50 protein-coding genes and 1 tRNA gene (1 of these 51 only partly in view) are annotated in these 57,192 nt (G+C 63.9%); 29 read left to right on the top strand and 22 right to left on the bottom strand.

The window, feature by feature from the left end; genetic code table 11:
* On the top strand, window positions 1-741 hold the 3' portion of the coding sequence (locus AB2B41_RS09660) for a M16 family metallopeptidase (RefSeq protein ID WP_367877575.1). It extends 576 nt beyond the left edge of the window; 741 of the gene's 1,317 nt are visible here — the last part of the coding sequence; its start codon lies off the left edge, out of view; the stop codon is at window positions 739-741.
* Window positions 742-900: 159 nt separating this feature from the next.
* On the opposite strand, the gene AB2B41_RS09655 is transcribed toward AB2B41_RS09660, so the two are convergent.
* The 3 genes from AB2B41_RS09655 to uraH form a co-directional block, all read right to left on the bottom strand.
* The gene (locus AB2B41_RS09655; protein ID WP_367877574.1) at window positions 901-3,243 is read right to left on the bottom strand and encodes an aldehyde dehydrogenase family protein; all 2,343 of its coding nucleotides are present in this window, start codon (window positions 3,241-3,243) and stop codon (window positions 901-903) included.
* Between the two features lie 51 nt (window positions 3,244-3,294).
* The gene (gene deoC, locus AB2B41_RS09650) at window positions 3,295-4,308 is read right to left on the bottom strand and encodes a deoxyribose-phosphate aldolase (RefSeq protein WP_367877573.1); all 1,014 of its coding nucleotides are present in this window, start codon (window positions 4,306-4,308) and stop codon (window positions 3,295-3,297) included.
* 78 nt (window positions 4,309-4,386) lie between these two features.
* A complete protein-coding gene (uraH, locus tag AB2B41_RS09645; RefSeq protein WP_367877572.1) occupies window positions 4,387-4,746 on the bottom strand; it encodes a hydroxyisourate hydrolase in 360 nt (119 codons plus the stop codon).
* Between the two features lie 241 nt (window positions 4,747-4,987).
* Here uraH and AB2B41_RS09640 point away from each other — a divergent pair, with 241 nt between their 5' ends.
* The 10 genes from AB2B41_RS09640 to AB2B41_RS09595 all read left to right on the top strand — a co-directional run bounded on the left by AB2B41_RS09640 (window position 4,988) and on the right by AB2B41_RS09595 (window position 16,039).
* Entirely contained in the window at window positions 4,988-5,608 is a 621-nt protein-coding gene (locus AB2B41_RS09640) for a rhodanese-like domain-containing protein (protein ID WP_367877571.1), read from the top strand.
* Window positions 5,605-6,591: a LysM peptidoglycan-binding domain-containing protein gene (locus AB2B41_RS09635; protein WP_367877570.1), complete on the top strand. Its 987-nt coding sequence runs from the start codon at window positions 5,605-5,607 to the stop codon at window positions 6,589-6,591. Before AB2B41_RS09640 ends, AB2B41_RS09635 begins: the two co-directional genes overlap by 4 nt.
* 194 nt (window positions 6,592-6,785) lie before the next feature.
* Window positions 6,786-7,388 (top strand): HD domain-containing protein, encoded by a 603-nt coding sequence (locus tag AB2B41_RS09630; RefSeq protein ID WP_367877569.1) that lies wholly within the window; start codon window positions 6,786-6,788, stop codon window positions 7,386-7,388.
* A 40-nt stretch (window positions 7,389-7,428) separates the two neighbouring features.
* A complete protein-coding gene (gene puuE, locus AB2B41_RS09625; RefSeq protein WP_367877568.1) occupies window positions 7,429-8,844 on the top strand; it encodes an allantoinase PuuE in 1,416 nt (471 codons plus the stop codon).
* Entirely contained in the window at window positions 8,841-9,650 is an 810-nt protein-coding gene (locus tag AB2B41_RS09620) for a bifunctional allantoicase/(S)-ureidoglycine aminohydrolase (protein WP_367877567.1), read from the top strand. Before puuE ends, AB2B41_RS09620 begins: the two co-directional genes overlap by 4 nt.
* Window positions 9,647-10,135, top strand: coding sequence for an ureidoglycolate lyase (locus tag AB2B41_RS09615; protein ID WP_367877566.1), 489 nt, complete (start codon window positions 9,647-9,649; stop codon window positions 10,133-10,135). Before AB2B41_RS09620 ends, AB2B41_RS09615 begins: the two co-directional genes overlap by 4 nt.
* A gap of 46 nt (window positions 10,136-10,181) precedes the next feature.
* On the top strand, window positions 10,182-11,501 hold the full coding sequence (locus tag AB2B41_RS09610; protein ID WP_367877565.1) for a uracil-xanthine permease family protein: 1,320 nt from the start codon (window positions 10,182-10,184) through the stop codon (window positions 11,499-11,501).
* 109 nt (window positions 11,502-11,610) lie between these two features.
* Window positions 11,611-12,834 carry a urate hydroxylase PuuD gene (locus AB2B41_RS09605; protein ID WP_367877564.1) on the top strand — a complete coding sequence of 408 codons (1,224 nt, stop codon included), beginning with the start codon at window positions 11,611-11,613 and terminating at the stop codon, window positions 12,832-12,834.
* A 122-nt stretch (window positions 12,835-12,956) separates the two neighbouring features.
* Window positions 12,957-14,801 (top strand): DNA mismatch repair endonuclease MutL, encoded by a 1,845-nt coding sequence (gene mutL, locus AB2B41_RS09600; RefSeq protein ID WP_367877563.1) that lies wholly within the window; start codon window positions 12,957-12,959, stop codon window positions 14,799-14,801.
* Window positions 14,798-16,039 (top strand): DNA recombination protein RmuC, encoded by a 1,242-nt coding sequence (locus tag AB2B41_RS09595; RefSeq protein ID WP_367877562.1) that lies wholly within the window; start codon window positions 14,798-14,800, stop codon window positions 16,037-16,039. The genes mutL and AB2B41_RS09595 overlap by 4 nt, the downstream gene beginning before the upstream one ends.
* A 20-nt stretch (window positions 16,040-16,059) precedes the next feature.
* On the opposite strand, the gene AB2B41_RS09590 is transcribed toward AB2B41_RS09595, so the two are convergent.
* The 3 genes from AB2B41_RS09590 to AB2B41_RS09580 form a co-directional block, all read right to left on the bottom strand.
* Window positions 16,060-17,019 (bottom strand): nuclear transport factor 2 family protein, encoded by a 960-nt coding sequence (locus AB2B41_RS09590; protein ID WP_367877561.1) that lies wholly within the window; start codon window positions 17,017-17,019, stop codon window positions 16,060-16,062.
* A 157-nt stretch (window positions 17,020-17,176) separates the two neighbouring features.
* On the bottom strand, window positions 17,177-17,815 hold the full coding sequence (locus AB2B41_RS09585; protein ID WP_367877560.1) for a ChrR family anti-sigma-E factor: 639 nt from the start codon (window positions 17,813-17,815) through the stop codon (window positions 17,177-17,179).
* Window positions 17,816-17,823: 8 nt separating this feature from the next.
* Window positions 17,824-18,354, bottom strand: coding sequence for a sigma-70 family RNA polymerase sigma factor (locus AB2B41_RS09580; protein ID WP_367877793.1), 531 nt, complete (start codon window positions 18,352-18,354; stop codon window positions 17,824-17,826).
* 249 nt (window positions 18,355-18,603) lie between these two features.
* Between AB2B41_RS09580 and AB2B41_RS09575 the strand changes: the two genes are divergently transcribed.
* Genes AB2B41_RS09575 through AB2B41_RS09555 form a run of 5 tightly spaced genes read left to right on the top strand, consistent with a single transcriptional unit; the run spans window position 18,604 to window position 23,201 of the window.
* A complete protein-coding gene (locus AB2B41_RS09575) occupies window positions 18,604-19,920 on the top strand; it encodes an NAD(P)/FAD-dependent oxidoreductase (RefSeq protein ID WP_420014285.1) in 1,317 nt (438 codons plus the stop codon).
* Window positions 19,917-20,675: a DUF1365 domain-containing protein gene (locus AB2B41_RS09570; protein WP_367877558.1), complete on the top strand. Its 759-nt coding sequence runs from the start codon at window positions 19,917-19,919 to the stop codon at window positions 20,673-20,675. Before AB2B41_RS09575 ends, AB2B41_RS09570 begins: the two co-directional genes overlap by 4 nt.
* A complete protein-coding gene (locus tag AB2B41_RS09565) occupies window positions 20,672-21,910 on the top strand; it encodes an MFS transporter (protein WP_367877557.1) in 1,239 nt (412 codons plus the stop codon). The genes AB2B41_RS09570 and AB2B41_RS09565 overlap by 4 nt, the downstream gene beginning before the upstream one ends.
* Entirely contained in the window at window positions 21,910-22,473 is a 564-nt protein-coding gene (locus tag AB2B41_RS09560) for a DUF3833 family protein (protein WP_367877556.1), read from the top strand. The genes AB2B41_RS09565 and AB2B41_RS09560 overlap by 1 nt, the downstream gene beginning before the upstream one ends.
* Complete coding sequence (locus AB2B41_RS09555) at window positions 22,470-23,201, top strand: SDR family NAD(P)-dependent oxidoreductase (RefSeq protein ID WP_367877555.1); 732 nt, start codon at window positions 22,470-22,472, stop codon at window positions 23,199-23,201. Before AB2B41_RS09560 ends, AB2B41_RS09555 begins: the two co-directional genes overlap by 4 nt.
* Before the next feature lie 221 nt (window positions 23,202-23,422).
* Here AB2B41_RS09555 and AB2B41_RS09550 read toward each other — a convergent pair whose 3' ends face one another.
* Genes AB2B41_RS09550 through AB2B41_RS09540 form a run of 3 tightly spaced genes read right to left on the bottom strand, consistent with a single transcriptional unit; the run spans window position 23,423 to window position 25,761 of the window.
* Window positions 23,423-24,478 carry a saccharopine dehydrogenase gene (locus AB2B41_RS09550; RefSeq protein ID WP_367877554.1) on the bottom strand — a complete coding sequence of 352 codons (1,056 nt, stop codon included), beginning with the start codon at window positions 24,476-24,478 and terminating at the stop codon, window positions 23,423-23,425.
* Entirely contained in the window at window positions 24,475-25,092 is a 618-nt protein-coding gene (locus AB2B41_RS09545; RefSeq protein ID WP_367877792.1) for a glutathione S-transferase family protein, read from the bottom strand. Before AB2B41_RS09545 ends, AB2B41_RS09550 begins: the two co-directional genes overlap by 4 nt.
* Before the next feature lie 15 nt (window positions 25,093-25,107).
* On the bottom strand, window positions 25,108-25,761 hold the full coding sequence (locus AB2B41_RS09540) for a histidine phosphatase family protein (protein WP_367877553.1): 654 nt from the start codon (window positions 25,759-25,761) through the stop codon (window positions 25,108-25,110).
* A gap of 204 nt (window positions 25,762-25,965) precedes the next feature.
* Between AB2B41_RS09540 and fdhF the strand changes: the two genes are divergently transcribed.
* A complete protein-coding gene (gene fdhF, locus AB2B41_RS09535) occupies window positions 25,966-28,734 on the top strand; it encodes a formate dehydrogenase subunit alpha (RefSeq protein ID WP_367877552.1) in 2,769 nt (922 codons plus the stop codon).
* A 90-nt stretch (window positions 28,735-28,824) separates the two neighbouring features.
* Window positions 28,825-30,018, top strand: a complete 1,194-nt coding sequence (locus AB2B41_RS09530) for a hydantoinase/carbamoylase family amidase (protein WP_367877551.1) — start codon at window positions 28,825-28,827, stop codon at window positions 30,016-30,018.
* On the opposite strand, the gene AB2B41_RS09525 is transcribed toward AB2B41_RS09530, so the two are convergent.
* The 4 genes from AB2B41_RS09525 to AB2B41_RS09510 are packed head-to-tail and all read right to left on the bottom strand — an operon-like array spanning window position 30,015 to window position 34,737.
* Complete coding sequence (locus tag AB2B41_RS09525; RefSeq protein WP_367877550.1) at window positions 30,015-31,589, bottom strand: DUF4214 domain-containing protein; 1,575 nt, start codon at window positions 31,587-31,589, stop codon at window positions 30,015-30,017. The two genes, AB2B41_RS09530 and AB2B41_RS09525, sit on opposite strands and share 4 nt — an antisense overlap.
* A gap of 54 nt (window positions 31,590-31,643) precedes the next feature.
* Window positions 31,644-32,138: a GNAT family N-acetyltransferase gene (locus AB2B41_RS09520; protein WP_367877549.1), complete on the bottom strand. Its 495-nt coding sequence runs from the start codon at window positions 32,136-32,138 to the stop codon at window positions 31,644-31,646.
* A complete protein-coding gene (locus AB2B41_RS09515) occupies window positions 32,129-32,830 on the bottom strand; it encodes a response regulator transcription factor (protein ID WP_367877548.1) in 702 nt (233 codons plus the stop codon). The genes AB2B41_RS09520 and AB2B41_RS09515 overlap by 10 nt, the downstream gene beginning before the upstream one ends.
* Entirely contained in the window at window positions 32,827-34,737 is a 1,911-nt protein-coding gene (locus tag AB2B41_RS09510; RefSeq protein ID WP_367877547.1) for a PAS-domain containing protein, read from the bottom strand. The genes AB2B41_RS09515 and AB2B41_RS09510 overlap by 4 nt, the downstream gene beginning before the upstream one ends.
* A 198-nt stretch (window positions 34,738-34,935) precedes the next feature.
* Here AB2B41_RS09510 and AB2B41_RS09505 point away from each other — a divergent pair, with 198 nt between their 5' ends.
* The 7 genes from AB2B41_RS09505 (at window position 34,936) to AB2B41_RS09475 (ending at window position 43,652) form a co-directional block, all read left to right on the top strand.
* Entirely contained in the window at window positions 34,936-36,909 is a 1,974-nt protein-coding gene (locus AB2B41_RS09505; RefSeq protein WP_367877546.1) for an AMP-binding protein, read from the top strand.
* Between the two features lie 73 nt (window positions 36,910-36,982).
* Window positions 36,983-37,801: an ABC transporter ATP-binding protein gene (locus tag AB2B41_RS09500; RefSeq protein ID WP_367877545.1), complete on the top strand. Its 819-nt coding sequence runs from the start codon at window positions 36,983-36,985 to the stop codon at window positions 37,799-37,801.
* A 92-nt stretch (window positions 37,802-37,893) separates the two neighbouring features.
* The gene (locus AB2B41_RS09495) at window positions 37,894-38,901 is read left to right on the top strand and encodes a branched-chain amino acid ABC transporter permease (protein WP_367877544.1); all 1,008 of its coding nucleotides are present in this window, start codon (window positions 37,894-37,896) and stop codon (window positions 38,899-38,901) included.
* A gap of 81 nt (window positions 38,902-38,982) precedes the next feature.
* Window positions 38,983-40,095: a branched-chain amino acid ABC transporter permease gene (locus AB2B41_RS09490; protein WP_367877543.1), complete on the top strand. Its 1,113-nt coding sequence runs from the start codon at window positions 38,983-38,985 to the stop codon at window positions 40,093-40,095.
* A 105-nt stretch (window positions 40,096-40,200) separates the two neighbouring features.
* A complete protein-coding gene (locus tag AB2B41_RS09485; RefSeq protein WP_367877542.1) occupies window positions 40,201-41,484 on the top strand; it encodes an ABC transporter substrate-binding protein in 1,284 nt (427 codons plus the stop codon).
* A gap of 67 nt (window positions 41,485-41,551) precedes the next feature.
* Window positions 41,552-42,388 carry an ABC transporter ATP-binding protein gene (locus AB2B41_RS09480; RefSeq protein WP_367877541.1) on the top strand — a complete coding sequence of 279 codons (837 nt, stop codon included), beginning with the start codon at window positions 41,552-41,554 and terminating at the stop codon, window positions 42,386-42,388.
* An 88-nt stretch (window positions 42,389-42,476) separates the two neighbouring features.
* Window positions 42,477-43,652, top strand: a complete 1,176-nt coding sequence (locus AB2B41_RS09475) for a phenylacetate--CoA ligase family protein (RefSeq protein WP_367877540.1) — start codon at window positions 42,477-42,479, stop codon at window positions 43,650-43,652.
* A gap of 387 nt (window positions 43,653-44,039) precedes the next feature.
* On the opposite strand, the gene AB2B41_RS09470 is transcribed toward AB2B41_RS09475, so the two are convergent.
* Entirely contained in the window at window positions 44,040-44,804 is a 765-nt protein-coding gene (locus AB2B41_RS09470) for a glutaredoxin family protein (protein ID WP_367877539.1), read from the bottom strand.
* An 18-nt stretch (window positions 44,805-44,822) separates the two neighbouring features.
* Complete coding sequence (locus tag AB2B41_RS09465; RefSeq protein ID WP_367877538.1) at window positions 44,823-45,275, bottom strand: DUF305 domain-containing protein; 453 nt, start codon at window positions 45,273-45,275, stop codon at window positions 44,823-44,825.
* A 120-nt stretch (window positions 45,276-45,395) separates the two neighbouring features.
* Here AB2B41_RS09465 and AB2B41_RS09460 point away from each other — a divergent pair, with 120 nt between their 5' ends.
* Entirely contained in the window at window positions 45,396-47,060 is a 1,665-nt protein-coding gene (locus tag AB2B41_RS09460) for an ABC transporter permease (RefSeq protein ID WP_367877537.1), read from the top strand.
* 160 nt (window positions 47,061-47,220) lie between these two features.
* Here AB2B41_RS09460 and yghU read toward each other — a convergent pair whose 3' ends face one another.
* The gene (gene yghU / locus AB2B41_RS09455) at window positions 47,221-48,105 is read right to left on the bottom strand and encodes a glutathione-dependent disulfide-bond oxidoreductase (protein ID WP_367877536.1); all 885 of its coding nucleotides are present in this window, start codon (window positions 48,103-48,105) and stop codon (window positions 47,221-47,223) included.
* A gap of 190 nt (window positions 48,106-48,295) precedes the next feature.
* Between yghU and AB2B41_RS09450 the strand changes: the two genes are divergently transcribed.
* The gene (locus tag AB2B41_RS09450; RefSeq protein ID WP_367877535.1) at window positions 48,296-49,036 is read left to right on the top strand and encodes a hypothetical protein; all 741 of its coding nucleotides are present in this window, start codon (window positions 48,296-48,298) and stop codon (window positions 49,034-49,036) included.
* A gap of 46 nt (window positions 49,037-49,082) precedes the next feature.
* On the opposite strand, the gene ykgO is transcribed toward AB2B41_RS09450, so the two are convergent.
* On the bottom strand, window positions 49,083-49,208 hold the full coding sequence (gene ykgO / locus AB2B41_RS09445) for a type B 50S ribosomal protein L36 (RefSeq protein WP_005850168.1): 126 nt from the start codon (window positions 49,206-49,208) through the stop codon (window positions 49,083-49,085).
* A gap of 98 nt (window positions 49,209-49,306) precedes the next feature.
* Window positions 49,307-49,381: transfer RNA gene (locus AB2B41_RS09440), tRNA-Val, on the bottom strand.
* Between the two features lie 149 nt (window positions 49,382-49,530).
* Between AB2B41_RS09440 and AB2B41_RS09435 the strand changes: the two genes are divergently transcribed.
* On the top strand, window positions 49,531-50,391 hold the full coding sequence (locus tag AB2B41_RS09435) for an N-formylglutamate amidohydrolase (RefSeq protein WP_367877534.1): 861 nt from the start codon (window positions 49,531-49,533) through the stop codon (window positions 50,389-50,391).
* A gap of 427 nt (window positions 50,392-50,818) precedes the next feature.
* Here AB2B41_RS09435 and AB2B41_RS09430 read toward each other — a convergent pair whose 3' ends face one another.
* The 3 genes from AB2B41_RS09430 to AB2B41_RS09420 all read right to left on the bottom strand — a co-directional run bounded on the left by AB2B41_RS09430 (window position 50,819) and on the right by AB2B41_RS09420 (window position 53,428).
* Entirely contained in the window at window positions 50,819-52,072 is a 1,254-nt protein-coding gene (locus AB2B41_RS09430; RefSeq protein WP_367877533.1) for a DNA polymerase IV, read from the bottom strand.
* 283 nt (window positions 52,073-52,355) lie between these two features.
* Entirely contained in the window at window positions 52,356-53,048 is a 693-nt protein-coding gene (gene pyrF, locus AB2B41_RS09425; RefSeq protein ID WP_367877532.1) for an orotidine-5'-phosphate decarboxylase, read from the bottom strand.
* A 65-nt stretch (window positions 53,049-53,113) separates the two neighbouring features.
* Window positions 53,114-53,428 carry an orotidine 5-phosphate decarboxylase gene (locus AB2B41_RS09420; protein ID WP_367877531.1) on the bottom strand — a complete coding sequence of 105 codons (315 nt, stop codon included), beginning with the start codon at window positions 53,426-53,428 and terminating at the stop codon, window positions 53,114-53,116.
* A gap of 339 nt (window positions 53,429-53,767) precedes the next feature.
* Between AB2B41_RS09420 and clpB the strand changes: the two genes are divergently transcribed.
* Window positions 53,768-56,383 (top strand): ATP-dependent chaperone ClpB, encoded by a 2,616-nt coding sequence (gene clpB, locus AB2B41_RS09415; RefSeq protein ID WP_367877530.1) that lies wholly within the window; start codon window positions 53,768-53,770, stop codon window positions 56,381-56,383.
* Between the two features lie 116 nt (window positions 56,384-56,499).
* Here clpB and AB2B41_RS09410 read toward each other — a convergent pair whose 3' ends face one another.
* Complete coding sequence (locus AB2B41_RS09410) at window positions 56,500-56,952, bottom strand: DUF2267 domain-containing protein (protein WP_367877529.1); 453 nt, start codon at window positions 56,950-56,952, stop codon at window positions 56,500-56,502.
* Window positions 56,953-57,192: the final 240 nt, after the last annotated feature.

Genomic DNA, 57,192 nt, shown 5'->3' with positions numbered 1-57,192 from the left:
ATCGCTGCCCATCGCGCGGTGCTGGCCCGTGACCGCATCTATATCGGTGCCGTGGGGGACATCACGGCCGATGAGCTTGGGCCGTTGCTTGACGAGCTTCTCGGCGACCTGCCCGAGACAGGTGCGCCGATGCCGCCAAAGGCGAACGTGACCATTCCGGGCGGAATCACGGTGGTCGATTTCCCGGTGCCGCAGTCCGTGGCACTTTTCGGCCAGCCGGGCATCGCCCAGAGCGATCCTGATTTCTTTGCCGCGCTGGTCCTCAACCAGGTGTTGGGCGGTGGCGGTTTCGAGAGCCGCCTGATGAACGAGGTCCGCGAAAAGCGCGGCCTCACCTATGGCGTCTATTCCTACCTTGCCAGCCGCGATCTCGCGAATGTCTACATGGGCTCGGTCAGTTCTGCCAACGACCGCATTGCCGAGGCCATCGCGGTGATCCGCGACGAATGGACCAAGGCAGCGGAGAACGGTCTGACCGAGGAAGAGCTGCAGGACGCCAAGACCTACATCACCGGGGCTTACCCGCTTCGGTTCGACGGCAATGCGACCATCGCGAATATCCTCGTCGGCATGCAGATGTTGGGCCTGCCCATCGACTATATCGCCACGCGTAATGACAAGGTCGAGGCGGTAACACTGGCGGATGTTCAGCGTGTCGCCCGCGAATTGCTGAAGCCCGAGGGGCTGCATTTCGTGGTCGTGGGACAGCCTGTCGGGCTGGAAACCACCGTTGGTGAATAAGGGGTAAACGGGTGGTCCAGCACCCTGATGCGTAACAAGTTTCGAGGGCTGTCCCCGCGGGGACAGCCCTTTCTCTTGGTCCGATTGAAGATGATGCAACAAAATCCTTCAAAGGATTTTGCCCGGAGCTTTGAAGACTCCGCAGGCTAGCTTGAGCCGTTACTCTCCGTACGGCACCCAGATGTTCTTCACCTCGGTCGCCGCGCGCAGGAAATCATGCCCCTCGCCCCCGGCCCCCATCCAGTCGCGCGCCATACCGTTGTTCACCCAGGTCCGCTTGAGGTTCGTGGCCGACCCTTTCTCGACCACCTTGCTCAAGGCCTTCGCCCCGAAAGACCAGGCCGCATCCACATCCATATGCCGCGCCAGCGGATCGGCCAGATCGGCCTGCGGCCCCGTCAGGATGTTGACGACACCCGCAGGCACATCCGACGTCTCCAGCACCTGAATGAAATCCGTCGCCGCCAGCGGGAAAGGTTCCGAGGCCGACAGGATCACCCGGTTCCCCATGGCAATCGCCGGTGCCATGCAAGAGATCAGCCCCAAGAGCGGCGCCTCCGCCGGACAAAGCGCCCCGATCACGCCCACGGGCTCCTTCATCGCGATGGCGACCCCCCGGATCGGCACACCATGTACTTGCCCGTCGTATTTGTCCGCCCAGGCCGCATAGGTGAAAAGCCGCTTCACGCTCGCCTCGACTTCCTTCGCCCCGCTTTTGCCGCCCTGCATCGCATCGAGCCGCGCGGCGAACTCATCCGCCCGCGCCTGCAGGTTCTCGGCGATGTAGTAAAGGATCTGCGCCCGCAGATGTCCCGTGGTCTTCGACCACCCTTTCGCCGCCTGCGCCGCCTCAACCGCGTTCCGCACGTCCTTGCGGTTCGCAATGCTGGCATGCCCCAAGAGCTTGCCACTCTTCCCATACACCGGCGCGGAATACCCCCCGTCAGGCCGCGCCTGTTTGCCCCCGATATAAAGCTTCGCGGTTCGGTCGATCCCATCGACAGTGCTGCCCTCGCCGGTGAAAGCCTCGATCTCCTTCAACGCCTTCGCACTGCCTTTGCGCCGGGTATAGGCCGCCAGCCCCTCCCAGCCGCCTTCGCGTCCGAACCCGCTTTCGCGCACCCCGCCGAACCCGGCGGCGGCGTCCATCATGTTGGTCCCGTTGACCCAGACCACCCCCACCGCCAGTTTGGGTGCCACATCAAGCGCGAGGTTCACGTTCTCCGACCAAACGCTCGCTGCCAGCCCGTAGCGCGAGTTATTGGCCAGCTCCACTGCCTCAGCAGGCGTGCGGAATGTGGTGGAGACCAGCACGGGCCCAAAGATTTCCTCCTGCATCAGCGTATCGGCAGGATTGAGCCCGGTAATCAGCGTCGGCGGATAGAAACACCCCTGATCCGGCAGCGGCGTGTCCGCCACATGAACATGCCCCGCCGTATTCGCCGCGACCATCCCCGACACCGTCTGCAACTGCACCGGATCGACCAGCGTGCCCACGTCGATGCTCTTGTCCAAGGGCGAGCCCATGCGCAGCTTGTCCATCCGGTGCCGCAGCTTGGCGTAGAAGAGATCGGCCGCCGGCTCCTGCACCAGCAGGCGCGAGCCCGCGCAACAGACCTGCCCCTGGTTGAACCAGATCGCGTCCACGAGCCCCTCGACCGCTGAGTCGAGATCCGCATCGTCAAAGACGATATAGGGAGACTTGCCGCCAAGCTCCAAAGTCAGCGCCTTGCCTGACCCTGCCGTCGCCTCCCTGATCTTGCGCCCCACCTCGGTCGAGCCGGTAAAGGCGATCTTATCGACGTCCGCCGCCACGATCATCTCGCCCACCGCCCCGTCACCGGTGACGATGTTCACGACGCCTTTCGGCACCCCCGCCTGCACGCAGATATCCGCAAACAACATCGCCGTCAGCGACGTATACTCCGCAGGCTTCAACACCACCGTGTTGCCCATCGCCAGCGCGGGTGCCACCTTCCACGCCAGCATCAGCAGCGGAAAGTTCCACGGAATGATCTGCCCGCACACCCCCAGCGCCTCAGCGTCAGGCAATTCGCTCTCCATCAGCTGCGCCATCCCGGCGTGATAATAGAAATGCCGCTGCGCCAGCGGCACGTCGATGTCCCGCGCCTCGCGAATGGGCTTGCCGTTGTCCAGTACCTCGAGCACCGCGAACAACCGGCTGTGCTTCTGCAAAAGCCGCGCAATGGCATAAAGCACCCGCGCCCGACCGTGACTGCCCAGCTTCTCCCACGCAGGCTGCGCCTTGCGCGCCGCCTTCACCGCCGCATCCACATCTGCCTCGCTCGCCTGCGTCAGCGTTGCCAGCACCTCGCCCGTCGCCGGATTGCGCGATTCGAACCCGTCCCCCGGCTTGGTAAAGGCCCCGTCGATGAAATGCCCGAATCGGCTGCCTTGATCGACCAGCCACGCCAGCGCCTCGGCAAGAGACTCCGGCGCCTCCCCGTAATCCATCGTTTCAAGAATATCCGCGACGCTCATGTCTTCATCTTTCCAATACAACTCACATTCCGACGACAGCCACCAAGCCGCTCAATTGGCCGCATGGCGATACCCCGCCGAATAGGCCCCGGTCACGTAGTGCTCCAACTGCCGCTCGATATCGCCCAGCAGCGAAGACGCGCCAAAACGGAAAAGGTCCGGCTGCAACCAGCGGTCGCCCAGCTCCTCCTTGATCAGCGCGAGATACGTCAGCGCATCCTTGGCCTTCGATATACCGCCCGCAGGCTTGTAGCCCACGCGAATGCCTGTGCGCTCATAGAAATCCCGGATCGCCCGGATCATCACCAACGATACCGGCAGCGTCGCATTCACGCTCTCTTTGCCGGTCGAGGTCTTGATGAAATCCGCCCCCGCCATCATGCAGACGAGCGAGGCGCGGGCCACGTTGCGCAAGCTGCCCAACTCTCCCGTCGCAAGGATCGCCTTCACATGCGCCTCACCGCAGGCCGCACGCATCTGCGCCATCTCGTCATAGAGCGCCTGCCAATTGCCCGACAGCACGTGGCGGCGCGAAATCACGATGTCGATCTCGGTCGCTCCCGCCGCGACGCTCATCTCGATCTCCCGCAGGCGCAACTCGAACGGAGACAGCCCCGCAGGGAAACCGGTTGAGACGGCGGCTATGGGGATATTCGTCCCCTTCAACGCCGCGACCGCCGCCGGGATCATCTCGTGATAGACACAGACCGCGCCCGTGGTGACCGGACCCACGCCCATCGCCTCCAGCAGTGCCGGGGCAACCGGCTGCCGAGCCTTCGCGCACAGCCGCTCCACCCGCCGTGCGGTATCATCGCCCGACAGCGTCGTCAGATCGATACAGGTCACCGCCTTCACCAGCCACGCCGCCTGATAGGCCTTCTTGACCGACCGCCGCGCCCCGATGCTGCCCGCGCGCCGCTCTATCGCCGATGTATTGGCCTGCGCGCTCAGCACCCAGTTCAGGTCAAGCGGCATCCCCGGATTGCGCGGTTCCGTCACCTGCGGCAACTGCGCCCCGGCGGTCTGCGGCGTCTGTGTGTGAAGATGGGGCGAGGGGGCGGACATGGGCATCTCCGGTTCGGGCAGAGACGCCAAGGTGCCATGCCCGCCGCCCCCTTGGCAAGCGGGGCTGACGCAGCGTGATCAGCTGCCGCGATAGGTGGAATAACCGAAAGGCGACAGCAGCAGCGGCACATGGTAATGTGCATCCGGGTCCGAGATGCCGAAACGGATCGGGATGCGGTCGAGAAAGCGGGGCTCTTCGGCCGGTGTCCCCGCGGCTTCGAGATAGGCTCCGGCCTCGAATTCCAGCTCGTAGGTGCCGGTTGCAAAGGTGGACGCGGGCAGGATCGGGCTGTCGGTACGTCCATCCGCGTTGGTGACCATCTGCGCCAGCTCTTCACGGGCCGTTCCCGCGATACGGAAGAGCGTGATCCTCAGACCGCTCGCCGGCACGCCCCGCCCGGTGTCGAGCACATGTGTCGTCAGATATCCGCTGGCCATGAGGTTCCCTTTCTGGTTGCGCTTGCACCGCGTTTTCCGGTCCATTTGCCGGCCAAGCGCGGAAGAAAACAAGGGCAAACCCGGTAAATCGAATCATTGCCGCACCGATTCGCATGTTTTTGGCAAAGTGATTCGTTTTTGCTTTGACAGTGACGAATCATCCTCTGCATATAGGGCTCACACCAAAAAGATGTAGGGCCTGCCAGTTCTGCACCCAATATCGAGTGGTTGTGGGGGAAAGATGCACGGGTGGACCACGGGCGTTTCGGCGCTTCTGATCCTTGTGGCGGGCGCAAGTGCTGCCGAAGAGAAGATGACCGAGGCAAAGGCCTCCTTCATCTTCAACGGCGAGCGTATCAGGATCGCGCGCGACAACGCCGACGCCGCGCGTTTCGTGACGGCCTTCGCGTCGCTGCGCGACGCTTGCGGCGCGGCCTGCGTGGCCCCCATGCAGGTGGCGCAGGGCGTCGCGACCCTGGGCGAGGTCGAGGTGCTCAATTTCCTGGTGAACGAAGTGGCGGGCAACGCGGGGCTCATGGTAGATGCACGCTTGCAGCAGGATCGCGCGATGGGCTTCATTCCCGGCAGCGTCAGCCTCCCCCACAGTGCCGTTGACCCGGACAACGGATTTCGCGACGACGTACTGCGCGCGCTCGGGGCGGTAGACGCGGACGGCGGTTTCGATTTCACGCAGGCGCGGCAGCTTCTGATCTATGACCTTGGCCCCGGCAGCGACGATGCGGGCAGCCTCGTGCGCAACCTGCTGACCGTAGGCTATCCGGCTGGGATGCTGCGTTATTATCGCGGCGGGATGCAGATGTGGTCGTTACTCGGCTTCAGTATCGAGGAGGGTCAGTCGTGACGGCACCCTCGCGGATGGACCCGGTCAAGCCCTTCATTGGCTTCGACAGCTATGTCATTCCCGAGACCGTCAAGTCGGTTGACCGCAGCACCTTCCCCCTTCCCAAAAGCGGCGGCATCCTTGCCACCGGAGCAATCGCGGTCCTGACATTCACCCTTGGCGTGCTTGCCACGCTGAAGTTCGCCGGGCCGACCCAAACAGAAACGTCTCAGGCCACGGCAAAGCCGCCTTTCGCGGCCGGCACCCCAGACGCGCTCGAAGCCGCTGTCGCCGCAGCGACGCAGGACGCGGTCATGCGGCAGCTCTCGGCCGACCTTCTGACCCCCTCCACCACGACTTCCACGAATACCGATCTCTCCGCGACCCAGCGCGATGTCGTCCTTGAAGGTCTGCGGCCCAAGCCTTCCTTCGCTCATCTCACCGAGGAGGAACGCGCGGCGAAAGTCCGCGAGGCGCGCGAAATCGTCGGTCGCGCTGACATGAGCACCCTGCGGGAGGCTGTACTGACCGGCAACTACGAAGTCACGGCCAGGGAAGAGGGCAACATCACGCGGCTGGTGCTCGAGATCGAGGACGGCGCGCTGACCCGCGAAAGCATCGCCGAGCTGCTCTTTGCTGCTGCCGAACGGGGTGAGATCACCTTGCCCGCCGGTCTGAGCACCGCAGAGGGCGATATCGACCTCGACACCCTGTTTTTCGGGCTGGTCCAGACCTCCTTTGCCAGCGACGGCACGGAGGATGGTGCCACGGCGGCGCGCGAGATGAGCCGCCGCGCCCTTGCGGTCGCTACCGCCCCCACAGGCAATGTCGAAGGCAGACAGATCTACCTCGTCGAGCCGGGCGACAGCCTGGCCTTCCTCTCACTCCAGTTCTACGGCCGACCGGATGACTACATGCGCATCTTCGAGGCCAACCGGGAGATCCTTTCATCCCCGGACCTCATCAAGATTGGCCAGCGGCTAACAATTCCAATATACCAATAAACACAGCTGCTGCAGCCAATCTGGCAACGGGCCGTCACCTCAAGGACGGCCCGTTCGCATTTTCCCCTTCGCTACGTCGCGAACGGTGCATTTCGCGTCCGATTGTTGCTTTGTCAGTCTGCCACTCGTCGCTAACGTAGACCCATCTACGAAAACACAACGCGGCTGCCGATCCGGCAGGCAAGGAGGTTTGAATGGCTCAGACGGTCAGTTTCACAGCGATGAAGGACGGCACGCGCGAGGATTACGAACTGCTGGAACGGCTGGAAAAGCCGTTTCTCGCCCTCACCGCCGACCGCGTCCTCGACGAGTTGCGCCGCGCGGGCGAGGTCACACTCGAAGGCTACAAGATCACCCGTCTGCACCACGGCCTGCAGTCGGGCACCCGCGCGCTGCGCGAAGGTGCGGACATCGACTGGGTCGTCGGTGCGCTCCTGCATGACGTGGGCGACGGCCTTGCTCCCCAGAACCACGACCGCATGTCTGCCGAAGTGATCCGCCCCTTCGTCCGCTGGGAGGTTTCATGGGTGGTCGAACATCACGGCATCTTCCAGACCCTCTATTACGGCCACCATTACGGCTGGGACCGAAACGCGCGCGACCGCTACCGCGATCATCCGCTTTTCGACACCTGTGCGAATTTCTGCGAACGCTGGGACCAGTCCAGCTTCGACCCCGACTATCCCACCGAGCCGCTGGAAACCTTCGAGCCGATGGTGCGCGAGGTCTTCGGTCGCAAAGCCTACGACCCGGGCGTGATCCGCGAGGGCGAAGTGACGGGCCTGCCGCCGCTCTAAGCCGATTGTACCGCCCCGCGAATTCCTGCAACGTGACGGCATGAACAGATATCCCAGAGATTTCCGTGGCTACGGCGCGCATCCGCCCGATGCCGCATGGCCCAGTGGCGCGCGGATCGCGGTGCAATTCGTGGTGAACTACGAGGAGGGCGGCGAAAACTGCCTCCTCCATGGCGATGCCGCCTCCGAGGCTTTCCTCTCCGAAATCGTCGGTGCCCAGCCCTGGCCCGGCCAGCGCCACTGGAACATGGAATCGATCTACGACTACGGCGCCCGCGCCGGATTCTGGCGGCTGCACCGCCTCTTCACGCAGGCTCGCATCCCGGTCACCGTCTACGGCGTGGCAAGCGCACTCGCCCGCGCGCCCGAACAGGTCGAGGCCATGAATACCGCAGGCTGGGAAATCGCGAGCCACGGTCTGAAATGGATCGATTACCGCGACCACACCGAGGACGCAGAACGCGCCGACATCGCCGAGGCGATCCGCTTGCATACGGAAGTCGTGGGCGAGGCCCCGCGCGGCTGGTATTGCGGACGCACCTCCGTCAACACCGTGGCCCTTGCCGCGCGCACCGGCCAGTTCGACTATATCTCCGACACCTACGACGACGATCTGCCCTACTGGATGGATGTCGACGGGCGCGCGCAACTGATCATCCCCTACACGCTCGACTGCAACGACATGCGCTTTGCCACCGCACAGGGCTTCAACTCGGGCGACCAGTTCTTCGCCTATCTGCGCGACACCTTCGACGCGCTCTATGAGGAGGGCAGGGCAGGGGCCGCCAAGATGATGTCCGTGGGCCTCCACTGCCGCCTTGTCGGACGCCCTGGCCGCGTGCAGGCGCTGAAACGCTTCGTCGATTACATCCAGCAGCACGAAGGCGTCTGGACCCCCCGCCGCATCGACATCGCGGCCCACTGGCGCAAAACCCACCCTACGCCCGAACGCACGCTTCGCCCGAGCCGCATGACCCTCGAGGATTTCATCGCCCGCTTCGGCTCTGTCTTCGAACATTCGCCATGGATCGCCGAACGCGCCTTCGCCCTCGAACTCGGCCCCGCCCACGACTGCCCTGCCGGTCTGCACAACGCGCTGGCCCGCATGTTCCGCTCCGCCAACCGCGATGAGCGCCTCGGCGTGCTGCGCGCGCACCCTGATCTCGCAGGCAAGCTCGCCGCCGCCAAACGCCTCACGGCAGAAAGCACCGCGGAACAAGCCAGCGCAGGTCTCGACGCCCTGACGGATGCGGAACGCGCCCGCTTCACCGAACTCAACACAGCCTACACCGACAAACACGGCTTCCCCTTCATCATCGCGGTCAAGGACTATGACAAGGCGGGCATCCTGCGCGCCTTCGAACGCCGCATCGCCAACGACACCGAAACCGAATTCGCCACCGCCTGCGCGCAGGTCGAGCGCATCGCGCGGATCAGGCTGGAGGACATGTTTTGACCTACGCCTTCCCCCCCGGCGGCCTGCCGGACCAATCCGTCAACCCCGAAGGCACGGCGGTTTTCACCGAGGCCTACGCCGTCCTCCCCGCCGTCACCCAGCGCGATATCGTCACCAGCTACCTGCCCGGATGGACGGGCATGCGCATGTGGGTCCTCGCCCGCCCACTTTCGGGCTTTGCCGAAACCTTCTCCCAATACGCCGTCGAACTCGCCCCCGGCGGCGGCTCCGACAAACCCGAGGTCGACCCCGAGGCGCAATCGGTGATCTTCGTCGTGGGCGGCACCCTCACTCTCAACATCGACGGCGCGCGCCACGCGCTCGCACCCGGCGGCTACGCCTACGTCCCGCCCGATACGGTCTGGACCCTATGGAACGATGGAGAGAGCCCCGCGAAATTCCACTGGATCAGGAAACGCTACGTCGAGGCCGAAGGCGTCGATACCCCCGAAGCCTTCGTGACCTCCGACCAGGACGTCGCCCCCACCGAAATGCCGGACTGCAACGGCGTCTGGGCCACCACCCGTTTCGTCGATCCCACCGACCTGCGCCACGACATGCACGTCAACATCGTCACCTTCCAGCCCGGCGGCCGCATCCCGTTCGCCGAAACCCACGTGATGGAGCACGGCCTCTACGTGCTTGAAGGCACCGCCGACTACCTTCTGAACAAGGACTGGGTCCCGGTCGGCCCCGGCGACTTCATGTGGCTGCGCGCCTTCTGCCCGCAGGCCTGCATCACCACCGGCGACGGCCGCTTCCGCTATCTTCTCTACAAGGACGTGAACCGTCACATGCCCCTGTGACCCGCGAAATCAGAACCGAACCGCTGACGCCCGAGGCCTTCGCCCCCTTCGGCGACGTCCTGCAACTGCGCCCCAAGCCCGACAAGCTGATCAATGCAGGCCTCTGCGGCCGCCACCACGACCTCGCCCAACTCGACTTCGGCCCCGAGGGTCGCGCCGGCATCAGCCTCTTTGACGCCACCCCGCGCAGCCTGCCCTACACGCTCGACCTCCTCGAACGGCATCCCGAAGGCAGCCAGGCCTTCATCCCCATGTCGGAACACCCCTTCCTCGTCATCGCCGCCCCGGACGACCACGGCAAACCCGGCACCCCCCGCGCGTTCCTCACCGCTCCCCATCAGGGCGTGAACTTTCGCAGGGGCACCTGGCACGGCGTCCTCACGCCACTTTTTTCACCGGGCCTCTTCGCCGTGGTCGACCGGATCGGGAATTCCGCCAACCTCGAAGAGGTTTTTCTTGATCCGCCTTGGGTCGTGGTCTCATAAACAGAACAGCCTAAAAAATAGGCACTGAAAAAGACAGGGACGGAACATGACACAAATGGACACGGGCGTGTATAGCGACCCGAACGAGACGCCACCGTTGGCGCAGGCGGTGCCCCTCGGCCTGCAGCACGTGCTGGCGATGTTCGCCTCCAACGTCACCCCCTCGATCATCGTGGCGGGCGCCGCTGGCCTCGCCTTCGGCGGACCCGAGCAGGTCTACCTCATCCAGATGGCGATGCTCTTTGCCGGCGTGGCAACGCTCTTCCAGACCGTGGGCTTCGGCCCTGTCGGCTCGCGGCTCCCGATCATGCAGGGCACCAGCTTTGCCTTCGTCGGCGTCCTCGCGGGCGTCGCGGCGACGCAAGGCCTCAGCGTGGCGCTCTCGGCATGTATCATCGGCGGCACGATCCATTTCCTGCTCGGTTCGGTCATCCGCCATCTGCGCTGGCTCTTCCCACCGCTTGTCACGGGGCTGGTGATCCTCGCCATCGGACTCTACCTCATCCCCGTGGCGATCAAATATGCCGCAGGCGGCGCCGCCCCATTCCAGATGGAGGCGGAAAGCTTCGGGTCGCTCATGCACTGGGCGGTGGCCCTTTCGGTCGTCGTCGTGGCCCTCGCGCTCAAGTTCTTCACCTCCGGCACCACCAGCAGCGCCGCCATCCTCATCGGCCTGATCGTGGGCTATATCCTCGCCTATCTCTTCGGCATGGTCAGCTTCGCTCCGGTGGCCAATGCCGCCTGGCTCACCGGCATCACACCCTTGCCCTATGGCTTCGAGTTCTCGCTCGGGGCCACGATCGCCGTCACACTGGTTTCCGTCGTCTCAGCCATCGAGACAGTGGGCGACACCTCCGCCACCACCAAGGCCGGCGCGGGCCGCGAGGCGACGGACGAGGAAATCGCCGGCGCCACCTACGCCGACGGCCTCGGCACGGCGGTGGCGGCGGTCTTCGGTGGCCTGCCAAACACATCCTTCAGCCAGAACGTCGGCATCGTCGGGATGACCGGCATCATGTCCCGCCACGTGGTCACCATCGGCGCGCTGGTCCTGATCCTCTGCGGCCTCGTGCCCAAGATCGGGGCCGTCATCGCCTCCATGCCGCTCCCGGTGCTGGGCGGCGGTGTGATCGTGATGTTCGGCATGGTCGCCGCAGCAGGCCTGAACGTGCTGACCGAAGTCACCATGAACCGCCGCAACATGGTGATCATCGCCGTCAGCCTTTCGGCGGGCCTTGGCCTCAACCTCGTGCCCACGGCAGTGCAATACCTCCCCGGCGTGGTGCAGACCTTGGCCACCTCCGCCGTCGCGCCCACCGCCCTCGTGGCAATCCTCCTGAACCTTCTCCTGCCCGACGAGGTCTGAACCCGGACGGGGCGGACGGCGCACCTCCGCCGCCCCTCTTTCTGGCCAAATAAAGTCCCCGCCGGAGGCCCCCGCCCGCAACCCGCGCCACGCCTGAAAAGGAGCACAGATGTACGACCTCGCCGTCATGGCCGCCTGGATCGAATTCGCGGTCCGCTGGACCCACGTCATCGTGGCCATCGCCTGGATCGGCTCATCCTTCTACTTCATCGCACTCGACCTCGGTCTGCACCGTGACCGCAACCTCGCCAGCGGCGCGGACGGCGAGGAATGGCAGGTCCACGGCGGCGGGTTCTACCACGTGCAGAAATACCTCGTGGCACCGGACAAGATGCCCGACGACCTCGTCTGGTTCAAATGGGAGAGCTATTCGACCTGGCTCTCCGGCTTCGCACTCCTGGTCCTCGTCTACTACTTCGGCGCCGACTTCTACCTTGTCGACCCCGCCGTCGCCGACATCGGCACGCCGCTGGCGATCCTGATCTCGCTCGCCTCCCTGGCCTTCGGCTGGCTCGCCTACGACCAGATCTGCAAGAGCAAATTCGGCGACGACAACACCCGCCTGATGCTCCTCCTTTACGTGATCCTCGTCGGCATGGCGTATTTCTACACCTCCGTCTTCTCGGGCCGCGCGGCGATGCTGCATCTCGGCGCCTTCACCGCCACGATCATGACGGCGAATGTCTTTTTCATCATCATGCCAAACCAGCGCATCGTGGTCGCGGACCTCAAGGCAGGGCGTGTGCCCGATGCCAAATACGGCAAGATCGCCAAGCAGCGCAGTACGCATAATAATTACCTGACGCTGCCCGTCCTCTTCCTGATGCTGTCGAACCACTACCCGCTGGCCTTCGCGTCCGAAGCCAACTGGATCATCGCCAGCCTGGTCTTCCTCATGGGCGTGACGATCCGGCAATATTTCAACACGATCCACGCGCGCAAGGGCGACCCGATCTGGACCTGGCTCGTGACCGCGATCCTCTTCATCGTGATCATGTGGCTCTCCACCGCGCCGATGTTCCGCGCCGAGGAACCGCAGGAAGCACGGGGCGCTGCCCTCAAATTCGCGCAGGCCGAGGGCTTCGACGAGGTCAAGAACATCGTCACCGGCCGCTGCTCCATGTGCCACGCGACAGAGCCCTTCTGGGAGGGCGTCCTCTGGCCCCCCAAGGGCGTGCGGCTCGAGACCGAGCACCAGATCGCCGCGGCGGCCACGCAAATCTACCTGCAATCGGGCCTCACCCACGCGATGCCTCCCGCGAACCTCAGCCTGATGCAACAGGAAGAACGCGACAAGATCGTCGCCTGGTACCGCGCGGCGACATCCGATTGAGGGAGGGTGGACGACACGTCCACCTTACGTTCCAGCCGTAGCACCCCCCGTAAGGTGGACGCCCCGTCCACCCTTACCGAATCGGGTTCAGTCCGACCCCACACCATGCTAGGTTTAGCGCCATGAGCGCCCCGAACCCCAATATAAGCGACATCCGCCCGGTGATCCGGCAACTCGACGAGGCCGCGATCAACCGCATCGCCGCCGGTGAAGTGGTCGAACGCCCCGCGTCGGCGGTCAAGGAACTGGTGGAAAACGCCATCGACGCGGGCGCGCGGCGGATCACCGTCGAAATCGCCGACGGCGGCAAGACCCTGATCCGCGTGACCGACGACGGCTGCGGCATCTCGGGCCCCGATCTGCCGCTCGCCCTCTCCCGCCACGCCACCTCCAAGATCGACGGAAGCGATCTTCTTAACATCCACACCTTCGGCTTCCGGGGCGAAGCACTCCCCTCCCTCGGCGCAGTGGGCCGTCTGACCATCCAGAGCCGCCCCCAAGGCGAGGAGGGCGCGGAAATCGCCGTCGCAGGCGGCCGCATGGATCCGGTCAAACCCGCAGCACTCAATGGCGGCACCGTCGTCACCCTGCGCGATCTCTTCTACGCCACACCCGCGCGGCTCAAGTTCCTGCGCACCGACCGGGCCGAGGGGCAGGCGATCACGGACGTGATCAAACGCCTCGCCATGGCCGAACCCTTCATCGCCTTCACCCTGCGCGATGCCTCGGGCGACGGCGCGGGCCGCGACGTCTTCCGCGTCCAAGCCGAACAGGGCGACCTCTTCGACGCCCTCCACGGACGCCTGAGCGAAGTTCTCGGTCGCGAGTTCGCCGAAAACGCCCTGCCCATCGACGCCACCCGCGAGGGCCTGCACCTCACAGGCTTCGCCGCCCTCCCCACTTACTCGCGCGGCTCGCCGGTCGCCCAATATCTCTTTGTCAACGGCCGCCCCGTCCGCGACAAGCTGCTGATCGGTGCCCTGCGCGGAGCCTACCACGACTTCCTCAGCCGTGACCGCCACCCCGCCGCCGCGCTCTTCATCGACTGCGACCCCACGCTCGTCGACGTCAACGTCCACCCCGCCAAGTCCGAAGTCCGCTTCCGCGACCCCGGCCTCGCGCGCGGGCTCATCGTCTCGGCCCTCCGCCACGCGCTGGCAGAGGCAGGCCACCGCGCCTCCACAACCGTCGCCGGGGCGACACTCGGGGCGATGCAGCCCGAACCCGTCGGCGCGCGCGTCTACCAGATGGACCGCCCCTCGCTGGGCGCGCGGCACGCCGCGCATCAGGCGCAATCACCGGGTTTCGCCGAAACAACAACCCCTTGGGGACGGGTGACGCCCCCTGCCGAGGAGGTCTCGCCAGAGGTCGAGGAAACCCCGCAGGACTTCCCCCTCGGCACCGCGCGCGGACAGGTGCACGAGAATTACATCATCGCCCAGACCGCCACCGGTATGGTGATCGTCGACCAGCACGCCGCCCACGAACGCCTCGTCTACGAAAAGCTGAAACGCCAGATGTCCGAGAACGGCGTCGCCGCCCAGGCGCTTCTGATCCCAGAGATCGTGGAGCTTTCGGCAGGCGATTGCGCGCGCCTGCTCGACATGGCCCCAGACCTCGCCCGCTTTGGCCTGGGCATCGAAGCCTTCGGCGGCAGCGCAATCGCCGTGCGCGAAACCCCCGCGATCCTCGGCGAGGTCAACGCCCGCGGACTCCTCCTCGATATCCTCGACGAACTTGCCGACCAGAATGACAGCACCCTGCTGCAATCCAGGCTCGAGGCCATCCTCAGCCGCATCGCCTGCCACGGCTCCATCCGCTCGGGCCGCTGGATGCGCGCCGAGGAGATGAATGCGCTGCTGCGCGAGATGGAGGCGACACCCCATTCCGGCCAGTGCAACCACGGACGGCCGACCTACGTGGAACTGAAACTCAAGGACATCGAAAGGCTCTTCGGCAGGACATGATCGAGATCGGCGGACAAAGCTACGCATGGGACGACCCCGTTGTCCTCGCCACCCTCGCGGGCGGCGCGCTGATGCTGCTCATCCTGATCCTGCTGATCATGGCCGTCCGCGGCACCGCCCGCTCCGCCCGCATGGCTGCCCCCCTCGGCCAGCAACTCCAGCTTCTCGGCGGCCAAGTCCAGCAACTCGCCACGCATCAGGCGCAGTTGCAGGGCAGCCTCCAGAACGTCTCGGACACGCAAGCCAGCGCCCAAATGCAGATGATCCAGACGGTCGAGGCGCGGCTTGCCACTGTGCAACAGCAGATGCAGGACCGCCTTGCCGACAACGCCGCCAAATCCGCGCGCGCACTCTCCGAGATGCAGGAGCGCATGAACCAGACGCTTCACGGCACCTCCAAACAGACCACCACCAGCCTCACGCAATTGCAGGAACGCCTCGCCGCCATCGACAAGGCGCAGGACAATATCACCAAACTCTCGGGCGACGTGCTCAGCCTTCAGGACATCCTCAGCAACAAGCAAACGCGCGGCTCCTTTGGCGAGATCCAACTGCGCGACATCGTCTCCAAGGCGCTCCCCGCGAACGCTTACGCCCTGCAAGCGACTCTCTCGAACGGCAAGCGCCCCGATTGCCTGATCCACCTGCCGAACCCGCCGGGCCCCATCGTCATCGACAGCAAATTCCCGCTGGAAGCCTACGAGGCGCTGCGCGCCGCCGAGACCGACCACCAGCTTAAGGAAGCCGTGCGCGCGATAAAGGTGGCCGTGCGCAAGCACATCGACGACATCGCCGAGAAATACATCATCGAGGGCGAGACCGCCGACGGCGCCCTGATGTTCCTGCCCTCCGAGGCGGTCTATGCCGAACTGCACGCCAACTTCGGCGAACTCACCCGCTACGGTTTCGAAAAACGCGTCTGGATCGTCTCGCCCACCACCTGCATGGCGACGCTCAACACCATGCGCGCAATCCTCAAGGACGCGCGGATGCGCGAACAGGCGGGTGCCATTCGCAAGGAGCTGAGCGCGCTCCATGGGGACGTGGAGCGGCTTGTCACCCGCGTCGGCAACCTGGATCGTCACTTCGGTCAGGCGCGTAAGGACGTGGACGAGATCATGATCTCGTCTGAAAAGGCCGCCAAGCGGGCAGGGCGGCTGCACAACTTCGATTTTGAGGAACTGGAGGGCGAGACGACCAAGACGAACGTCCTGCCGCTTGCCAAGTCGGACGGCTAACGCAAAGCTTCTGCCGCCACCTATGCCAGCCGGAAAACGGTGTGCAGGCCGTCGAGGCCCTCAAGCTCCACTGACGTCTCCTCGATAAACCGGAACGCTCCTGCCTCGCCAACCCTCGCGCGCGTGGCGTCCGAAACCCTGATCTCTCCGGGGGCCGCAAGGGCTGCAATCCGCGCCGCCTTGTTGACGACGGTGCCAAAGAAATCGTCCTTCGTCTGAACCACGTTGCCGGTGTGAATCCCGATGCGCAGAGCGATTGCAGGGCCGTCCGACCGCTCTGTCGCGTCCATGATCGCCTGCGCCGCGCTGAGCGCGCTTGCGGGGTCGGGAAAGCTCGACATGGTCCCGTCGCCCAGCGATTTCACAAACTGACCGCCTACTTCTTCGATGCAGCCGCGCAGCTCATCGAAGTGCCGCGCCACCTCCGCAGACCACAGGCGGTCCCCCAGCACGGAGGCAAGCCGGGACGAATTGACGATGTCGGTGAACATGATCGAGGCAAAGCCTTCGCGCTGGTCCAGCGCGAACCCCTTGCGCGCGGCGGCGACAAGATCGGCAATCACGGTCTGTTCGTAGCCGACGAATTCCACGTTCGGGATGGGCACAGACCCATGTCGGTGCACGATCTTCCAGACCCCGGCTTCAAGCTCGAGTATCAGCGTCGTTCGCACATTGAATATGCGGTCCGGCTGATGGGCAAAAACGATTTCGTGCGTCAGGCAGGACCAGCCGGTTTCACCGTTCTCGAAGGCTTCTGCAAAGGTTTCATCGTGCCTCAGCAAAGTCGGGTTGCCGCCGAAGAACGCGGCTACGCCTTCGCGCACGGCGTTGCCAGCCCAAAGCTCTCCTTCTCCGGTGCCGACAAACCGCAGATGGTCCTGCTCCGACATGAGGTTACGAAGCTCCGTCCCCCTGCGGTACTGGATCGCGTCGATCCAGCGCCGGGACACAGCCAGCACTTCGGGCGACGGTCGTGTCACCTTGCCCCGCCCATCCGGAAAAATTGTCCTGCGCAGATTTGCCTGAACATCCGAACCCTCTGGACCCGCACCATGTCTGTGGGGTCTCTGGCAAAACCCTAACATGGAAAGAATGCCAGTGGTAACCGCGTCGCTCGAAGATAAGGGCCTGAGGCCCTCAAAGCCGCGCGAACTTCTGGGCGATCTTCGGCAGGAAGCTCTTGAACTTCAACGGCGCATCAGTGACGGCGAGACAGATGCAATCCTCGCCGATGTCCGCCACCGGCGTATGCGACACCGACCCATCCGCCACCTCGATATCGCCACGGGCAAAGCGGTCGTCCTCGTCCATGAAGGCCCCCTGCAGCACCAGCGTCATCTCCATGCCTTCGTGGCTGTGATCGGGGATCGCGGTGCCCGCCGGGATCATCAAGAGCCGCGCGGTCGCGCTGCTGGATGTCGGCAGGATCGCCTGTTTCACGCCCATGCCGACGGGACGCCAGCGTACGGCGTCCAAATCGCCGCCCAGGTAGCTTTGCACCGGTTGTGGCAACGCGCCCTTCGCGGGTGTGGTCCGTTCTTCGACCGCTTCGCGATCAAGCCGCGCCAGCGTTTGCGTCAGGCTATCGGCAGCCATTGCGGACGCCTCCGCGGTTTCCAATACCGCGCCGCCGACGCTGTTATAACTTTCGACCACCGCGCGGCAGTCGTCGCACAGCGACACATGCGCCGCGACGATCAGGTTGAACGCCTCGGGCAGGTTGCCTGCGGCATAGGCCAGAAGGGTCTCTTCTTGAAGGTGATGTTTGATACTCATCGTTGTCGTCACTTCATGAGATAGCGCAGGCGGTCCAGCGCCAGTCGGATACGGGATTTGATCGTGCCAAGCGGCAGACCGGTGAGGCTTGCGATCTCGGACTGGGTGAGATCGCCGAAATAGGCTTTTTCAATCAGGTCGCGCTGCTGTTCCGGCAGCGCCTTCAGCGCTTCGACCAAAAGTGCACTTTCCTGCTGCAACCCGATCACTTCGGCCTGGTCGGGTTCGGGCTCCGGCCCCCAGGGCAGATCCTCGGGCTCGGGCCGGTTCTCGCGGCGCAGCATGTCGATACGGCGGTTGCGGGCGATGGTGAATATCCAGGTGGCGACCGAAGCGCGGCGCGGATCGAACTGATCGGCCTTGCGCCAGAGCGTCGTCATCACATCCTGCGCGCATTCCTCGGCAGTCGTCGCGTCAGCCCCGGATTTCATCAGGAAGCCTTTTACCCGCGGCGCGAAATGCGTGAACAGATCGGCGAACGCGGCCTTGTCCCGGTCATCGCGGACCCGCTTCATGAGTGCGACCCAATCGGGTTCCATATCGGATTTGGCCTTGCCCGGGGACGGCTGCTTGCTCACCGTGCGCATTTGGGGTGCACGGGGTATCGGGGGCCATCCCGTTCCCCCGAAGGTGCGCCCTGCGCTTTCTGATACCTGAACTAGCATGAACGTCTTACGCGGCAAAAGACCCGTCAGATCAAAAATAATTCCACGATTTTTTAAATCTGGCCGCCGGGGTGCCCCGTATTACATCCAACGCAATCGAAACGAACAGGACGCGACGACCCTATGCCATTCGAAGACCCACGCCTCGGCCACCAAGGCCCGCACATGCGCCGCAACATTGCCGTGATCGGCGCTGGCATTTCCGGAATGGGTGCCGCGCATATGCTGGCACCCCAGCACGACGTGACCCTGTTCGAGGCGGGCAAGCGGTTGGGTGGCCACGCCCGCACGGTGATCGCTGGCAAGAACGGCGATCAGCCGGTCGATACCGGCTTCATCGTGTTCAACTACGCCAATTATCCGCATCTCGCCGCCCTGTTCGACGAATTGGATGTGCCAGTCGTCAAATCCAACATGAGCTTTGGTGCATCGATCGACGGCGGCCGGCTGGAATACGCGCTGCACGGGGCGGACGCTTTCTTTGCGCAGCGTAAGAACGCGCTGAACCCCTCCTTCATCCGCATGCTGCGCGACATCTTCAAGTTCAACAAGAATGCCCTGAGCGTCGCCAATGACCGCTCGCTGACCATCGGTGAATTCCTCGAAGTGCTGGGTACCGGCCGCTACTTCCGCGACTACTACCTCTCGCCGCTCTCCGGTGCGATCTGGTCGACGCCTACCGAAAAGATCATGGATTTCCCCGCCCACGCCATGGTCCAGTTCTTCGAAAACCACGCGCTGCTGAATTACTCGGGCCAGCACCAGTGGTATACGGTGCAGGGCGGCTCGCAGAACTATGTCACCCGGCTCGAGGCCGCTATGCGCCGCAACCGCGTGGACATCCGCCTCAGCGCCGCCGTGCAGGGCGTGCGCCGCACGCCCTTCGGCGTCGAGGTCAAGACATGGGGCGGCGAATGGGAAGCCTTCGACGAGGTGATCTTCGCCACTCACTCAGACGACAGCCTTGCGATGCTGACCGACGCCGATCCGGTGGAGAAACAGGCGCTGGGTGCGATCAAGTACCAGCCCAACGACATCACGCTCCACGCTGACGCGCGCATGATGCCCAAGCGGCGCAAGACCTGGGCCTCCTGGGTCTACACCGAGGACCGCGATGCGGCTTCCGACCGGATTGACCTGACCTACTGGATGAACTCCTTGCAGCCCATCCCGATGGACGACCTGCATTTCGTGACGCTCAACACCAAGCGCACGATTCGCGAGGAGCTGATCTACGATCAGGTCACGCTGCGCCACCCGGTCTACGACCTTGAGGCATTGGCTGCCCAGAAGGTCGTGGCCGAGCATAACGGTACCCGCAACACGTGGTTCTGCGGTGCTTGGATGCGGCACGGCTTCCACGAGGACGGGTTGGCCAGCGCCGTGGACGTGGTTGAGGCCATCACCGCCGCCCAGCCGATGGCGATTGCTGCCGAATGACACAAACCGTCGATCATATCGCGGGCCACACCTATCACGGGCGCAAGGGGGCGGTGGAGAACGCTTTTCGCTACTCCATCGACTACGTGCTCTGCGACGCCGAGGCGCAGTTGCGCACGCCCGCGCTTTTTAGTCGCAACCGCGCCGGGCTGACCTCTCTTCAGGACAGCGACCACGGTGGCGCGCCGGGGCAGGGCAGGGGTGCCGCGTGGGTGCGCGACGTGCTGCGCGAACATGGCATCGAGGGGGTAGAGAAAATCGAACTCCTCGCCCAGCCCCGCGTGCTGGGCCATGTCTTCAACCCGGTCAGCTTCTGGCTCTGCCGCGATGCGGGCGGAGCGCTGATCGCCGTGATCTCCGAGGTCACGAACACCTACGGTGACCGCCACAGCTATCTTTGCCACCACGCTGACCAGCGCCCGATCCTGCCGCAGGACCACCTGCAGGCGACCAAGATCTTCCACGTCTCCCCCTTCCAGCCCATCGAAGGCGGCTACACCTTCCGCTTCGACATCACCGACGACCGCATCGGCGTCTGGATCGACTACACCGCGGGCAACGGCGGGCTCATCGCGACCCTCACGGGCAAGCGCCGCCCCCTGACCAACACCGGCATCCTGCGCGCCATGCTGCGCCGCCCACTTGGCGCGCGGCGCGTGCTCGCTTTGATCCACTGGCAAGCGCTGAAACTGTGGTGGAAAGGGGCCAAGTTCCGCCCCCGTCCCGAACCGCCACAGGAAGAAGTCACCCAGTGAACGAGGCCATTCGGCAGCGCCTTCCCTCCTACGCACTCTTCGCCGCCCTGCTGTCGGCGGCGGGTTTGCCGATCTATATCCACGCGCCCAAGTTCTACGTCGACGAATACGGCGTCTCGCTCGCCGCATTGGGGTCGGTGCTCTTCGGCCTGCGGCTTTTCGACGTGATACAGGACCCGGTGCTGGGGCGGCTGTCCGAGAAACTACGCCACCGCCGGGGCCTTGCCGTTATACTGGGTGCCTCTGTCATGGCTGCCGCGATGGTCGGGCTTTTCGGGATCGACCCGCCGGTCGATCCGCTGATCTGGTTCATCGCCATGCTGACACTGGTCTTCTCCGGCTTCAGTTTCCTGACCATCTGCTTCTACGCACAAGGCGTCGCCAAGGCGGACAGTATGGCGGGCAAGGGCCATCTGTCGCTTGCCCGCTGGCGCGAGACCGGGGCGCTTCTGGGGGTCTGCGTGGCCTCGGTGGCGCCGGTCGCGCTGGGCGTGGTGATGGGCGCGCCCTTTGCGGGGTTCGCGGCTGGCTTTGCGGTCCTGGCGCTGGCGGCGGTGCTGGCCATGTCGGGGGAATGGAAGGACACCGGCTTGCCTGCCTCCGCCGGTTTCGGCACCGTGCTTTCCGACCCGCTGGCGCGCAAGCTTCTGATGATTGCGCTTGTCAACGCGGCCCCCGTTGCCGTCAGCTCGACCCTCTTTCTCTTCTACGTCGAGATCGCGCTGCAGGCACCCGGCTGGGAAGGGCCGCTGCTCTTGCTGTTCTTTTTGTCGGCGGCAGCGGCGGCACCCTTCTGGGGAATGCTGGCCGAGCGCTACGGCCCGAAGCCTGTGCTGCTGGCCGCCATGGTGCTCGGTATCCTGTCTTTCGGCGGCGCGCTCTTTCTGGGTGCGGGCGATCAATGGCTGTTCGCTGTGGTCTGCCTCGCCTCGGGCGCGGTGCTGGGGGCGGACCTGACCCTGCTGCCCGCGATGTTCGCAACACGGATGGCAAAAATCTCGCCGTCGGCCGCCGAGGGCTTTGGTCTGTGGTCATTTGTCTCGAAGTTCACATTGGCTTTGGCCGCCGTCGCGCTACTTCCTCTGCTTGAGAGCGCAGGTCTCGAAACGGGATCGCAGGAAAGCCCGCCCGAGGCGGTGCGCCTGCTTGTCCTTCTTTATGCCGGTGTGCCCTGCGTACTGAAACTGATTGCAATCGCGCTGCTGAGCAGCGCCAGGGGAATGGAGGACGCCTGATGGAAACACTGATTTTGATCATGTTCGGCGTCCTGATCGCGATTGGCGGGGTGATCCTGCGCCGCCGTTTTGCCGAGTTCTACGGTCAGAGCATCGAGGACTACGAAGATGGCTTTCCGACCTTCGACATCCAGCAGCACCTCAACGGCAAGATGGTCTGCGAGGGGGTCATCTTTGGCCCGATGGGGCGGGTGACCAGTACCTTCGTCGCGGATTTCGACATCAACTGGGACGGTGACCGCGGCGTCATGGACGAACTGTTCCGCTACAACGACGGCTCCACCCAGAAACGCCAGTGGATCATCACGATGGGCAAGGATGGCCATTTCATCACCGAGGCCGAGGATGTGCCGGGCGGCGGCCGGGGTGTGCAGGCGGGGCCAGCGGTGCAGATGCGTTACGCCATTCGGCTGCCCGAGGAGTCCGGTGGGCACGTGCTCAAGACAGTGGACTGGATGTACCTCACGCCCGACGAGGTGATCGTGAACCGCAGCCAGTTCCGCAAGTTCGGCTTCAAGGTGGCCGAGCTTGTCGCAACCATCCGCCCGGTGGAGGCCGCATGAGAAACTGGCAGGGAAAACGCTACTGGCTTGTCGGCGCGAGCGACGGCCTGGGTGAAGCACTCGCCCACAAGCTCAGCCGTGCAGGGGCGGAGGTGATCGTCTCCGCCCGCTCCGAGGACAAGCTGAAAAAGGTGGTCGAGGCACTGCCCGGCAAGGCCAGCTACAAGACTGTCGATGTCTCGGACAACGACAGCGTCATCGCGGCGGCCAAGGCAGTGGGAGAGGTTGACGGCGTTGTCTACCTCGCCGGGGTTTACTGGCCCTTCAGCGCCAAAGAATGGGACGCCGATCAGGCCAACGCCATGGCGGACATCAACTTCACCGGCCTCATGCGCACCATGGGCCAGGTTGTCCCGCCCATGGTCGCCCGCGACAAGGGCCACATCGTCATCACCTCCAGCCTGACGGGCTTTCGCGGTCTGCCCGGCTCCATCGGCTACACCGCCTCCAAGGCAGGCACCATGAGCCTTGCCGAATGCATGTACGCCGACCTGCGCAAGACCGGTGTGCAAGTGCAGGTGATCAACCCCGGTTTCATCAAGACACAGCTGACGGACAAGAACGACTTCCGCATGCCCTTCCTGATGGAACCCGAAGAGGCCGCGCAGGCGGTTTTCGAGCACATCAGCGGCGACAAGTTCAAGAAAAGCTTCCCTTGGTTGTTCTCACTGGTCTTCCGGCTCAGCCAGTTTCTGCCGGACGCGCTCTACTACCGGATTTTCAGCTAGCTCGAAGTCGTAGAAAGGCGCTGCGGGGCCCTCCAAAACCAGCAGCGGTTTCGCACCCACCCTCGCGCGCGGCCTGCCTGACATGGGACCGGACGCTTCCCAAGAGAAATCATCGTATCCCCTGAAGGGGCCCCTCGAGGATTTCTCTTGGCAACCGCCCGGTCCCCTGTCCGCCTGTCCTCACGCAAGGGCGGCTCCGAAACCATGGCAGGTGATGGCGGTCAAGCCTTTGACAGGTGGTCTCTGAATAGCCCTTCCGCTCGCGCCCAGACGCCGTCGGGGTCGCCCTTGAGCGCCTTCAGCGTCGGCAAGAGTTGTGCGGCGTAATCCTTCGAGCTTTCCAGCGGCAGCATCGACGGCAGGTTGTCGATCGCCATCACGTCGAGAGGCGGCGCGTCATGCACCCGCCGCGCCGGTGCCTCCCAGCATGTCACGCGGTCATAGACCGGGACCGGATTGAAAGCGCTGTCCGGATCGCAGGCGATATCGCCAATGACGCTGAGCCGGCGCTTTGCAGTCAGTGCGTTCTTCGGCACGAAAACGGGCGTCTGCGGCCCCGCAAGGATGCAGTTGAGAAAGATATCGTGCTCGAGGATTTCCGGAAACGGCCCCCCATGTGCCGTCTCGGCCATGTCCCAGCCCGTCACAGGCACATCCATGGCGCGGCACAGATCGGCGGCCCCGTTCCCCACACGCCCCAAGGCCCCGATGATCAGCGCGGTGGGCGGCTTGCCGTCCCCAAGCTCCTGCTTCAGCGCCTTCTTCATCTCCTCGGCGTTCGCATAAGGGGCCACCGCCCCACAGATCGCACCCTGCTGCTGCGCCGCCCAGCACTTCAGCGACACCGCCGCCCCCGCAAAGCCCGCCCAGTAGCCAAAGGCCGCCACCCGGCGGCCCTTCTCATCCGTCAGATACTCCAGGTCCAGCAGCTTCCCGCCGCCCGCCTTGAACCGCTTCAGCAACCGCTGCCCCGCCGACTGCCCCTTGAACGCATGGCCGAACATGATGTGCCGATGCCTGAGCGGCGTGCCATCGTCCGGCAGTTCCTTCAGACCAAAGACAATCGCCCCCTCCGGCGCATCCGGCCAGCTGTGCGCGGGCACAATCGCGCAACCTGTGGCACGATAGGCCTCCGTCGCAATCACACGGCTCTCCGAGGCCTCGACCGAAACCGCGAACCCCTCTGCCATCAGCGCCGCAACCCCGTCGGGCGTGATCCCTACGCGGGTTTCGTTGTCGCGCTGCTCGGCCCGGACCCAGAGGTGCGGCGCGCTCACAGCATCCCCTTGGCGCGTACCGCCTTGACGCTCTCCCGCGCCTCCATCCGTGCAAGGAATGCCTCGATGCGCTGATAATCCGCCACCGTCACCTTATCCCCCGCCAGCCAGTTGCAGACTATGAACAAATACGGATCGGCCACCGAGAACGCATCGCCAAGAACGAAATCCCCCCGCAGACAATGCGCCTCGACGTATGCCGCGCAGGCTGCCATCGTCTCCGGCACCTTCGCCGCCATATCGTCGAAACTTTCCTGCCGGTCCGCCCAGCGTGTCCCGCGCATCTTGTGCGCATGGGCCACATGCATCGTCGAGGCGAGGTAGTACATCACGCTGCGCATATGCGCAGCCTCCTCGATGTCCGAGGGGACCAGCCCCGTCTCCGGCTTCAGCGCGGCCAGATAGTCGAGGATCGCCCCCGTTTCCGTCAGAATGCTCCCGTTCACCAGCACCAGCGCTGGCACCCGGCCCTTGGGGTTGATTTCCAGATAGGGCGCCTTGGTCTGCTCGGCACTGGCGAAATCAACCTTCACCGGGTCATACGCGATCCCCGCCTCATGCAGGGCAATCGCCACGGCAATCGAGATCGTACCAGTGGCAAAGTAAAGCTTCATCATCGTCAGAACCTTTCAGATATGGGTTTGCGCTTGCCGCCGGTCCGGCCTGTCCAGGTGCGGCACCGCGTTGAAGAGCACCGGCGACCAATGCCCGCCGATGGGAAAAAGCCGGTGCATGGAGGTATGCATGATCGCCAGCGCCACCCGCGCCTGTGCCGGGATATCAAGGCCCATCGCCTGCGCCATGGCCATGGCAATGAGGCCGCCCGAGGTGACGACCAGCGCCGGACCGGGCTCTGCCGCGATCTCCTGCAGGGCGTCTTCCACCCTTGTGTGAAATTCATCCCAGGTCTCCGGCGCGCCCTCCAGCTTTCCGTCCCGCCAATAGGTGAAGACCGTCGGCAGATGCGTGGAAAACGCTCCTTGCTCATGCGGAAAGGGGATGCCGTGCTGATCCTCCAGAAGCTGCGCCATGGTGAAATATTCCAGCTCATTCAGCCGCGCATCGCGCACGGGCTCGATCTCCATCCCCATGCTGTTCGCGGTTTCCTGATGCCGGGTCAGCGTCCCGGTGAACAACCGGCTGTGATGGTTCGCCGTCTCTTGCAGATGCTCCCCAAGCCAAGCCGCTTGCCTGTGGCCGAGATCGCTCAGCTTGTCATAGCTTTCCTCGTCGGTCGCGGTGGAATTGGCCTGGCCGTGGCGAATGAGCGTGATGTGGGACATGAGGGCTGCTTTCCTTCTGTCCGGGATTGATAGAGCAGCCGCCCGGCGGGGGAAAGCGCGACCTGCCATTTTCGGGGCCGCCGGGAAATCATGCCGCCCATCGGAAACCGCGCTTGGCGTAAAACCGGGGCAGGGTGTCGGGATTGGGACTCCTGCGAAAGCGGTGGATTCGCTATAGAGTTGCCAATTGCGGGAGGGCTCAGCATGGCCGACAAGATCACTTTCACGCTCGACGGCGAGACGGTCGAGGCGGAACGCGGCATGACCATCTGGGAAGTGGCCAACAGCCGCGGCCTCAAGATCCCGCACCTCTGCCACAAGCCCGCCCCCGGCTACCGGCCCGACGGCAACTGCCGCGCCTGCATGGTCGAGATCGAGGGCGAGCGCACGCTCGCCGCCTCCTGCATCCGCGAACCCTCCGAAGGCATGGTGGTGACCACCAACAACGCCCGCGCCGAGAACGCGCGCAAGATGGTGATCGAACTGCTGCTGGCCGATCATCCTGACCAAGAGGCGGCCCACGACCGCTCGTCGCACATGTGGGATATGGCAGCGATGAACGGTGTCGGGGAAAGCCGCTTTCCAAAGCTTGAAGAGGGCCACATTCCGCTTCTCGACGACAGCCACGTCGCCATGCGCGTCAACCTCGACGCCTGCATCCAGTGCGGCCTCTGCGTCCGCGCCTGCCGCGAGGTGCAGGTCAACGACGTGATCGGCATGTCGGGCCGGGGGCACGACAGCTGGCCCACCTTCGACATGGCAGACCCGATGGGGGCCAGCACCTGCGTTGCCTGTGGTGAATGCGTACAGGCCTGCCCGACTGGTGCGCTCATGCCCGCCACCGTGCTCGATGACGACCAGAAAGGCGACAGCGCCGACTTCGACGAAGAGGTGAACAGCATCTGCCCCTTCTGCGGCGTCGGCTGCCAGGTCTCGCTCAAGGTCAAGGACGGCAAGATCAAGTATGTCGAGGGCATCAACGGCCCCGCGAACGAAGGCCGCCTCTGCGTCAAGGGCCGCTTCGGCTTTGACTACATCCACCACCCGCATCGCCTGACGAAACCGCTGATCCGGCGCGACGATGCACCGGCCAAGGGCCTCAATGTCGACCCCGGTAACTGGCAGACCCATTTCCGCGAAGCCTCCTGGGACGAGGCGCTGGATTTCGCCGCCAAGGGCCTGAAAGACATCGGCGGCACCGGCGTCGCCGGTTTCGGCTCGGCCAAATGCACCAACGAAGAGGCCTACCTCTTCCAGAAGCTGATCCGCCAGGGCTTTGGTCACAACAACGTCGACCATTGCACGCGGCTTTGCCACGCCTCCTCGGTCGCGGCCCTGATGGAAAACGTGGGCTCCGGCGCCGTCACCGCGACCTTCAACGAGATCGAGAATGCCGATGTCGCCATCGCCATCGGCTGCAACCCGATTGAAAACCACCCCGTCGCCGCCACCTATTTCAAGCAATTCGCCAAGCGCGGCGGGAAGCTCATTGTGATGGACCCGCGCGGCGTCGGCCTGCGCCGATTTGCCAGCCACATGCTGCAATTCCGCCCCGGCACCGATGTGTCCATGCTGAACGCGATCATGCACGTGATCGTCGAGGAAGAGCTTTATGACCAGCAGTACATCGAGGCCTATACCGAGAACTGGGAGGCCGAAAAGGAACACCTCGCCGATTTCTCGCCCGAGGCCATGGCCCCCGTCTGCGGCATCGACGCGGAAGTATTGCGCGACGTGGCGCGCACCTTTGCCGGGGCCAAGGCCGCGATGATCTTCTGGGGCATGGGCGTCAGCCAGCACATCCATGGCACCGACAACGCCCGCTGCCTGATTTCGCTTGCGCTGATGACCGGCCAGGTGGGCCGCCCCGGCGCCGGGCTGCATCCGCTCAGGGGCCAGAACAACGTGCAGGGGGCGTCCGACGCGGGCCTCATCCCGATGTTCCTGCCCGACTACCAGTCGGTGATGAACGACGAGGTCCGCGCGGCCTTCACTGAGGTCTGGGGCAGCGGGGATTTCTCCAACCAGAAGGGCCTCACCGTGACCGAGATCATGGACGCGGTGCACGCGGGCAAGATCAGGGGTATGTATATCCTCGGCGAGAACCCCGCCATGTCCGATCCGGACGTCGAACACGCCCGCGACGCGCTGGCCAAGCTCGACCACCTCGTCGTGCAGGATATCTTCATCACCGAAACGGCGAACTACGCCGACGTGATCCTGCCCGCCTCGGCCTTTGCCGAAAAAACGGGCACGGTGACCAACACCAACCGCCAGGTGCAAATGGGCCGCCCCGCCGTGCCGCCCCCCGGCGAGGCGCGCGAAGACTGGTGGATCGAGGTGGAACTGGCCAAGCGGCTCGGACTCGGCTGGGATTACACCGGCCCCGCGGATGTCTTTGCCGAGATGAAGCAGAACATGCGCTCGCTCAACAACATCACCTGGGAGCGGCTCGAGAACGAGAACGCGGTGACCTACCCGTCGCTCTCGCCCGAGGACCCCGGCCAGCCCATCGTCTTTGCCGACGGATTCCCCCGCCCCGACGGTCGCGCGCGCTTTACGCCTGCGTCGATCATCGCGCCGGACGATGTGCCGGATGCGGATTTCCCGATGATCCTGACCACCGGGCGACAGCTGGAACACTGGCACACCGGCTCCATGACCCGCCGCGCCAGCGTGCTCGATGCGGTCGAGCCCGAGGCCAACTGCTCGCTCCATCCCTCCACCCTGCGCAAGCTGGGCGTCGCGCCGGGCGAACACGTGCGCCTCACGACCAAGCGCGGTTCCATCGAGATCATGGCCCGCGAGGACCGCGCGGTTGCCCCCGACATGGTGTTCCTGCCCTTCGCCTACGTGGAAGCGGCCGCGAACATCCTCACGAACCCGGCCGTGGACCCCTATGGCAAGATCCCCGAGTTCAAGTTCTCGGCGGTCCGCGTCGAGGCGGCGGTGGAACAAGTCGCGGCGGAGTGATCCGATTGTGCGGGCAAAGCCCGCGTTCTATCTATGAATTGGGGCTCTGCCCCAAACCCCGGGGCTTTATCTGGCCAGAAAGAGATGACGATGAAAGTCGATGCGGCGCGGTTTCTTAGAGATTTGCATGAGTTGCGGAACTTCGGTGCCTCCGGTGTGGGCAAGGGCGTCGTGCGGCCTGCCTTCTCGGACGCCGATGTGGCGGCGCGGCGCTGGCTGGCGGGGCGGTTTGCCGAAGCGGGTCTACGCGTCGAGGTCGATGCCATGGGCAATGTCTTTGGTCTGGCTGACGCGCCCTCGCTGCTGATGGGCTCGCATTCCGACAGCCAGCCCGAAGGCGGCTGGCTCGACGGGGCGCTGGGGGTCATCGCAGCACTGGAGGTGGCACGCGCGGCGCGCGAAGCGGGGGGACCTGCGGTCTCGGTTGTTTCTTTCCAGGACGAGGAAGGGCGTTTTGGTGGCCTGACAGGGTCTTCGGTCTGGAGCGGGTATACCCCCTTGCCGGAAGTGGATGGGATTGCCGATCATGGTGGCCTGACGTTGCGGGACGCACGGCAGGCGCTGGGCGATCTGGTGACGGGGGACGTGAACCCCGCGCAATTCACCGGATTCATAGAGCTGCATATCGAACAGGGCCTCACGCTCGCTGCGGCGGGCGAGCAGATCGGCGTTGTCGATGCCATCGTCGGGGTGCGGCAGATCCCCATCACCTTGACCGGCCAGCAGAACCACGCGGGCACCACCCAGATGCACCTGCGCCGCGATGCCTTCCAGGGGCTGAGCCGGTTCAATACCACGCTGAACGACCGGCTGCGCAACGTCGTCACGCCGACGACCGTCTGGACCATCGGACAGGTGGACCTGCACCCCAATGCCTCTTCCATCGTGCCGGGACGGGTGACGTTTTCGATGCAGTGGCGCGATGGCGATGCGGACCGTTTGCGGCGGATGGAGCGGATCGTGCGGGACTGTGCAGAAGAGGTCGCGGGCGACATGGGCCTTGGCGTGGAGTTTGGCCCCATGTGGGAACTCGAGCCCACCGCGATGGACACGCGGCTGCGCACGGCGCTCGAGGCCGGGGCCGAAACAGTCGCACCCGGCAAATGGCGCCGCATGCACTCCGGCGCACTCCATGATGCGACCAACGTGGCGCGGCTGATGCCTGCGGCCATGCTCTTCGTGCCCTCCATCGGCGGGATCAGCCACGCCTTCGAGGAAGACACCGACGAGGAAGACCTGGTGGCGGGCCTGCGCGTGCTGGCCGAGGCGGTGGCGCGGCTCTAGACTGCGAAGGGATCGTTGAAAAGGCCCACAAGCGGCATCAGAAAGTCGCCTGCACCGGGGGCCAGTGCATCCGCGTAATGGCTGTCGATAGCGGCGACCGCTGCCGCGATGCTGTCAGCGCTGCCGTCGAAAAGCGCCATGGTGGCCACCGCATCCGCCACGTCGGACATCCCGAACGTCACGGCAAAGCGCGCGCCGATATCGGTCTTGTCTCCAAGGTACTGCCGGTCGGCAAGCTGCTGGCTGATGAAATCGGGGGTGGCACCGGGGGGCGGGGCAGCCTTGGCCCCCTCGAGCACGGCAAGGATAAAGATATCCCGCCCCACCGCACCGGAATTGAGGACACCCACCCAGAAATCGAAGCCCGCCTGGTCCGGCACCCGGCCCAGCACGTTCGTATAGACCGCCGTCGCGATCCCGGCACTGGTCATCTCCGCAGGATAGAGCGCGCGGGTCTCGTCCTGATCGATGAAAAGCCGCGCCATATCGGGCAGCGTGGTGCCCTTGGCATAGGCATTGCCCCAGAAATACAGGCCATTGGCGTCGGGTGCGCGGTTGAAATAGGCGATGTAGAGCTCGACGATGGCGGAAAGCTGGGGTTCGGACAGCGTCGTGATCCCCTCCATCGCCGTCAGATCGACAAGCCGCCCGTCGCCAAAGATCACCTCCTCCATGGAGATCAGGGTATCCTGCCCCGCGCCGCCGCTTGTCCGGTCCTGGACCGTGATCGGCCCGTCCGCGGACAGGACAAGCGTGCTGGCCGTCGATGACGCGTCAAAAACCGCCCTGTCCACCCCGTGCCCGCCGTCAAGCACATCGTTGCCCGCCCCGCCATTCAGCGTATCATCGCCGTCCTGCCCGAAGAGAAAATCGCCGTTACCAAGACCGACCAGCATGTCCGCGCCTTGGCTGCCCGCCCAATCGCCGTCGCGCCAGCTGTCGTTGCCATAGACCTTTTCCAGCAGGGCAAAGCCCAGCGGATCGTATTCCGCCAGCTCCTCGCGCGTGTTGACGAAATTGGTAAAGGCGTCGGGCGGGCGCTCGTGGTCGAAATAGGCATTCGACATTTCGGCGAAATATTCGTCCTCGTTGGTGGCCGCATAGGTGTTGGCCCAGAGGCCCCCGTCCATGGCAAGGGCGTAGGCCGTCGACAGCTCGAGCCGCAGCGCGTCGTCAAAGCCGATGTTCTCGATCGCATGGGCGAATTCGTGCACGGTGATGTTCTGGGTTGGATGCGCGTTCAGCGGCGATTGTAGCCGCAGGATGTTGTTCTCGGTCACGCTGGTCACCGGGATGCCCAGCGTGCCGCCGTATCCCTTTTGCGGGGCGAAGGGCGCGTGTTCGGGGATCAGCAGCGTCGTTTCATTGCCGGGGATGATCGCGATGCGGCTGTCGGCATCGGCAAGGCGCGCGGCGATATCGGGGCGGTGCCGCAGCATGTTTGCGGCTGTCTCTGTCGCCGTGGTCAGGGCGACCGGGCTGACCGCGTCGCTGGCCAGCGTGTACTGACCCAGCCAGGCATAGGCCTGGGTATAGACCGGATCGAAGCGGGAAGGGACGGTGACGAACATGGCGCGACTCCGATCAGATCGGTCAGAAGCATTCAATCGCTTGCCGGGCGGCTGTCAATCGCTGCTTTTGGTCATGTCCGGCACAAGGGACTTTGCGAAAGTGATCGAGGTGGGACGGTCGAACCCCTCATGTGTCGTGCGTTCCGTTTCGCGAAACCCTGCCTTCCGGAAAAGCGCGTGGTTCTCGGTCAGTTCGACCCGGCTTTGCAGGAGGAGTGCGGGTTTGTCGAGCGCACGCGCCCGTTCCTCTGCCAGCGCCAGCAGGCGCTGTGCCAGCCCGCTGCGTCGGGCGGCAGGCGCCACGGCGATCTTACCTATGTAAAGGTGATTCGGTGCCGGTGTCAGGATGGCGCAAGCGAGCGGCGGTTCGCCCAGTGACCAGGCCTCACCAGCTTCGGCATCGGCGGCCAGCCGTTCGAGGCTGAGGGACGCAACCGATGACGGCGGGTCGATCCGCGCGTTAAGCGGCGCAAAGCAGCTGTGGATCAGAGCGTGCAGCGCGGGCAGATCGGGGCTGTCCGCCCCATGCCGCCGCGGCGCTAGCTCCATGTGACATCGCCCAGAAAGATATACCCCGCCCCGTAGATTGTCTTGATCAGCTGCGGGTTCTTGGGGTCCTCGCGCAGTTTCGTGCGCAGGCGCGAGATGCGCACGTCCATGGCGCGGTCGAAACTTTCCGAGGCCACGCCGCCGAGGCTTTCCTGCATCTGCGCCCGGCTTATCAATCGCTTGGGGCTTTCGAGGAAAAGTCGCAGGACTTCACTCTCGGCCTGCGAGAACGGCACCTCCTCGCCCGCCTCGTCCTGCAGCACGTAGCGGTCGAAATGCGCCGTCCAGCCGTTGAAACGCGCGGTATTGCCGCCCTGACCGCTGGCCTTGGGGCTGCGCAGCCGCGCGCGGATGCGGGCCACGACCTCGGCCGGGTCAAAGGGCTTGATGATGTAGTCATCCGCCCCCAGTTCCAGCCCCGTCACCCGGTCCTGTACCTGCGCACGGCCCGAGATGATGATCACCACCGCGCCCTGTTCCAGCGCCAGCCGGTGCACAAGGGCCAGACCGTCAGTGTCAGGCAGGCTCAGATCCACAAGGCAGACATCGGGCGTGCGCTTGGCGAGTGCCGCCTCGAAGGCGCGGGCACGGCCGAAGCTCAGCGTCTCGAACCCCGCTTCCTCCAGCGCATCGGCCAGCAGCGTGCGGATCTCCGGTTCATCGTCGAGGATGGTGACGAAAGGCTTGCTCATTGCGCGGCCACTGCCTCCGGCGTGATCAGCGCGGCGAGATCCTCTGCCGCGAAGGGCTTGCGCAGCACCGGGGCGACCTGCTGCGCGGCGCGGAAGAGCGCGTGATCGGCAGGCAGCGAGGTCATCAGCACCAGCGGCATCGCATCTCCGACCCGCTTGGCCAGATCAATGCCCGTCGCCTCGCCCACAAGCTGGATGTCCGACAGCACCAGCGCAATGTCCGGCAGATCGGCCAAGAGCGCCGTTGCCTCGTCCGCACTCGCCGCCTCGATCACCGAATGGCCAAGCCCCATCAGCATGTCGCGCACGCCCGCGCGGATATCCCCGTCATCCTCGACCAGCAGGACAAGGCCCGTGGTGGCCGGCAGCGCTGCCCGGTAAGGCAGCCGCAGCACCACCTGCGCCCCCCCCGCCGGCCCATTGCGCAGGCGGAGATCGCCGCCCGCCGACTTGGTCATGTCATAGACCATCGACAGCCCGAGGCCCGAGCCTTCGGTGCCCTTGGTGGTAAAGAACGGGTCGATCCCCCGCTCCAGCGCCGAAGCAGAGAAACCGGGCCCGTTGTCGGCCACCGTCCATTCGATCCAGATGTCATTCACCAGCCGCTGCGTCAGGGTGATCTGCCCCGCCGTGCCGCAGGCGTCGCGGGCGTTCAGGATCAGGTTCAAGAGACTGTCCGTCAGCCGCCCCTTGTCCAGCAGCACCGGTGCCTCGGGCATCTGGTTGTAGGTCCGCAGCACCACACCCGCCGGCAACGTCGGCGTCGCCAGCACCGTCAGATCGTCGATCAGCTGCCCGGGGTCCGTCGCCATCGGGCGCAGCTCGCGCGGGCCTGTCACATCGGCGATGGAGCTCAACAGCGCCCCGCCCCGGCGCGCCGCCGCCAGCGTCCCCTCGATCAACTCCCGCGTCCCAGCGGGCATATCCGGCAACCGTTTCAGCCGCGACTGCATGCCAAGGATGATCGTCAGCAGGTTCGAGAAATCATGCGCCAGCCCCGAGATCATCTGCGCCGCGATCTCGCGCTTGCGGGTCTGTTGCAGGGCGACGCGCGCCTGCGTTTCCTCGGTGATGTCCATCGACAGAATATAGACGCCGCCCTGCCCGTCGGGGGTAAAGGCCACCCGGATGCGCCGGGCCGAAGCGTCGTCGGTAAACTCCAGCACCGACGGCGCGCCGCCATAGGCTTCCTTCAGCGACGCCTCGATCCGCCCGAATGCCGAAGCCCCCAGCGCATCCCTGATGTTCAGCCCCACGATATTGCTGGGTCGTCCGGGAATGACACTCGACAGGCGGCGGTTGGAATAGGTGTAGCAGCCCGTCGCATCCACATGGGCGATGTGCGCCGGCATCATCTCGGTCGTCAGCCGCGTGCGCGCCTCGCTCTCGGTCAGCTGACGCTTGGTCTCTTCCAGAGTGGTGATCATCGCTGCCAGCTCGCGGTTGGTCTGGCTCAGCTTCTCGGCATGGGCCAGTACCTGATCCGACAGCGCATCTGAACGGGCGCGCAACAGCGCTTCCTGCTCCTTGGTCGCGGTAATGTCCGTATAGACCGTGACCCATCCGCCCTGCGGCAGGGGGGACCCCTCGACACTGATGGTGCGCCCGTTCGACCGGGTTCGCTCCATGTAATGCGGCTTGAAAGCCCGAGCCTGCTCGACCCGTTCGGCGACAAATGCCTCCATGTCCTCGACAGCTCCGTATTCCCCGCGCCCGGCCAAATACCTGATGGTCTCCTCGAAGGTCGCACCGGGGGTCACAAGGCGGTCAGGCAGGCTGAACATCTGCTGAAAGGGGGCGTTGCAAACGACAAGATTCAGGTCCGAATCGTAAATCGACAGGGCCTGCGCGATCAGGTTCAGCCCCGCGCTGGTCATCGCCTTGGCCTGTTCGTCCGTGATCTGCATGGCTCCTCCGCTTCTATCGCTAGCACCGGGCGCGGCACCGCGCAAAGGAAGATGAACGGCTGTTACAATTCGTAAGGATTGGGAAAACTTTAGGAAAAAGTTGACCTCCACGGTGCCATCCGCATCCTACGGGAAGCGAGAATCGCGCGCCACGCGATCGTTCCTGCCCCAAGAACGGCAGGTATGGGAGGAAAGACATTGGCAACGCCTGAAACGCGCGCCGACGGACCGCAATCCGTCCCGGCGCTTTTGCACCGTAACGCTCAGAAGTTCGCGAACGCACCGGCGTACCGCGAAAAGGAATACGGTATCTGGCAAAGCTGGACCTGGGCCGAGACCGAAAAAGAGGTCGAGGCGCTGGCGCTGGGCCTCCTGAACTTCGGTGTGAACGAGGGCGATTTCATCGCCATCATCGGCCGCAACCGCCCCTATCTCTACTGGGCGATGATCGCCGCTCAGATGGTCGGCGCCGTGCCGGTCCCGCTATATCAGGACGCCAACGCAGAAGAGATGGCCTACGTGCTCGACCACTGCGGCGCGCGCTTCGTCATCGCGGGCGATCAGGAACAGGTCGACAAGGTGATCGAGGTGCAGGACAAGCTGCACCAGTTCGAGCACATGATCTATCTCGACCCGCGGGGTCTGCGGAAATACGACCACACGCATCTGCACCAGTACACCCACGTGCAGGAACAGGGCCGCGCGGCCCATGACGAATACATCAAAGAGCTACGCGCCCGCGAGGCCAAGCTGAATTACGACAGCACCGGCGTGATGCTCTATACCTCGGGCACCACCGGCAAACCCAAGGGCGTGGTGCTGAGCAACCGCAACATCATCGAAACCGCGAAGTCCTCGTCCGAGTTCGACAAGCTGCGCCAGAGCGACGACATCCTCGCCTATCTGCCGATGGCTTGGGTGGGCGATTTCATCTTCTCGGTCGGTCAGGCGATGTGGACGGGGTTCTGCACAAACTGCCCCGAAAGCGCGGACACCATGGCGGTTGATTTGCGCGAGATCGGCCCGACCTATTACTTCGCCCCGCCGCGTGTGTTCGAAACGCAGCTGACGAACGTAATGATCCGCATGGAGGACGCGGGCCGCTTCAAGAAATGGCTCTTTGACCACTTCATGGCGCACGCCCGCAAGGTGGGCCCTGCGATCCTCGACGGTAAGAAGGTCAGCCTTGGCGACCGGCTCAAGTATCGCTTGGGCGAATTGTTCGTCTACGGACCTTTGAAGAACACGCTGGGCTTTTCCCGCGTGCGCGTGGGTTATACGGCGGGTGAGGCGATCGGGCCGGAAATCTTTGATTTCTATCGCTCTTTGGGCATCAACCTGAAACAGCTCTATGGCCAGACCGAGGCCACGGTTTTCATCACCGCCCAGCCCGACGGCGAGGTGCGCAGCGACACCGTGGGCGTGCCGTCGCCGGGCGTGGAGTTGAAGATCAACGAAACCGGCGAGGTCTTCTACCGCTCGCCCGGCGTCTTCGTGGAATACTACAAGAACCCCGAAAGCACGGCGGACACCAAGGACCCCGAAGGCTGGGTCGCCACCGGCGACGCGGGCTTTATCGAGGAGGACACCGGGCATCTGCGCATCATCGACCGCGCGAAGGACGTGGGCCAGATGGCGGACGGGTCTCTCTTTGCGCCCAAGTACGTTGAAAACAAGCTGAAATTCTTCCCCAACATCCTCGAGGCCGTGGTCTTCGGGAACGGGCGGGACGAATGCACCGCCTTTATCAACATTGACCTGACGGCCGTGGGCAACTGGGCCGAGCGGAACAACATCGGCTACGCCTCCTATCAGGAACTGGCGCGGCATCCGCAGGTGATGAACACGATCCAGAGCCACGTGGAGGACGTGAACGCGAGCGTTGCCGAAGACGAGATGCTGTCGGGCTGCCAGATCCACCGCTTTGTGGTTTTGCACAAGGAACTGGACGCGGACGATGGGGAGCTGACGCGGACGCGGAAGGTACGGCGGCGGATCATCGAAGAGAAGTATCACGACATCATCACGGCGCTTTATGACGGCTCGGACAAGGTCTCGACCGAGACGGAAGTGACCTACGAGGACGGGCGCAAGGGGTCGATCAAGGCGACGCTGGAGATCCGCGCGGCCAAGGTGCTGCCAGTCGCCACCAAGAAGCTGGCGGCGGAATGACGGGCGGACGCGCGGCTGCGCCGACGCCCCTCCCGCCATCCCGGAAGGTGACGATAAATCAAAGGTTTGATGGATGAAAGATACGGTTGAAAGCTACGTCACCGAGGACGGCCGAACCATCGGCGGGGTGGTGATGGAGATGAAAAACATCACCCTGCGCTTTGGCGGTGTGGAGGCGATCAAGGACATTTCGTTCGATATCCGCGAGGGGGAAATCCGCGCGATCATCGGGCCGAACGGGGCCGGTAAATCCTCAATGCTGAACGTGATTTCGGGCTTCTATGTGCCCCAAGAGGGCGAGGTCTGGTACAAGGGCTCCCGCCGTCCGCCGATGAAGCCTTATCAGGTGGCCCAGCAGGGGATCGCGCGGACCTTTCAGAACATCGCACTCTTCGAGGGGATGAGCGTTCTCGACAACGTCATGACCGGGCGGCTGACGCATATGAAGACCGGGCTTTTCCAGCAGTCACTGTGGAAGGGCAAGGCCGAGGATGAAGAGATCGAAAACCGGGAAGTCGCTGAAAAGATTGTCGATTTCCTTGAAATCCAGGCGATCCGCAAGACACCCGTGGCGCGCCTGCCCTATGGTTTGAAAAAGCGCGTCGAACTTGCACGCGCACTGGCGGCCGAGCCATCGATCCTGCTTCTGGACGAGCCGATGGCCGGGATGAACGTGGAGGAGAAGGAGGACATGAGCCGCTTTATCCTCGACGTGAACGACGAATTCGGGACCACCATCGCGCTCATCGAACATGACATGGGGGTCGTGATGGACCTCTCCGACCGCGTCGTGGTGATGGACTACGGCAAGAAGATCGGGGACGGGACGCCGGATGAGGTGCGCAACAATCAGGACGTGATCGACGCCTACCTGGGGGTGGCACATGACTGAGGTTGTGAACGAAGCGTTAAAAGTCACACAGCGTACACAGCGCGTACACCGGGCGTACAGCGCCGCAGTGCAGCACATCGGGGGGCAGAGCAATGCCTGAACAACTCGCCTTTACCATCGAAGTCCTTCTCAACGGTCTGATGGCCGGGGTGCTTTACGCCCTCGTCGCCCTTGGCTTCGTGCTGATCTACAAGGCCTCCGGCATCTTCAACTACGCGCAAGGGGTCATGGCGCTTTTCGCGGCGATGACGCTGGTGGGCATCCAGAACGGACAGGTGCCCTTTGCGCATCTGATCAACGCAATCTTCGGGACGGATGTGCATTACTTCGGCTGGAACGTGCATTCCTTCATCGCAATCATTTTTACGGTGCTCGTCATGATCCTGCTGGCGATCGCGGTGCAGCGGTTCGTGTTCCGGCACCTGGTGGGGCAGGAGCCGATCATTCTTTTCATGGCCACCATCGGCCTGGCCTTCTTTCTTGAAGGGGTGGCGGACCTGATGTGGGGGTCGGAGCTGAAGGCGCTCAACGTTTGTGCCTCGGAAGGGACCTGCCTGCCGCAGGGTCTGAACCTCTGGATCGACCAGGTGACCTTTGATGCGCTGGGCTACGGGCTGTTCATCGACAACCTCGATATCGTGGCCTCCATCGTGGCGGCGGTGCTGGTGATCGGGCTGGTGATGTTCGCGCAGTACACCAAGCAGGGCCGCGCGATGCGCGCGGTGGCCGATGACCACCAGGCGGCTCTGTCCGTCGGGGTTTCGCTGAATTACATCTGGATCCTCGTGTGGTCGCTCGCCGGTTTCGTGGCGCTGGTTGCGGGGATCATGTGGGGCGCAAAATCGGGCGTGCAGTTCTCGCTGTCGCTGATCGCGCTGAAGGCGCTGCCGGTGCTGATGCTGGGCGGGTTCACCTCGATCCCCGGGGCCATCGTCGGTGGCCTGATCATCGGGGTGGGCGAGAAGCTGTTCGAGTTCTGGATCGGGGCGCCGTTCCTTGGGGGCGCCACGGAGAACTGGTTTGCCTACATGCTGGCGCTCTTGTTCCTGGTGTTCCGGCCGCAGGGGCTGTTCGGGGAGAAGATCATTGAGCGTGTGTAGAGCGATAAGTTTCCGGCAATTCGGGGCTCTGCCCCGGACCCCGGAATTGTATTGGAAAGATGAAGCAGGGGGCCGGTACTGATGTTCTACCGTGAAGCAGGCGATTTCAGCACGACCTACGCCGAGGATCAGCAGACCTTTCCGATTAAGTTCGACCGGTATCGCTACTATGTTGTGCTGTTCGTCGCGATCTTTGTCGTGCCGTTCTTCATCAACGACTACTGGGCGAACAGTTTGCTGCTGCCCTTCCTGATCTACGCGATCGCGGCGATCGGGCTGAATATCCTTGTGGGGTATTGCGGGCAGGTGAGCCTTGGCACCGGGGGCTTCATGGCCGTGGGGGCCTATGCCTGTTACAAGTTCATGACCGGGGTGGATATCTGGTGGGGCGGCGAGTTGCTGTTCCGGCTGCCGGAGTTCAACATCTTTTTCTCGGTCATCATGGGCGGTGTGATGACGGCGCTGGTGGGAGTTCTCTTTGGCCTGCCGTCCCTGCGGATCAAGGGGTTCTACCTGGCCGTGGCGACGCTGGCGGCGCAGTTCTTCCTTGTCTGGCTCTTCAACCGGGTGTCGTGGTTCTACAACTACTCGGCCTCGGGGCAGATCAATGCGCCGGAGCGGGACCTGTTCGGTATCCTGATCACCGGGCCCTCGACCCAGCCCTGGGCGACCTACCTTTTCTGTCTGTTCTTCACCATCGTCTGCGCGGTGATCGCGCGGAACATGACGCGCGGGGCGCAGGGGCGGAAGTGGATGGCCATTCGCGACATGGACATCGCCGCAGAGATCATCGGGGTGAACCCGCTGCGCGCGAAGCTGACGGCCTTTGCGGTATCGTCGTTCTTTGTCGGTATCTCGGGGGCGCTGTTCTTCGCGGTCTACCTGGGTGCTGTCGAGGTGGGCGAGGCATTCGGCATCCAGAAGTCGTTCCTGGTGCTCTTCATGATCATCATCGGCGGGCTGGGGAGCATATTTGGCTCCTTCGCCGGGGCGGCTTTCCTTGTGCTGTTGCCGGTGGCGCTGAAGATCGTCGGCGTGGACTGGCTGGGCTGGCCCACGGATATCGTGGCGCATCTGCAGCTGGTGATCGTCGGGGGACTCATCGTGATGTTCCTCATCCTTGAGCCGCACGGGCTGGCGCAGCTGTGGCGTGTGGCCAAGGAGAAGCTGAGACTATGGCCCTTCCCGCATTAGGGCGGGGCCGGAGATGGGTGCAAGCACCCATCCTACGGAATGGCGGCCGTGGGGCCGTCTGAGAGAAGAAACGAAATCGGATCAGATCCAAGGGAGGAAACACCGATGAAATATAAACTAGGCACCATGGCCGTTGCCGCGATGATGGCGGCGGGTCCCGTGATGGCGGACCTCGTGTTCCCGTCGCTGAGCTATCGCACCGGGCCTTATGCGGCGGGCGGCATCCCGTTCGCGGATGGTTACGCGGATTACTTCACCATGCTCAACGAGCGCGATGGCGGTATCGGCGGCGTGCTGACCCGCGTCGTGGAATGCGAGACCGGCTATAACACCGAGAAGGGTGTGGAGTGCTACGAGGCCACCAAGGGCGAAGGCTCGCTGGTGTACCAGCCGCTCTCCACCGGCATCACCTACCAGCTGATCCCCAAGACCACGGCGGACGGCATCCCAATGCACACGATGGGCTATGGCCGGACCTCGGCGGCGAACGGCAATGTGTTCAGCCATACGTTCAACTATCCCGCCAACTACTGGAACGGTGCGTCCGGTGCGGTGAACTACCTGCTGAACGAGAATGGCGGGTCGCTGGATGGCAAGAAGATCGCGCTGGTCTATCACAACTCGGCCTACGGCAAGGAGCCCATTCGCACGCTGGAAGAGCTGGCCAAGAAGCACGGTTATGAGCTGAGCCTCGTGCCCGTCGATCATCCTGGCCAGGAGCAGAAGTCGCAGTGGCTGCAGATCCGCCGGGACCGTCCGGATTACGTGATCATGTACGGCTGGGGCGTGATGAACCAGGTGGCCGTGCAGGAAGCCGCGAACATCCGTTTCCCGATGGAGAACTTCATCGGCATCTGGTGGTCGGGTTCCGAGAACGACGTGCTGGCGGCGGGTGATGCGGCCAATGGCTACAAGGCGCTGACCTTCCACGGTGTGGGCAGCGACTTCCCGGTGTTCGACGACATCAAGACGCATGTGGTGGACAAGGGCAAGGCTGCCGGTGCGGGCGACCAGATCGGTACGGTGCTGTACAACCGTGGTCTTTACGCCGCGATGCTGGCTGCGGAAGCCGCCAAGACCGCGCAGCAGATCCATGGCACGGCGGATATCACACCCGCGATGATGCGCGACGGGATGGAAGCGCTGGAGATCACCGAAGAGAAGATGGCGGCCCTTGGCCTGCCGAACTTCGGTCCGACCTTCTCCGTGTCCTGCGAGAACCACGGGGGCACCGGCCTTGTCGGCGTGACCCAGTGGGATGCGTCCTCCAAGACCTGGTCGCTGATTTCGGACTTCGCGGAGACCGACATGGACGTAATCGGACCGCTGATCGAAGAGGACTCGGCAGCTTACGCGGCTGAGAACAACATCGAAGGCAACTGCAAGTGATGTGAGCTTTCCCGGCCGTGGCACGGGCTGCGGCCGGGGTTTTTGAGTTGTATTGGAAAGATGAAGCATGCTTGACGATGCCAAAGTCACCGATGTGCAGGTTGAGAACGTCCTCGAGGTGAACAACATCGAGGTGATCTATAACCACGTGATCCTCGTGTTGAAGGGTGTGAGCCTGAACGTGCCCAAGGGCGGCATCACGGCGCTGCTGGGGGGCAATGGTGCGGGCAAGACGACGACGCTGAAGGCCATTTCGGGGTTGCTCGCGTCCGAGCGGGGCGAGGTGACAAAGGGGTCGATCAAGTATCGCGGCGAGAACATTGCCCATGCGGACCCGGCCGAGACGGTCAAGAAGGGGGTCGTGCAGGTGATGGAGGGGCGGCATTGCTTTGAGCACCTGACGGTCGAGGAGAACCTGCTGACCGGGGCCTATACGCGCACCGACGGGAAGGCCGCGATCGAGGCGGACCTGGAGATGGTGTACAACTACTTCCCGCGGCTGAAGGAGCGGCGGAAGTCACAGGCGGGTTACACCTCGGGCGGTGAGCAGCAGATGTGTGCCGTGGGCCGCGCGCTGATGTCGAAGCCGGAGACGATCCTGCTGGACGAGCCGTCGATGGGGCTGGCGCCGCAGCTGGTGGAACAGATTTTCGAGATCGTGAAGACGATCAACGAGCGGGAAGGCGTGACCTTTTTGCTGGCCGAGCAGAACACCAACGTCGCGCTGCGGTTTGCGCATTACGGGTACATCCTTGAAAGCGGGCGCGTCGTGATGGACGGGCCGGCGGCGGACCTGCGCGAGAACCAGGACGTGAAGGAATTCTACCTCGGCATGTCGGACGAGGGGCGCAAGTCGTTCCGTGACGTGCGCAGCTACCGGCGGCGGAAGCGCTGGTTGTCGTGAAGGCGATGGGTGCAAGCACCCATCCTACGAACCCGATATTTGAGATGTAGGATGGGTGCTTGCACCCATCATCGACGGAGCGGATCACATGGGCGAGAGATTTTTCGACGATCTGGAAACCCGCAGTGGGGACGCGCGGGAAGCGGCACAGCTTGCGGCGCTGAACGCGCTGTTGGGCAAGCGTGGGATGGATGCGCTGGACAGTCTGTCGGACTTGGCCAAGCTGCCGGTTCTGCGCAAATCCGAACTGTCGGAGCAGCAGAAGGCCGAGCCGCCTTTCGGGGCGACGCCGACGCAGAATATCACCCATGTGTTCCAGTCGCCGGGGCCGATCTATGAGCCCGGCCGAATCGACGGGGACTGGTTCCGGATGGGGCGGTTCCTGCATGCGGCGGGGCTGGGGGCCGAGGATACCGTGCAAAACTGCTTTGGCTATCATCTGACGCCTGCGGGGCACATGTTCGAGAGCGGGGCGCGCGCTGTCGGCGCGCGGGTGCTGCCCGCCGGGACCGGCCAGACGGAATTGCAGGTGACGGCGGCGCGGGACGTTGGCACCACGGCCTATGCGGGGACGCCCGATTACCTCAAGATCATCCTCGAGAAGGCCGACGAGATGGGGGTGACACTGCAGATCGCCAAGGCGGCGGTCGGGGGCGGCGCGCTGTTCCCGAGCTTGCGGCAGTATTACATCGACCGGGGGATTTCCTGTTTGCAGTGCTATGCGACGGCGGACCTTGGGAACATCGCCTACGAGAGCGCGGCGATGGAGGGGATGATCATCGACGAGGGCGTGATCGTGGAGATCGTGACACCCGGCACCGGCGATCCGGTGGCACCGGGCGAGGTGGGCGAAGTGGTGGTCACATCGCTGAATGCTGACTATCCGCTGCTGCGATTCGCAACGGGCGATCTGTCGGCGATCATGGAGGGGCAGAGCCCCTGCGGGCGGACGAATACGCGCATCAAGGGCTGGATGGGCCGGGCCGACCAGACGACCAAGATCAAGGGCATGTTCGTGCGGCCCGAACAGGTGGCGCAGCTGGTGGCGCATCACGCCGAGATCAGCAAGGCGCGCGTGGTGGCGAGCCGCGCGGGCGAGCAGGACGTGATGACCGTGCATATCGAGAGCGCGGGCGGTGACAGGGACGCCTATGCGCGGTCGGTGGCGGAATTGCTGAAGCTGAAGGGCGAGGTGGTTGTCGTGGCACCGGGGAGCCTGCCGAAGGATGGGCTGGTGATCGAGGACCAGCGCACCTACGATTGAGTGGAAACGGTGTGTTAACACCTCAAGATTGTTGACCTCTCTGCTTAAGGTTGTATACGCTTCGGACGTGTGCGGAGGTTTTCAGCAGTGCTTGCAACAAGAAAAAGAACGGCGCGGTCTGGCGTCATCGTTGAACTGGACAGGCAGGACGTCAGCCCTGCGGCAGGGGACAGAGGCTCATCGCTTCGGGGGGACAGGAAGAAGCCTGCGTCCCATGTTATCCTAGGGTCGAAACAAGGCGCAAAACGCGAAAAGGCGGAACGGTCCTCCCTTAAAACGCTCGAAGGCATACCAGAGGGATTGCCGAGCCGCCTGTCGTTGCCGATTGCCCTGATCGCGCTTTGCTGCCTGTTCGTGGCGTTTCTCATTCTCTGAGCCGCTTCGGGATCAGGCGAACAGCAGACCAAGCGTCAGCGCCCCCATGGCGAACATCATCACGTTTTCGGTCAGTGAGACAAAGCCCAGCGGCACCTTGCTGTTGCCGCCGACGCAGGCGCATTTCAGCTCGCGCCTGTCGATGTAGACCGCCTTGATCACGGACGCCGCTCCGATGCCGCCGATGACAAGCGCCAGCGGGCCCGAAAGCCAGGGAAGCAGGCCGCCCAGCATGAGGACACCGGCGAGACCCTCGGCGAAGGGGTAGATGTATCCGTAGCGCACCCAGCGGCGGGCGAGCACGTCGTAGTTGAGGAACATGGTGGAGAAGCTCTCTACGTCCTGAAGCTTTTGCAGGGCGAGCAGGCACATGGCGATGGCAATGAACTTGGTGAGAACCAGCGGGGTCAGCACGGTGCCGAACGCCAGGAGGCAGAGGGCGAGGGACATGGCGAAGGACATGGCGAAGATGGCGATGACCGGCTGGTAGGTTGTCTCGTCTTCTCCGGTGCTAACGTCTTCGCCTAGATGCGCGCGCAGGGCGTCGTAGCCGCCGATGCGTTCACCATCGATGAAGATCTGCGGGGTGGTCTTGACCGCGTGTTCTTCCTTGAAGGCATCGGTTTCTTCGCGGGATTCGAGCCAGCGGTCATCGACGGTGAAGCCTTCCCGCTCAAGCCTGTCCTTGGCCTTGAGGCCGTAGGGACAGACGTGCTCTTCCATCACCATGCGGTAGAGGGTGGCGGTCTTGTCGGAGCGGGTGGCGGTGTCGAACATGGCGGGTTCCCTTCGCGGTTACTGCTGCGATTCCAGATCGGCGATGAGTGCTTTCATCTCGTCGATCTCGCGGCGCTGGGCCTCGATGATCTCGTTGGCGAGTTCCTTGACGCGCGGGTCGGAGATATTGGCGCGGGAGGAGGTCAGGATCGCGATGGAGTGGTGCGGGATCATCGCCTTCATCCAGGAGACATCGGCGATGGTGGTCTGCGAGCGGACGAGGAACAGGCTGCCCGCGAAGATCGCGCCCGACACGAGCAGGATGGCGATGTTGGCGGCGCGGTTTTCGTACATGCCCCACATGAAGAGCAGCATCACGATGGCCATGACGGCGCCCATGTAGAGCGCCATGTAGGCGCGGGTTTCGCTGAAGAAGACGTGCCCCAGTTCGAAAGTGTTGAGGTACATCAACCCGTACATGATTAGGGTCGAGGTGCCGATCATGGCGAGAAAGCGGGTGTAACCGGTCATCACGGTCTCCAAAATTTGTCGCGGTTTTGCCCTCTCAACGAGGTTCCAGTACTGGAAGGTTCCGAAAAACTGCGATTCCGGCCTCTGGTATTTCCGACTGAAATAGTCGAAAAAGCCGCCATGGCATCCGAAACCTTTTCTGTTGGACAGGCGAAAACCCCTCGCGACGGGCTGCGCGGGCTGGCGGCGGTAGCGCTTGTCGCGGCGGTGGTCTGTGCGTTGCCGATGGTGGCGGTGCTGATTGCCGCGCTGAGCGGCGGGACAGAGACGATCCGGCATCTGGCGGACACGGTGCTGTGGTCCTACACGGGGACCACGCTGGCGCTGGTGGCGCTGGTGTCGGTTGGGACCTTCGTGATCGGCGTGGCGACGGCCTGGCTGGTGACGATGACGCGGTTTCCGGGCGTGCGGATGCTGGAGATCGCGCTGGTGCTGCCCTTGGCCTTTCCGGCTTATGTGCTGGCCTATGCCTATACGGATGTGCTGGATCATCCGGGTATCGTGCAGACCACGCTGCGGGGGCTGACGGGCTGGGGGCCGCGGGACTACTGGTTCCCGGATATCCGGTCTCTGGGCGGGGCGGCGGCGATGCTGACGCTGGTGCTTTATCCTTATGTCTACCTGTTGGCGCGGGCGGCCTTTCTGCAGCAGAGCGGGACGACGTTTCTGGCGGCGCGGGCGCTGGGGTCGAGCGCCTGGGCGGCGTTCTTCAAGGTGAGCCTTCCGCTGGCGCGGCCTGCCATCGCGGGCGGCGTGTTGCTGGCGGTGATGGAGACCATCGCGGATTTCGGGACGGTGGCCTATTTCGGCGTGCAGACCTTTGCGACGGGTATCTATACCTCGTGGTTTTCGCTGTTTGACCGGGTAGGGGCGGCGCAGCTGGCGCTGTGCCTGCTGAGCTTTGCGCTGCTGATCGCGATGCTGGAGCGGGTGCAGCGGGGCAGGGCCAAATACCATGACGCGGCAAGACGGTCGCAGCGGATGCCGCCGGTGGAGCTGAGCGGCGGAAAGGCCGCGCTGGCGCTGGTGGTTTGCGGGCTGCCGGTGCTGTTCGGGGCGGTGCTGCCGATTGTCGTGCTGTTCATGATGGGGATCGGGTCGGAGCAGGATTTGCTGAGCCCGCGTTATCTGGGGTTCATCCGCAATTCGGTGATGCTCGCGGGGATCGCGGCAGCTGTCACCGTGACGGCGGCGGTGGCCATCGGGTTCTATCAGCGTCTGCGGCCGAGCCGGGTGTCACAGGGTGCGGGATATGTGGCGCGGCTGGGCTACGCTGTGCCGGGGGGCGTGATCGCGGTGGGGCTGCTGGTGCCGTTTGCGGCTTTCGACAATGCGCTCGATGCCTGGATGCGGGAGACCTTTGACATCTCGACGGGGCTTCTGGTGACGGGGTCGATCTGGCTTTTGATCGTGGCGTATCTGGTGCGGTTCCTCGCGGCGGCGCTGGGCGCGTACGAGGGCGGACAGGCGATGGTGCATCAGCACATGGATGCCGCCGCGCGGTCGCTGGGGCAGACGCCGTTGGGGACGCTGCGGCGCGTGCATCTGCCGATCCTTGCGCCGAGTCTATTGACCGCTCTCTTGATCGTCTTTGTGGACGTGATGAAGGAATTGCCCGCGACGCTGATCATGCGGCCTTTCAACTTTGACACGCTGGCGGTGCAGGCGCACCGGCTGGCGAGTGACGAGCGGTTGGACGGGGCGGCGGTGCCGAGCCTTGTGATCGTGGCGGTGGGGTTGCTGCCGGTGATCCTGATCTGTCGTCAGGTGGGGCGGGGGCGGTAGCCGCAGAGTGTTTGCGTTTTCTCTGAAGAAAACGGGCCGGAGATTCTGAAATCTCCGGGCCCCTGGCGTTGCTTTTGTTTCTGGGGCCGATTTCTTTGAAGAAATCGGGGCGGACTTCTTGAAAAGTCCGGAGCGTCCGCGTCGGCGGAAGCGCTGGCTTTCAGTCTGATGCGTCCTCGGTCTGCAACTTGTCCTGAGTCTTTGTGTCGAAATCCGAGGCGTCGTGGCGTTCGTGTAGTTGCATGGACAGATCGTCGCCGAAGGCGCGGTTGACCATGCGGCCGCGTTTGACCGCCGGGCGGGCGTCGATGCGTTCGGCCCAAGCAAGCACGTGTTTGTAGGAGGTCACGTCGAGGAATTCGGCGGCGTTGTAGAGACGGCCCAGCACCAGCTGGCCGTACCATGCCCAGATCGCCATGTCGGCGATGGAATATTCGCCCGCCATCCATTCGTTGTCGGCAAGGTGCCGGTCGAGCACGTCGAGCTGGCGCTTGGCCTCCATCGTGAAACGGTTGATGGCGTATTCGTCCTTGTGCGGCGCGTAGGCGTAGAAATGGCCGAACCCGCCGCCTAGGTAGGGTGCGCTGCCCATCTGCCAGAAGAGCCAACTCAGCATCTCGGTGCGCTGGCCGGGGTCCTTGGGGATGAAGGCGTCGAATTTTTCGGCGAGATGCAGCATGATCGAGGCGGATTCGAAGACGCGCTGGGGTGTGTCGCCCGAGCGGTCCATCATCGCGGGGATCTTGGAGTTGGGGTTGATGGCGACGAAGTCGCTGCCGAACTGGTCGCCGTCCATGATATTGATGATCCAGGCGTCGTATTCCGCGCCGGTGTGGCCCGCGGCGAGAAGTTCCTCGAAGAGGACGGTGACTTTCACGCCATTGGGGGTGGCCAGCGAATAGAGCTGGAAGGGGTGCTTGCCGACGGGGAGTTCCTTGTCATGGGTGGCGCCCGCGACGGGGCGGTTGATGTTGGCGAAGCGACCACCGCTCTCGGCGTCCCATGTCCAGACTTTCGGTGGGGTGTATTCGGTTTGGTCGGTCATGGGGGTCCTTTCCTTATATGGGTGGAGGGGGCCTCCACCTTACGTGCTGCGCGGTAAGGTGGTCCTTTGGGCCATCTGTTTCCAGTGCAAAAGCGGCGGGGTCGGCAAGTTGTGAGATTCGTTGCAGCGCGGCGGGGTGTAGCGCGGGCTTTGTGTCGTGCCTACATGGGTAGGCGGGGAGGCTTGGGTCTTGAGAGTTCTGCAGGCATATCGCGGATTGGTGGTTCTGGGGCTGCTGCTGTCGTTTGCCCTTGCGCCGATGCTGCGTGCAGAGGACAGGCCTGCGGGGCTCATGTGGAATCGCACCGGCCTTCCGGCAGTCTTTCCGTTGCAGGTCAAAACGCTGGCGGGGCCCGATTATCATCTGGTTCTGAGGGATGCGGTGACCGGGGCCCCCGCGCTGGCGGCCTATGTGGAGGGCGGTGCGTTTTTCCGGGTGCTGGTGCCGCCGGGGCGGTACCGGCTGCGCTTTGCCTATGGATCGGCGTGGCGGGGAGAAGAGGAACTCTTTGGGCCCGAGATGCGGGTTTTCGAATTGGCCGAGCCACTGGAGTTTGCCGTCACGGGGTTCGCGACGAAGGCGGGGCATGTTGTCGATCTGACGGGACGGGCCGCCGATGGCGGGCTGGTGGCCGAGGTTGTGCCTGCGGTGGATTGCCAGTCGGTACGGGTGTTCCTTGAACCGGTTCTGCCGGGGGCGTCGCAGGGCACGGCGCTGCGTCTGCCCGGTGAGGGGGAGGTGTGGCGACCGAGGGAGCGACCTGCCTACGATATCCCGGATGCCTTGAGCATCGAGGGGGCTTTCGAGCGGCTGAAGGAGGGGGAACTGTTGCTGGTGGAGCCGCCGGAGCAGCGGCGGGCCGATCCGTCGGTGGGCGTGCCCCGGATCGAGGTGCTTCGGAAGCCCTGCCTGCCGCCCCCCGGAAAATGAAAAGGCCGCCCCGGTGGGAGCGGCCTCTCGCTAAACTGGCTGCGGCTCAGCCCTGGCGGGCTTTGAACCGACGCTGCGTCTTGTTGATCACATAGACGCGGCCCTTGCGGCGCACAACGCGGCAATCGCGGTGCCGGTTCTTGAGCGAGCGGAGCGAATTGCGAACTTTCATGTTCCTATCCTTCCTGTCATGGCCCCGCCTTCGGGAAAGCGAAGGACCAGCGCCGGGTTGCGGGCGATCCAGCCGCAGGGGCCGGACCAGTGAATTCATGGTGGGCGATACTGGGATCGAACCAGTGACCCCTTCGATGTCAACGAAGTGCTCTACCGCTGAGCTAATCACCCATGTTTCCAACCCGTTTGCCCTGCCCCAAACAAAAATGGGGCGCGAGAGAACGCGCCGGTTGGGCTGCTATAAAAGGAGTCGTCCGGGTGATCAAGGGGGTTTTGGCATTGATCGGTTCTGCGCTATATAGGCCACGAGGGAGAGGCGCATGCCCAAATCAGCCTACGACGTGACAGAGCCTAAAACCATGCGGTCCTGCGTGGTTTTCGCCTCGCCCCATTCGGGGCGCGACTACCCTTGGTCTTTCATCCGCTCTTCCGTGCTGGACGAACGGTCGATCCGGTCGTCGGAGGATGCCTTTGTCGATCAGCTTTTCGATTGCGCGCCGGAGTTCGGCGCGGCTTTCATCTGCGCGGGGGCGCCGCGGGCCTTTGTCGATCTTAACCGGGCGCATGACGAGCTTGATCCGGCGCTGATCGAAGGGGTGCGGCGGCGCGGGCATAACCCGCGTATTGCCAGCGGGTTGGGGGTGATTCCCCGCGTGGTGGCCAATGGCCGCGCGATCTATAGCGGCAAGATCACCCGGTCCGAGGCGGACCGGCGGATCGAGGAGTACTGGAAGCCCTATCACGTCAAGCTGCAGGCGCTGCTGGACGCGGCACATCTGCGTCACGGGCAGGCGGTGCTCATCGACTGCCATTCCATGCCGCACGAGGCGATGGACGGCGTGGCGCGCGCGGGCATGAAGCGGCCCGACGTCGTGCTGGGCGACCGGTTTGGTGCGGCGGCGAGCGGCGAGGTGGTGGACCGTGTCGAGGCCGCCTTTGCCAGTGCGGGGTTCGTGGTGACGCGGAACACGCCCTTTGCCGGGGCCTATATCACCCAGGCCTATGGCCGCCCGTCGCGCGGGCAGCACGCGGTGCAGGTGGAGATCGACCGGTCGCTTTACATGAACGAGACGCTCATTCGCCCCAACGGTGCCTTTGACGAGGTGCGTGCGGCGCTGCGGCAGGTGGTCGCTGAAGTGGCGCGGATCGGGCAGGGGCGATTGCCGCTGGCGGCGGAGTAGGCGCGGGTTGGTTTTTCCGCGCAATTTGTTGTGTGGATGAGGTGAATACCCTGGCCTTTGCGGTGTGATGCGCAAAAGGAACAGTTTCCTGACCAGAGGCTCACCGCTCCCCTAGCGGGGGCTCATCGCCGATGTGAGCGGGCAGGCGGATGTCCCGTTGCCAACGGATGTTGCAGGCGCTGCGGGACCCACCCTTGATTGATCCCCTGCCTGGCAGAGCGCTGCCGCCTTGCCAAGGAGAATAGCGGTTTCCCGCAAGCGGGTCCCTCCGCGATTCTCCTTGGCAAGCCGCCAGCCCTCCGCCCGTCTGTTGCTCAAGCAAGGGCGGCTCCATCGCAGAGAGTGAGCAGGCTACCCGGAAAATGCCCGGGGGACCTTTTGGCCTGCGAAGGGGCGGAGCCCAGAACGTCCAGTCCTCCCTAGCGGCTCACCGCAGCGCGCGGCCCTTGACGATGGCCTTGTTTCCGAAGCGGGTGCGTATGCTGTCGGTGGCGCGTTCGGCCTTGCTGCGCTGGCCTGCCTGCGGGTCGAGCAGGTCGCCTTCGAGGTCGGCGCCTTCGGCATTGCTGAGGTCGGAGATGCCGCAGCCGATGAGGCGGAAGGGCCCGGGGTCGTCGAGCTGGTCGAAGAGGGCGCGGGCGGTGCGGTAGATGCGGTCGGCGAGTTGCGTGGGGTCATGAAGCGAGACGCGGCGGGTCAGCGTCTTGAAATCGGCGCGTTTGATCTTGAGCGTGACGACGCGGCCCGCGAGGCCCTTGGCCTTGGCGCGGTCGGAGACCTGTTCGGCGAGCCGCCAGATGTGACCGTCGAGGATGTCGGGGTCGGCGGCATCCTCGCCGAAGGTGGTTTCCTTGGAGATGGATTTGACCGGCTCATGGGCGGAGACGCGGCGGTGGTCCTGGCCGCGCGCGAGGTGCCAGAGGCGTTCGCCCATGCCGCCGAAGCGGACAATGAGGTCGTCCTTGTCCCAGCGGTGCAGGTCGGCGAAGGTGCGGATGCCGGCCTTGTCGAGCGCCTCCTGCGTCACGGCGCCGACGCCCCAGATGAGTTTGATGGGTTTGGGTTTGAGGAAATCGACGGTTTCGGCTTTGCCAATGACTGAGAAGCCGTGGGGTTTGTCGAGGTCGGAGGCGACCTTGGCCAGGAACTTGTTGTGGCTGAGACCAATGGAGCCGGTGAGGCCCAGTTCGGTCTTCATGCGGCGGACGAGGCGGGCGAGCATGACGGCGGGCGGGTGACCGTGCAGCCGGGCCGTGCCGGTCATGTCGAGGTAGGCTTCATCCAGCGAGAGCGGCTGAATGGCCGGGGTGAGGTCTTCCATCATCGCGCGGATGGCGCGGGAGGCTTCGACGTAGGCCTCCATGCGGGGTTTGACGATCACCGCCTCGGGGCAGAGTTGCAGGGCCTTGAACATGGGCATCGCAGAGCGGACGCCCCGGATGCGGGCGACGTAGCAGGCGGTGGAGACCACGCCGCGCCGCCCGCCGCCGATGATCACCGGCTTGCCTTCGAGGGCGGGGTTGTCGCGTTTCTCGACCGAGGCGTAGAAGGCGTCGCAATCCATATGGGCGATGGACAGATCGAAGAGTTCGGGGTGCGACAGCACCCGGGGGCTGCCGCAGGCGGGGCAGCGGCGGGATTGCGGTATCTCTTTCAGGCAGTCACGGCAGAGCGCGGCCATAATCCCTCGGGTCGGTGTGGCGGATGGTGCCAATCTAGGGCATGCGCCATGGCTTGAACATGGGGTCCGCGCGGGGAACCGGTAGGGATTGGCTGACAAGAAAGCCCCCCGCTGCCTTAAGCGGGGGGGGAGGTGACGAACATCAGGAAGAACCTGTTCGTCGGGGAGTATCACCTAAGGTAAAGGTAGCACCGGGAAACCTGATCACCTAGTCAGGAATTCCTGACCGGCCAGTCAAGCCGGGCGCTGTTGTCAATTTGTTACAGTCAGGGGTTGAAGCGATCTAGGCGGCGAGGTCTGCCAGCACAGCCTCGGCGGCCTTGCGCGGCTCCGCTGCTTGCCAGATGGGGCGGCCGATGACGATGTGGTCGGCCCCGTCGGCGATGGCGCGGGCCGGGGTGGCGACGCGTTTCTGGTCCCCGAGGGCGGCGCCTGCCGGGCGTACGCCGGGGGTAACGATGAGCCTGCCTGCAGACTCGGGCAGGGCGCGGATGGCGGCGGCTTCCTGCGGGGAGGCGATGACACCGTCGGCGCCGGCCTCGAACGCGCGGGCCGCGCGGGTGACGACGATGTCGCTGAGTTCGCCCTCCCGGATCATCGACGCGTCGAGATCGTTGCGGTCCAGCGAGGTCAGGACGGTGACGGCGAGGATTTTCATGTCGCTGTTGGCGGCACCCTCCCGCGCGGCACGGACTACGTGCGGATCGCCGTGAACGGTCAGGAAATCGAGGTCGAATTGCGCAAGGCCGCGCACCGCGGCCTCGACCGTGGCGCCGATGTCGAAAAGCTTCATGTCGAGGAAGATGCGCTTGCCGTGTTCCTGTTTGAGCTCGTTGGCGAGCGCGAGGCCTCCGCCCGTCAGCATGCCGAGGCCGATCTTGTAGAAGGAGACGGCGTCGCCAAGACGCTCTGCCAGGGCGAGGCCCGCGACGGCGTTGGGGACATCCAGGGCGACAATCAGGCGGTCGTCGAACATGGGGGCACTCCGTTTTTGGGCAAACGGCCTTGCAATACGCGCCTGTGCGCCGCCTGTCCAGACTTTTAGGCGGCGGTGCGTCCGGGACGCGAGACGATGCCTTCGAACCAGCGGAGCGGATCGAAGCCGCGACGACCGGCGCGCTGCCTGACCTTGTATGTGCCAACTTCCGAGAACAGCCCGCCGCGATGCTGGTGTCGGCGGATCGCCTGCCGGGACAGGCCGCGCGCGGCGTCCTCAAACGTCATGGTGATTGGGGCGTCGATGGCGCAGGCGTAGCGGCGGACTGTGCTGTTGTCATGCACCGTGACGGATGCCTCGAAAGACTGTGTGGCGGCGTTGTAGCGCACATCACTGAGTTGGATAGGACAGGTGTACATCTCGATTTCCTCAATTTCTTTCGCTCTTATATGGGAGCGCTTGTTTAGGTTTGAAACGCCTGGGAACGGCATTGGTTTCAAATTTGAAGAAAATATGTGGGTAAGTCGGATTAGTAATTCTTTCTCAGAGGGTTGAGCGTGTATTTCCTGATGAATACACAGGTGCTGAGGCCTTCTGATCGCTTGGATCGGGGTGCGGAGACGCCAGATTTTGCCGATTTTGCATTTGTGATCACTTGAACGTGATGGGTCGGTCCCCACATTGGATACGAGGCCCGACAGAGGCGTGCTGCTTGGCAGGCGCGAGATATAACGGGCGCTTACAAAAGGAGAAAAACCATGGACTTGAGCAAGTTCACGGAGCGGTCACGCGGTTTCATTCAGGCTGCACAGACCATCGCGACACGCGAAGATCACCAGAAACTATCCCCCGAACATATTCTGCAGACGCTGCTCGACGATGAGCAGGGGCTGGCGTCGAACCTGATCACGGCTGGCGGCGGCGATGCGGGCCGGGTGCGCGAGGCCCTGGCGTTGCAGCTGGGCAAGATCCCGAAGGTGACGGGCGACGCGGGGCAGATTTATCTTGATAACGCCACCACCAAGGTGCTGGCGGAGGCCGAGGCGATTGCCAAGAAGGCGGGCGACAGTTTCGTGCCCGTCGAGCGTATTCTGATGGCGCTCTGCATGATCAAATCCGGGGCCAAGGAGGCGCTGGAGGCGGGCAAGGTGACAGCGCAGGGGCTGAACACCGCGATCAACAATGTCCGCAAGGGCCGCACCGCCGATACGGCGAGTGCCGAGGAAGGCTATGACGCCTTGAAGAAATACGCGACGGACCTGACGGCGCGGGCCGAGGAAGGCAAAATCGACCCGATCATCGGACGCGACGAGGAAATCCGCCGCGCGATGCAGGTGCTTTCGCGGCGCACCAAGAACAACCCGGTGCTGATCGGTGAGCCCGGCGTGGGTAAGACGGCGATTGCCGAGGGTCTTGCGCTGCGGATCGTGAACGGTGATGTGCCGGAGTCCCTGCGCAACAAGCGGTTGCTGGCGCTGGACATGGGCGCGCTGATCGCCGGTGCGAAGTATCGCGGTGAGTTCGAGGAGCGGCTGAAGGCGGTTCTGACTGAAGTGACCGAAGCTGCCGGTGAGATCATCCTCTTCATCGACGAGATGCATACGCTGGTGGGTGCCGGTAAGGCGGAGGGGGCGATGGATGCATCGAACCTGCTGAAACCGGCGCTGGCGCGGGGCGAGTTGCACTGTGTGGGTGCGACCACGCTGGATGAATACCGCAAGCACGTGGAGAAGGACGCAGCGCTGGCCCGCCGGTTCCAGCCGGTGATGGTGCAGGAGCCGACGGTGGAGGACACCATCTCGATCCTGCGGGGTATCAAGGAAAAGTACGAGCTGCACCACGGGGTGCGGATTTCCGACAGCGCCCTTGTGGCGGCGGCGACGCTGTCGCACCGCTACATCACGGACCGATTCCTGCCGGACAAGGCCATCGACCTGATGGACGAGGCGGCGTCGCGTCTGCGGATGGAAGTGGACAGCAAGCCCGAGGAACTTGACCAGCTTGACCGGCAAATCCTGCAGATGCAGATCGAGGAAGAGGCGCTGAAGCTGGAAACCGATCAGGCGTCGAAGGATCGTCTGGAGACGCTGCAGAAAGAGCTTGCCGATCTCAAAGACAAGTCCGCCGAGATGACGGCGACCTGGCAGGCGGAGCGGGACAAGCTGGCTTCGGCCCGCGACCTGAAAGAACAGCTGGACCATGCCCGGGCGGCTCTGGATATCGCCAAGCGTGAGGGCAACCTCGCCAAGGCGGGGGAGCTGTCTTATGGCGTCATTCCGCAGCTCGAAAAGCAGCTTGAGCAGGCCGAAAGCCGTGACGAGGGCATGATGGTGGAAGAGGCCGTGAGGCCAGACCAGATTGCTTCCGTTGTCGAGCGGTGGACGGGCATCCCGGCGGGCAAGATGCTGGAAGGCGAGCGTGACAAGCTCTTGCGCATGGAAGAGCAGTTGCACACGCGGGTGATCGGTCAGGATCAGGCGGTCAAGGCGGTCGCCAACGCGGTGCGCCGTGCGCGGGCTGGCTTGAACGACGAGAACCGCCCCTTGGGCAGCTTCCTGTTCCTCGGGCCGACCGGCGTGGGTAAGACCGAGCTGACCAAGGCGGTGGCGGAGTTCCTGTTTGACGACGACAACGCCATGGTGCGCATTGATATGTCGGAGTTCATGGAGAAACACGCGGTGGCCCGTCTGATCGGTGCCCCTCCGGGTTATGTCGGCTATGACGAGGGCGGTGTGCTGACCGAAGCGGTGCGGCGTCGGCCTTATCAGGTCGTGCTCTTCGACGAGGTCGAAAAGGCGCACCCGGATGTGTTCAACGTGCTCTTGCAGGTGCTGGACGACGGTGTTCTGACCGACGGTCAGGGCCGCACGGTGGACTTCAAGCAGACGCTGATCGTGCTGACCTCGAACCTTGGGGCGCAGGCGCTGAGCCAGTTGCCGGAAGGTGGCGACATGGCGCAGGCGCGGCGCGACGTAATGGACGCGGTGCGGGCGCACTTCCGGCCCGAGTTCCTGAACCGTCTGGACGAGACGATCATCTTTGACCGTCTGGGCCGAGAGGACATGAACGGGATCGTGGAAATTCAGCTCAAGCGGCTGCTGAAGCGGCTGGCCGGTCGGAAGATCGAGCTGGAGCTGGATCAGAGCGCCAAGACGTGGCTGGCCGAAGAGGGCTATGACCCGGTGTTCGGCGCGCGTCCGCTCAAGCGGGTGATCCAGCGGTCGTTGCAGGACCCTCTGGCCGAGATGCTGCTGGCGGGGGATATCCGCGACGGCGATGCGGTCAAGGTGACGGCGGGTGCTGATGGGCTGATCATCGGCGACCGGGTTGCGGCAAGCAACCGGCCGAAGCCGGATGATGCGGTGGTGCATTGAGAAAGGTGGTGAAGGCCGGAGCGATCCGGCCTTCATTGCGCATGCTTGGGCAGGGGTGCCTCGTCTGTGGCTGATGTGTCAGCGGTGAGCCCGGAGTGGCGGCTGCTGCGCAGCAGTTAAACGATCCGCTGCTCGAGCTCTCGGGGGTTATCGACTTCAACGTGCCAGAACGCGGCTGCTTCATCCGGTAATCGCGCCAGCACGCGCTCAAAGTCTGCCTTGTTTGTGCAGCGACGTATTGCCCAAGCTGTTGCTTCGATCGCATTGTCTGGCGTCAAGTTATGGTTCACCCGTACTTGCTTTGCCTCAGCGATCAATGCCGAGCGCTCGGAAAAAGGCACAGGTGGCGCCGAAACATCCCAATCTTTGACAAAGATCGCGCGCAGAACGCTCGGCAGCACACCAGCAAAATCCAATCCCTGTTGTGCAGTCAAGCGACGTCGGAAAACCTGAAGTACCGCGTCTACCGTAGTGTACGCCATGTTGTCAGATTCCAAGGACATGCGTTCTTTTGCATCATCAAGAAATGACCGCCATTCTCTGGAGGCATGTCGATATGTCCATGGCATCGGCATTGTTCATTGAGTCTATTGTGGTTTCCCAGACAGCTTATCGGGTCTTCAGGCGACCGCAAAGTTCGCTCAGCGGACCTTAGTGCTGCGCGCAGATGATGGCCGGTATGAGCCCATAATGACCGACGCTGCAAGTTGTCCGAATAGCTTCTGTGCACCAGATGCTGTTGAAAAAGTCGACCGGGGATTTCGTTTGAATTGATTGTCGAACGGTTTCTGCCCGGCTCTTCACACCGG

Origin of the sequence: Sulfitobacter sediminis (genome assembly GCF_040811725.1) — a bacterium.
GTDB classification, from domain to species: domain Bacteria; phylum Pseudomonadota; class Alphaproteobacteria; order Rhodobacterales; family Rhodobacteraceae; genus Sulfitobacter; species Sulfitobacter sediminis.
This window is presented reverse-complemented; position numbering and strand designations above follow the sequence as displayed.

Bases quoted from the DNA above. Each gene is read 5' to 3' on its own strand.
- AB2B41_RS09655 (WP_367877574.1), bottom strand. From the start codon at position 3,243: ATGAGCGTCGCGGATATTCTTGAAACGATGGATTACGGGGAGGCGCCG.
- deoC (WP_367877573.1), bottom strand. From the start codon at position 4,308: ATGTCCGCCCCCTCGCCCCATCTTCACACACAGACGCCGCAGACCGCC.
- uraH (WP_367877572.1), bottom strand. From the start codon at position 4,746: ATGGCCAGCGGATATCTGACGACACATGTGCTCGACACCGGGCGGGGC.
- AB2B41_RS09640 (WP_367877571.1), top strand. From the start codon at position 4,988: ATGCACGGGTGGACCACGGGCGTTTCGGCGCTTCTGATCCTTGTGGCG.
- AB2B41_RS09630 (WP_367877569.1), top strand. From the start codon at position 6,786: ATGGCTCAGACGGTCAGTTTCACAGCGATGAAGGACGGCACGCGCGAG.
- puuE (WP_367877568.1), top strand. From the start codon at position 7,429: ATGAACAGATATCCCAGAGATTTCCGTGGCTACGGCGCGCATCCGCCC.
- AB2B41_RS09610 (WP_367877565.1), top strand. From the start codon at position 10,182: ATGACACAAATGGACACGGGCGTGTATAGCGACCCGAACGAGACGCCA.
- AB2B41_RS09605 (WP_367877564.1), top strand. From the start codon at position 11,611: ATGTACGACCTCGCCGTCATGGCCGCCTGGATCGAATTCGCGGTCCGC.
- mutL (WP_367877563.1), top strand. From the start codon at position 12,957: ATGAGCGCCCCGAACCCCAATATAAGCGACATCCGCCCGGTGATCCGG.
- AB2B41_RS09595 (WP_367877562.1), top strand. From the start codon at position 14,798: ATGATCGAGATCGGCGGACAAAGCTACGCATGGGACGACCCCGTTGTC.
- AB2B41_RS09585 (WP_367877560.1), bottom strand. From the start codon at position 17,815: ATGAGTATCAAACATCACCTTCAAGAAGAGACCCTTCTGGCCTATGCC.
- AB2B41_RS09580 (WP_367877793.1), bottom strand. From the start codon at position 18,354: ATGGAACCCGATTGGGTCGCACTCATGAAGCGGGTCCGCGATGACCGG.
- AB2B41_RS09575 (WP_420014285.1), top strand. From the start codon at position 18,604: ATGCCATTCGAAGACCCACGCCTCGGCCACCAAGGCCCGCACATGCGC.
- AB2B41_RS09570 (WP_367877558.1), top strand. From the start codon at position 19,917: ATGACACAAACCGTCGATCATATCGCGGGCCACACCTATCACGGGCGC.
- AB2B41_RS09560 (WP_367877556.1), top strand. From the start codon at position 21,910: ATGGAAACACTGATTTTGATCATGTTCGGCGTCCTGATCGCGATTGGC.
- AB2B41_RS09555 (WP_367877555.1), top strand. From the start codon at position 22,470: ATGAGAAACTGGCAGGGAAAACGCTACTGGCTTGTCGGCGCGAGCGAC.
- AB2B41_RS09545 (WP_367877792.1), bottom strand. From the start codon at position 25,092: ATGAAGCTTTACTTTGCCACTGGTACGATCTCGATTGCCGTGGCGATT.
- AB2B41_RS09540 (WP_367877553.1), bottom strand. From the start codon at position 25,761: ATGTCCCACATCACGCTCATTCGCCACGGCCAGGCCAATTCCACCGCG.
- fdhF (WP_367877552.1), top strand. From the start codon at position 25,966: ATGGCCGACAAGATCACTTTCACGCTCGACGGCGAGACGGTCGAGGCG.
- AB2B41_RS09530 (WP_367877551.1), top strand. From the start codon at position 28,825: ATGAAAGTCGATGCGGCGCGGTTTCTTAGAGATTTGCATGAGTTGCGG.
- AB2B41_RS09525 (WP_367877550.1), bottom strand. From the start codon at position 31,589: ATGTTCGTCACCGTCCCTTCCCGCTTCGATCCGGTCTATACCCAGGCC.
- AB2B41_RS09520 (WP_367877549.1), bottom strand. From the start codon at position 32,138: ATGGAGCTAGCGCCGCGGCGGCATGGGGCGGACAGCCCCGATCTGCCC.
- AB2B41_RS09515 (WP_367877548.1), bottom strand. From the start codon at position 32,830: ATGAGCAAGCCTTTCGTCACCATCCTCGACGATGAACCGGAGATCCGC.
- AB2B41_RS09510 (WP_367877547.1), bottom strand. From the start codon at position 34,737: ATGCAGATCACGGACGAACAGGCCAAGGCGATGACCAGCGCGGGGCTG.
- AB2B41_RS09500 (WP_367877545.1), top strand. From the start codon at position 36,983: ATGAAAGATACGGTTGAAAGCTACGTCACCGAGGACGGCCGAACCATC.
- AB2B41_RS09495 (WP_367877544.1), top strand. From the start codon at position 37,894: ATGCCTGAACAACTCGCCTTTACCATCGAAGTCCTTCTCAACGGTCTG.
- AB2B41_RS09490 (WP_367877543.1), top strand. From the start codon at position 38,983: ATGTTCTACCGTGAAGCAGGCGATTTCAGCACGACCTACGCCGAGGAT.
- AB2B41_RS09485 (WP_367877542.1), top strand. From the start codon at position 40,201: ATGAAATATAAACTAGGCACCATGGCCGTTGCCGCGATGATGGCGGCG.
- AB2B41_RS09480 (WP_367877541.1), top strand. From the start codon at position 41,552: ATGCTTGACGATGCCAAAGTCACCGATGTGCAGGTTGAGAACGTCCTC.
- AB2B41_RS09475 (WP_367877540.1), top strand. From the start codon at position 42,477: ATGGGCGAGAGATTTTTCGACGATCTGGAAACCCGCAGTGGGGACGCG.
- AB2B41_RS09470 (WP_367877539.1), bottom strand. From the start codon at position 44,804: ATGTTCGACACCGCCACCCGCTCCGACAAGACCGCCACCCTCTACCGC.
- AB2B41_RS09465 (WP_367877538.1), bottom strand. From the start codon at position 45,275: ATGACCGGTTACACCCGCTTTCTCGCCATGATCGGCACCTCGACCCTA.
- AB2B41_RS09460 (WP_367877537.1), top strand. From the start codon at position 45,396: ATGGCATCCGAAACCTTTTCTGTTGGACAGGCGAAAACCCCTCGCGAC.
- yghU (WP_367877536.1), bottom strand. From the start codon at position 48,105: ATGACCGACCAAACCGAATACACCCCACCGAAAGTCTGGACATGGGAC.
- ykgO (WP_005850168.1), bottom strand. From the start codon at position 49,208: ATGAAAGTTCGCAATTCGCTCCGCTCGCTCAAGAACCGGCACCGCGAT.
- AB2B41_RS09435 (WP_367877534.1), top strand. From the start codon at position 49,531: ATGCCCAAATCAGCCTACGACGTGACAGAGCCTAAAACCATGCGGTCC.
- AB2B41_RS09430 (WP_367877533.1), bottom strand. From the start codon at position 52,072: ATGGCCGCGCTCTGCCGTGACTGCCTGAAAGAGATACCGCAATCCCGC.
- pyrF (WP_367877532.1), bottom strand. From the start codon at position 53,048: ATGTTCGACGACCGCCTGATTGTCGCCCTGGATGTCCCCAACGCCGTC.
- AB2B41_RS09420 (WP_367877531.1), bottom strand. From the start codon at position 53,428: ATGTACACCTGTCCTATCCAACTCAGTGATGTGCGCTACAACGCCGCC.
- clpB (WP_367877530.1), top strand. From the start codon at position 53,768: ATGGACTTGAGCAAGTTCACGGAGCGGTCACGCGGTTTCATTCAGGCT.
- AB2B41_RS09410 (WP_367877529.1), bottom strand. From the start codon at position 56,952: ATGCCATGGACATATCGACATGCCTCCAGAGAATGGCGGTCATTTCTT.